At 72.9% G+C, this 57,085-nt stretch carries 51 protein-coding genes, 2 tRNA genes and 1 pseudogene (1 of these 54 cut by a window edge); 35 read left to right on the top strand and 19 right to left on the bottom strand.

Going from position 1 to position 57,085, the window contains the following annotated elements; translation table 11 throughout:
* Positions 1–706, top strand: the end of a protein-coding gene (locus AB0I42_RS00270; RefSeq protein ID WP_357532719.1) for a glycoside hydrolase family 2 protein. The gene continues 1,787 nt to the left of window position 1, outside the view; the window shows 706 of its 2,493 coding nt (coding positions 1,788–2,493); the start codon falls outside the window, past its left edge; its stop codon occupies positions 704–706.
* 104 nt (positions 707–810) lie between these two features.
* Positions 811–1,737 carry an ROK family protein gene (locus tag AB0I42_RS00265; protein WP_357532717.1) on the top strand — a complete coding sequence of 309 codons (927 nt, stop codon included), beginning with the start codon at positions 811–813 and terminating at the stop codon, positions 1,735–1,737.
* Between the two features lie 210 nt (positions 1,738–1,947).
* Here AB0I42_RS00265 and ilvD read toward each other — a convergent pair whose 3' ends face one another.
* Positions 1,948–3,795: a dihydroxy-acid dehydratase gene (gene ilvD, locus AB0I42_RS00260; protein ID WP_357532715.1), complete on the bottom strand. Its 1,848-nt coding sequence runs from the start codon at positions 3,793–3,795 to the stop codon at positions 1,948–1,950.
* A 224-nt stretch (positions 3,796–4,019) separates the two neighbouring features.
* On the opposite strand from ilvD, the gene AB0I42_RS00255 reads away from it, so the two are divergent.
* From AB0I42_RS00255 to serA, 6 genes are all read left to right on the top strand, one after another.
* Positions 4,020–6,353: a bifunctional diguanylate cyclase/phosphodiesterase gene (locus AB0I42_RS00255; protein WP_357533419.1), complete on the top strand. Its 2,334-nt coding sequence runs from the start codon at positions 4,020–4,022 to the stop codon at positions 6,351–6,353.
* Between the two features lie 214 nt (positions 6,354–6,567).
* Positions 6,568–8,424: an acetolactate synthase large subunit gene (locus AB0I42_RS00250; protein ID WP_357532713.1), complete on the top strand. Its 1,857-nt coding sequence runs from the start codon at positions 6,568–6,570 to the stop codon at positions 8,422–8,424.
* Between the two features lie 102 nt (positions 8,425–8,526).
* A complete protein-coding gene (ilvN, locus tag AB0I42_RS00245) occupies positions 8,527–9,042 on the top strand; it encodes an acetolactate synthase small subunit (RefSeq protein ID WP_357532712.1) in 516 nt (171 codons plus the stop codon).
* Positions 9,042–10,097, top strand: a complete 1,056-nt coding sequence (ilvC, locus tag AB0I42_RS00240) for a ketol-acid reductoisomerase (RefSeq protein WP_357532711.1) — start codon at positions 9,042–9,044, stop codon at positions 10,095–10,097. The genes ilvN and ilvC overlap by 1 nt, the downstream gene beginning before the upstream one ends.
* A 193-nt stretch (positions 10,098–10,290) precedes the next feature.
* Complete coding sequence (gene mpgS, locus AB0I42_RS00235) at positions 10,291–11,529, top strand: mannosyl-3-phosphoglycerate synthase (protein WP_357532709.1); 1,239 nt, start codon at positions 10,291–10,293, stop codon at positions 11,527–11,529.
* Positions 11,530–11,737: 208 nt separating this feature from the next.
* Positions 11,738–13,336 (top strand): phosphoglycerate dehydrogenase, encoded by a 1,599-nt coding sequence (gene serA, locus AB0I42_RS00230; protein ID WP_357532707.1) that lies wholly within the window; start codon positions 11,738–11,740, stop codon positions 13,334–13,336.
* A 92-nt stretch (positions 13,337–13,428) separates the two neighbouring features.
* Here the strand turns inward: serA and AB0I42_RS00225 are convergent, their stop codons facing one another.
* The gene (locus AB0I42_RS00225; RefSeq protein ID WP_357532705.1) at positions 13,429–13,782 is read right to left on the bottom strand and encodes a hypothetical protein; all 354 of its coding nucleotides are present in this window, start codon (positions 13,780–13,782) and stop codon (positions 13,429–13,431) included.
* Between the two features lie 280 nt (positions 13,783–14,062).
* Complete coding sequence (locus AB0I42_RS00220; protein WP_357532703.1) at positions 14,063–14,920, bottom strand: FAD:protein FMN transferase; 858 nt, start codon at positions 14,918–14,920, stop codon at positions 14,063–14,065.
* Between the two features lie 183 nt (positions 14,921–15,103).
* Between AB0I42_RS00220 and AB0I42_RS00215 the strand changes: the two genes are divergently transcribed.
* Together AB0I42_RS00215 and AB0I42_RS00210 are read left to right on the top strand one after the other, a co-directional pair.
* The gene (locus tag AB0I42_RS00215; protein ID WP_357514354.1) at positions 15,104–16,135 is read left to right on the top strand and encodes a 3-isopropylmalate dehydrogenase; all 1,032 of its coding nucleotides are present in this window, start codon (positions 15,104–15,106) and stop codon (positions 16,133–16,135) included.
* Between the two features lie 239 nt (positions 16,136–16,374).
* Entirely contained in the window at positions 16,375–17,472 is a 1,098-nt protein-coding gene (locus tag AB0I42_RS00210) for a branched-chain amino acid aminotransferase (protein WP_357532701.1), read from the top strand.
* An 85-nt stretch (positions 17,473–17,557) separates the two neighbouring features.
* Here AB0I42_RS00210 and AB0I42_RS00205 read toward each other — a convergent pair whose 3' ends face one another.
* Positions 17,558–18,253 (bottom strand): tyrosine-protein phosphatase, encoded by a 696-nt coding sequence (locus AB0I42_RS00205; RefSeq protein WP_357533416.1) that lies wholly within the window; start codon positions 18,251–18,253, stop codon positions 17,558–17,560.
* A 127-nt stretch (positions 18,254–18,380) separates the two neighbouring features.
* Between AB0I42_RS00205 and AB0I42_RS00200 the strand changes: the two genes are divergently transcribed.
* Entirely contained in the window at positions 18,381–19,667 is a 1,287-nt protein-coding gene (locus tag AB0I42_RS00200; protein ID WP_357532699.1) for an MFS transporter, read from the top strand.
* A gap of 72 nt (positions 19,668–19,739) precedes the next feature.
* Here the strand turns inward: AB0I42_RS00200 and AB0I42_RS00195 are convergent, their stop codons facing one another.
* The 3 genes from AB0I42_RS00195 to AB0I42_RS00185 form a co-directional block, all read right to left on the bottom strand.
* On the bottom strand, positions 19,740–20,165 hold the full coding sequence (locus AB0I42_RS00195; protein ID WP_357533414.1) for a PRC-barrel domain containing protein: 426 nt from the start codon (positions 20,163–20,165) through the stop codon (positions 19,740–19,742).
* Positions 20,166–20,353: 188 nt separating this feature from the next.
* Positions 20,354–20,884: a carboxymuconolactone decarboxylase family protein gene (locus AB0I42_RS00190; RefSeq protein WP_357532697.1), complete on the bottom strand. Its 531-nt coding sequence runs from the start codon at positions 20,882–20,884 to the stop codon at positions 20,354–20,356.
* Between the two features lie 2 nt (positions 20,885–20,886).
* Positions 20,887–21,441, bottom strand: coding sequence for a peroxiredoxin (locus AB0I42_RS00185; protein WP_357532695.1), 555 nt, complete (start codon positions 21,439–21,441; stop codon positions 20,887–20,889).
* A gap of 350 nt (positions 21,442–21,791) precedes the next feature.
* Here AB0I42_RS00185 and cimA point away from each other — a divergent pair, with 350 nt between their 5' ends.
* Positions 21,792–23,378 carry a citramalate synthase gene (cimA, locus tag AB0I42_RS00180; protein ID WP_357532693.1) on the top strand — a complete coding sequence of 529 codons (1,587 nt, stop codon included), beginning with the start codon at positions 21,792–21,794 and terminating at the stop codon, positions 23,376–23,378.
* A 45-nt stretch (positions 23,379–23,423) separates the two neighbouring features.
* Here the strand turns inward: cimA and AB0I42_RS00175 are convergent, their stop codons facing one another.
* Complete coding sequence (locus AB0I42_RS00175; protein ID WP_357533412.1) at positions 23,424–24,362, bottom strand: endonuclease/exonuclease/phosphatase family protein; 939 nt, start codon at positions 24,360–24,362, stop codon at positions 23,424–23,426.
* A gap of 226 nt (positions 24,363–24,588) precedes the next feature.
* Between AB0I42_RS00175 and AB0I42_RS00170 the strand changes: the two genes are divergently transcribed.
* From AB0I42_RS00170 to arfB, 8 genes are all read left to right on the top strand, one after another.
* The gene (locus AB0I42_RS00170; protein WP_357532692.1) at positions 24,589–24,783 is read left to right on the top strand and encodes a hypothetical protein; all 195 of its coding nucleotides are present in this window, start codon (positions 24,589–24,591) and stop codon (positions 24,781–24,783) included.
* Positions 24,784–24,806: 23 nt separating this feature from the next.
* On the top strand, positions 24,807–25,844 hold the full coding sequence (locus tag AB0I42_RS00165; protein WP_357533411.1) for a MoxR family ATPase: 1,038 nt from the start codon (positions 24,807–24,809) through the stop codon (positions 25,842–25,844).
* A complete protein-coding gene (locus tag AB0I42_RS00160) occupies positions 25,844–26,881 on the top strand; it encodes a DUF58 domain-containing protein (protein ID WP_357532691.1) in 1,038 nt (345 codons plus the stop codon). Before AB0I42_RS00165 ends, AB0I42_RS00160 begins: the two co-directional genes overlap by 1 nt.
* 13 nt (positions 26,882–26,894) lie before the next feature.
* On the top strand, positions 26,895–27,857 hold the full coding sequence (locus tag AB0I42_RS00155) for a VWA domain-containing protein (RefSeq protein WP_357532689.1): 963 nt from the start codon (positions 26,895–26,897) through the stop codon (positions 27,855–27,857).
* Between the two features lie 135 nt (positions 27,858–27,992).
* Positions 27,993–28,886 carry a trypsin-like peptidase domain-containing protein gene (locus AB0I42_RS00150; protein ID WP_357532687.1) on the top strand — a complete coding sequence of 298 codons (894 nt, stop codon included), beginning with the start codon at positions 27,993–27,995 and terminating at the stop codon, positions 28,884–28,886.
* A 98-nt stretch (positions 28,887–28,984) separates the two neighbouring features.
* Positions 28,985–29,668, top strand: coding sequence for a response regulator transcription factor (locus AB0I42_RS00145; protein ID WP_357532686.1), 684 nt, complete (start codon positions 28,985–28,987; stop codon positions 29,666–29,668).
* Entirely contained in the window at positions 29,665–30,945 is a 1,281-nt protein-coding gene (locus AB0I42_RS00140) for a HAMP domain-containing sensor histidine kinase (RefSeq protein WP_357532684.1), read from the top strand. The genes AB0I42_RS00145 and AB0I42_RS00140 overlap by 4 nt, the downstream gene beginning before the upstream one ends.
* A gap of 134 nt (positions 30,946–31,079) precedes the next feature.
* Entirely contained in the window at positions 31,080–31,505 is a 426-nt protein-coding gene (gene arfB, locus AB0I42_RS00135; RefSeq protein ID WP_357532683.1) for an alternative ribosome rescue aminoacyl-tRNA hydrolase ArfB, read from the top strand.
* Between the two features lie 4 nt (positions 31,506–31,509).
* On the opposite strand, the gene AB0I42_RS00130 is transcribed toward arfB, so the two are convergent.
* Both AB0I42_RS00130 and AB0I42_RS00125 read right to left on the bottom strand, forming a co-directional pair.
* Positions 31,510–32,400 carry a 3-methyladenine DNA glycosylase gene (locus AB0I42_RS00130; RefSeq protein ID WP_357532681.1) on the bottom strand — a complete coding sequence of 297 codons (891 nt, stop codon included), beginning with the start codon at positions 32,398–32,400 and terminating at the stop codon, positions 31,510–31,512.
* 119 nt (positions 32,401–32,519) lie between these two features.
* Positions 32,520–33,674, bottom strand: coding sequence for a hypothetical protein (locus tag AB0I42_RS00125; RefSeq protein WP_357532679.1), 1,155 nt, complete (start codon positions 33,672–33,674; stop codon positions 32,520–32,522).
* Positions 33,675–33,814: 140 nt separating this feature from the next.
* On the opposite strand from AB0I42_RS00125, the gene AB0I42_RS00120 reads away from it, so the two are divergent.
* The 3 genes from AB0I42_RS00120 to AB0I42_RS00110 all read left to right on the top strand — a co-directional run bounded on the left by AB0I42_RS00120 (position 33,815) and on the right by AB0I42_RS00110 (position 35,086).
* Positions 33,815–34,618 carry a fumarylacetoacetate hydrolase family protein gene (locus AB0I42_RS00120; RefSeq protein WP_357532677.1) on the top strand — a complete coding sequence of 268 codons (804 nt, stop codon included), beginning with the start codon at positions 33,815–33,817 and terminating at the stop codon, positions 34,616–34,618.
* A 229-nt stretch (positions 34,619–34,847) separates the two neighbouring features.
* Positions 34,848–34,919, top strand: a tRNA-Gln gene (locus AB0I42_RS00115).
* Between the two features lie 94 nt (positions 34,920–35,013).
* Positions 35,014–35,086 (top strand) — tRNA-Glu (locus AB0I42_RS00110).
* A 174-nt stretch (positions 35,087–35,260) separates the two neighbouring features.
* Here the strand turns inward: AB0I42_RS00110 and AB0I42_RS00105 are convergent.
* The gene (locus tag AB0I42_RS00105; RefSeq protein ID WP_344141965.1) at positions 35,261–35,947 is read right to left on the bottom strand and encodes an IclR family transcriptional regulator; all 687 of its coding nucleotides are present in this window, start codon (positions 35,945–35,947) and stop codon (positions 35,261–35,263) included.
* 49 nt (positions 35,948–35,996) lie between these two features.
* On the opposite strand from AB0I42_RS00105, the gene leuC reads away from it, so the two are divergent.
* The 4 genes from leuC to AB0I42_RS00085 all read left to right on the top strand — a co-directional run bounded on the left by leuC (position 35,997) and on the right by AB0I42_RS00085 (position 41,285).
* Positions 35,997–37,451: a 3-isopropylmalate dehydratase large subunit gene (gene leuC, locus AB0I42_RS00100; protein ID WP_357532675.1), complete on the top strand. Its 1,455-nt coding sequence runs from the start codon at positions 35,997–35,999 to the stop codon at positions 37,449–37,451.
* A gap of 15 nt (positions 37,452–37,466) precedes the next feature.
* The gene (leuD, locus tag AB0I42_RS00095) at positions 37,467–38,054 is read left to right on the top strand and encodes a 3-isopropylmalate dehydratase small subunit (protein WP_357532673.1); all 588 of its coding nucleotides are present in this window, start codon (positions 37,467–37,469) and stop codon (positions 38,052–38,054) included.
* A gap of 176 nt (positions 38,055–38,230) precedes the next feature.
* Positions 38,231–38,965: an HU family DNA-binding protein gene (locus AB0I42_RS00090; RefSeq protein WP_357533409.1), complete on the top strand. Its 735-nt coding sequence runs from the start codon at positions 38,231–38,233 to the stop codon at positions 38,963–38,965.
* A gap of 328 nt (positions 38,966–39,293) precedes the next feature.
* Positions 39,294–41,285, top strand: a complete 1,992-nt coding sequence (locus AB0I42_RS00085; protein ID WP_357532671.1) for an endonuclease/exonuclease/phosphatase family protein — start codon at positions 39,294–39,296, stop codon at positions 41,283–41,285.
* 222 nt (positions 41,286–41,507) lie between these two features.
* On the opposite strand, the gene AB0I42_RS00080 is transcribed toward AB0I42_RS00085, so the two are convergent.
* The 5 genes and pseudogenes from AB0I42_RS00080 to AB0I42_RS00060 all read right to left on the bottom strand — a co-directional run.
* On the bottom strand, positions 41,508–42,401 hold the full coding sequence (locus AB0I42_RS00080; protein WP_357532669.1) for a bifunctional NUDIX hydrolase/histidine phosphatase family protein: 894 nt from the start codon (positions 42,399–42,401) through the stop codon (positions 41,508–41,510).
* Entirely contained in the window at positions 42,398–43,924 is a 1,527-nt protein-coding gene (locus tag AB0I42_RS00075) for a CYTH and CHAD domain-containing protein (protein WP_357532668.1), read from the bottom strand. The genes AB0I42_RS00080 and AB0I42_RS00075 overlap by 4 nt, the downstream gene beginning before the upstream one ends.
* A gap of 35 nt (positions 43,925–43,959) precedes the next feature.
* The gene (locus AB0I42_RS00070; RefSeq protein WP_357533407.1) at positions 43,960–46,227 is read right to left on the bottom strand and encodes an RNA degradosome polyphosphate kinase; all 2,268 of its coding nucleotides are present in this window, start codon (positions 46,225–46,227) and stop codon (positions 43,960–43,962) included.
* A 141-nt stretch (positions 46,228–46,368) separates the two neighbouring features.
* Positions 46,369–46,566, bottom strand: a complete 198-nt coding sequence (locus AB0I42_RS00065; RefSeq protein WP_357532667.1) for a cold-shock protein — start codon at positions 46,564–46,566, stop codon at positions 46,369–46,371.
* 931 nt (positions 46,567–47,497) lie between these two features.
* A pseudogene (locus AB0I42_RS00060) lies at positions 47,498–47,863 on the bottom strand (NTP transferase domain-containing protein); the annotation flags it as partial.
* Between the two features lie 158 nt (positions 47,864–48,021).
* On the opposite strand from AB0I42_RS00060, the gene AB0I42_RS00055 reads away from it, so the two are divergent.
* From AB0I42_RS00055 to AB0I42_RS00035, 5 genes are all read left to right on the top strand, one after another.
* Positions 48,022–48,741, top strand: a complete 720-nt coding sequence (locus AB0I42_RS00055) for a lysophospholipid acyltransferase family protein (protein WP_357532666.1) — start codon at positions 48,022–48,024, stop codon at positions 48,739–48,741.
* On the top strand, positions 48,738–49,760 hold the full coding sequence (locus tag AB0I42_RS00050; protein WP_357532664.1) for an NAD(P)H-dependent glycerol-3-phosphate dehydrogenase: 1,023 nt from the start codon (positions 48,738–48,740) through the stop codon (positions 49,758–49,760). The genes AB0I42_RS00055 and AB0I42_RS00050 overlap by 4 nt, the downstream gene beginning before the upstream one ends.
* 22 nt (positions 49,761–49,782) lie before the next feature.
* The gene (locus AB0I42_RS00045; RefSeq protein ID WP_357532662.1) at positions 49,783–50,907 is read left to right on the top strand and encodes a cystathionine gamma-lyase; all 1,125 of its coding nucleotides are present in this window, start codon (positions 49,783–49,785) and stop codon (positions 50,905–50,907) included.
* Positions 50,908–50,910: 3 nt separating this feature from the next.
* On the top strand, positions 50,911–51,729 hold the full coding sequence (locus AB0I42_RS00040; protein WP_357532660.1) for a putative protein N(5)-glutamine methyltransferase: 819 nt from the start codon (positions 50,911–50,913) through the stop codon (positions 51,727–51,729).
* Between the two features lie 82 nt (positions 51,730–51,811).
* Positions 51,812–52,915: a D-alanine--D-alanine ligase family protein gene (locus AB0I42_RS00035; protein WP_357532658.1), complete on the top strand. Its 1,104-nt coding sequence runs from the start codon at positions 51,812–51,814 to the stop codon at positions 52,913–52,915.
* A gap of 97 nt (positions 52,916–53,012) precedes the next feature.
* On the opposite strand, the gene AB0I42_RS00030 is transcribed toward AB0I42_RS00035, so the two are convergent.
* Positions 53,013–53,624, bottom strand: a complete 612-nt coding sequence (locus AB0I42_RS00030; protein ID WP_357532656.1) for a DUF3515 family protein — start codon at positions 53,622–53,624, stop codon at positions 53,013–53,015.
* Between the two features lie 3 nt (positions 53,625–53,627).
* Positions 53,628–53,861 carry an Lrp/AsnC ligand binding domain-containing protein gene (locus AB0I42_RS00025; protein ID WP_357532655.1) on the bottom strand — a complete coding sequence of 78 codons (234 nt, stop codon included), beginning with the start codon at positions 53,859–53,861 and terminating at the stop codon, positions 53,628–53,630.
* A 93-nt stretch (positions 53,862–53,954) separates the two neighbouring features.
* Here AB0I42_RS00025 and AB0I42_RS00020 point away from each other — a divergent pair, with 93 nt between their 5' ends.
* Both AB0I42_RS00020 and AB0I42_RS00015 read left to right on the top strand, forming a co-directional pair.
* Positions 53,955–54,893 (top strand): thiamine-phosphate kinase, encoded by a 939-nt coding sequence (locus AB0I42_RS00020; protein WP_357532653.1) that lies wholly within the window; start codon positions 53,955–53,957, stop codon positions 54,891–54,893.
* 128 nt (positions 54,894–55,021) lie between these two features.
* Positions 55,022–55,489, top strand: a complete 468-nt coding sequence (locus AB0I42_RS00015) for a GNAT family N-acetyltransferase (RefSeq protein WP_357532651.1) — start codon at positions 55,022–55,024, stop codon at positions 55,487–55,489.
* 113 nt (positions 55,490–55,602) lie between these two features.
* On the opposite strand, the gene rpmB is transcribed toward AB0I42_RS00015, so the two are convergent.
* On the bottom strand, positions 55,603–55,794 hold the full coding sequence (gene rpmB / locus AB0I42_RS00010; RefSeq protein ID WP_203899300.1) for a 50S ribosomal protein L28: 192 nt from the start codon (positions 55,792–55,794) through the stop codon (positions 55,603–55,605).
* Positions 55,795–56,074: 280 nt separating this feature from the next.
* Here rpmB and AB0I42_RS00005 point away from each other — a divergent pair.
* On the top strand, positions 56,075–57,085 hold a 1,011-nt coding region (locus tag AB0I42_RS00005; RefSeq protein ID WP_357532650.1), incomplete at its 3' end, for a DAK2 domain-containing protein.

Raw genomic sequence — 57,085 nt, 5'->3', positions numbered from 1 at the left:
GCTCGGGGTCGAGCACTTCCGGTCGCACCGGCCGGTCTGCATGGGCACGATCGTGTGGCAGCTCAACGACTGCTGGCCGGTCACCTCCTGGTCCGCCGTCGACGGCGACGGGCGCCGCAAACCCCTGTGGTACGCCCTGCGCCGCGCGTACGCCGACCGGCTGCTCACCGTCCAGCCGCGCGACGGCGTACCGGCCCTGGTGGCCGTCAACGACGGCGGGCGACGCTGGACGGCCCGGGTGACGGTCAGTCGGGTCGGGCTCGACGGCGAACCACGGGCGAAGGCGGTCGTGGAGTTGGACGTGGCGGCGTATGCGACGGCGACCGTGCCGCTGCCGGCGGACCTGGCCCAGCCCGGCGACCCCCGGCGCGAACTGCTGGTCTGCGCCAGCGGTGACCTGCGGGCCTGGTGGTTCTTCGCCCCTGACCGGGAGATCGCCTACCCGCCGGCGGCCTACGACACGACCGTCGAGCCGGTCGACGGCGGCCTGCGGCTGACCGTGACCGCCCGTACGGTGCTGCGCGACCTGACCGTGCTGGCCGACCGGCTCGACCCGGCGGCCGTCGTCGACGACGCGTTGGTCACCCTGCTGCCGGGCGAGTCGGTGAGCTTCACCGTCCGTACGTCCCGACCGGTGGACCCGGCCGCCCTGGCCGCCCGTCCGGTTCTACGCTGCGTCAACGACCTCACCGCCGGCACGGTATGAACCCGTCCGTTCGGGAACACGGTGTGACCAGGTCAGGGGCCGGGACGACCGGCGGCCTGCGTCGTAGGTCGTGACGGATCGACCGGACGGAGCGAGGTGACGGCGTGACGGGTCCCGTTCTAGCTGTTGACGTGGGTGGCACCAAGCTGGCTGCGGCGGTGGTCGAGCCGGACGGCACGATCGCCACCCAGGCGACCGTGCCGACCCCGGTCAGCTCCGATGCGCAGACCGTGGCCGCCGCCCTCGACAGCCTCGTGCGCGAGGTCGCCGAGCGGGGGCCGAGCCGGCGACTGGTCGGTCTCGGGGTCGGGTCGGCCGGGCCGCTCGACCCGCTGGCCGGCACGGTCAGCCCGGTCAACATCGGCGCCTGGCGCGACTTCGGCATCCTCGACGCGTTGCGCGACGTGCTGCCCGGCCGGCCGGCGGTGCTGGCCGGCGACGGGCACTGCATGGCGCTCGGCGAGCACTGGCGGGGCGGGTACGGCGACCGCTCGGTGCTCGGCATCGTGGTCTCGACCGGGGTCGGCGGCGGCCTGGTGATCGGCGGCCGGGTGCATTCCGGCGGCACCGGCAACGCCGGGCACATCGGCCACATCGTGGTCGACCTGGGCGGACCCGACTGCGCGTGCGGCGGCCGGGGCTGCGTGGAGGCGCTGTCCAGCGGGCCGGCGATCGCCCGGTGGGCGGTCGAGCAGGGCTGGTCGCCGGGAGACCGGCCGGCCGACGCCCGGGCCCTGGCCGACGCCGCCCGGGCCGGCGACCCGGTGGCGCGGCGTGCCTTCGACCGGGCGGCGGTCGCCCTGGCCGCCGGCATCGTCTCCGCCGCCGCGCTGATCGACCTCGACGACGTGGTGATCGGTGGCGGCGTGTCCGGCGCCGGCGACGTGCTCTTCGACCCGCTGCGGGCGGCGGTCGCGGAGTTGGCCGGGCTGCCGTTCGTGACCCGGGTACGGATTCACCCGAGCACCCTCGGCGGCGACGCGGGGCTGCTCGGCGCGGCCGCACTGGCGATGGAGGCCGCCCGCGCCTGACCCACGCCGCGCTGACCGCCTGCGCCGCGCGAATCGCCTGCGCCGGGTGATCGTCTGCTGCTCTGCCGGCCTCGGACGGCGTGTCGCCCCGGTCGGACAGCAGACGATCATCGGTGTGCCCGTGGCGGGCGACCGCACGATCACGGGGCTTCCGACCCGGTGGACGTCGAGGGGCCGGGAGCGGCGCTCCCGGCCCCCGCGACGAAGGTGTTACTCGGGCACGCGGCGGTATGCGCCGTCGCTGGCCGAGGTGGCCATCGAGGCGTATGCCCGCAGCGCGGCGGACACCGGGCGCTGCCGGTCGACCGGCGTGTACGGCCGGTCCCGCTTGTCCTGGGCGATCCGGCGCGCGTCGAGCACCTCGTCCGGCACGTTCAGCCGCAGCGACCGGGCCGGGATGTCGATGACGATCTCGTCACCGTCCTCGACCAGCGCGATCAGCCCACCGCCGGCCGCCTCCGGCGAGACGTGACCGATCGACAGGCCCGAGGTGCCACCGGAGAACCGGCCGTCGGTGATCAGCGCGCACGCCTTGCCGAGCCCGCGACCCTTGAGGAACGAGGTCGGGTAGAGCATCTCCTGCATGCCCGGCCCGCCCTTCGGACCCTCGTAGCGGATCACCAAGACGTCGCCCGGCCGCACCTCCTTGGCGAGGATGCCGCTGACCGCGTCGTCCTGCGACTCGAAGACCCGGGCCGGCCCGCTGAACCGCCACAGCTCCTCGTCGACGCCGGCGGTCTTGACCACGCAGCCGTCCGGGGCGAGGTTGCCGTGCAGGATGGCCAGCCCGCCGTCGGCGGTGTAGGCGTGGGCACGGTCGCGGATGCAGCCGGCCTCGGCGTCGGTGTCCAGCCGGTTCCACCGGTTGGTGGTGGAGAACGGCTCGGTGGTGCGTACGCCGCCCGGCGCGGCGTGGAAGAGTTCGACGGCCTCCGGGCGGGCCTTGCCGCCGCGGATGTCCCAGTCGGCGAGCCAGGTGTCCAGGTCGGGGGAGTGCACGGCGCGTACGTCGCGGTGCAGCAGCCCGGCCCGGTCGAGTTCGCCGAGGATGGCCGGGATGCCACCGGCCCGGTGCACGTCCTCCATGTGGTACTTCGGGCTGTTCGGGGCGACCTTGGCCAGGCACGGCACCCGGCGGGAGATCGCGTCGATGTCGGCGACGCCGAAGTCCAGTTCGGCTTCGCGGGCCGCGGCCAGCAGGTGCAGGACGGTGTTGGTCGAGCCGCCCATCGCCACGTCGAGCGCGACCGCGTTCTCGAACGCCGACCGGTTGGCCAGCGCGCGGGGCAGCACCGAGGCGTCGTCGTTGTCGTACCACTGCCGGGCGATCTCGACGATCAGGCCGCCGGCCCGGACGAACAGATCCTTGCGGGCGGCGTGGGTGGCCAGCGTCGAGCCGTTTCCGGGCAGCGCCAGACCGATCGCCTCGGTGAGGCAGTTCATCGAGTTGGCGGTGAACATGCCCGAGCAGGAGCCGCAGGTCGGGCAGGCCGACCGCTCGATGCTGTCGAGCTGTTCGGTGGTCACCGCGTCGTTGGACGAGGCGATCATGGCGTCGATCAGGTCGATCTTCTCGTGGACGATGCCCTCGATCGCGACCGTCTTGCCGGCCTCCATCGGGCCGCCCGAGACGAAGACCGTGGGGATGTTGAGCCGCAGCGCGGCCAGCAGCATCCCCGGCGTGATCTTGTCGCAGTTCGAGATGCAGACGAGCGCGTCGGCGCAGTGCGCGTTGACCATGTATTCGACGGCGTCGGCGATCAGTTCGCGGCTCGGCAGCGAGTAGAGCATCCCGCCGTGACCCATCGCGATGCCGTCGTCGACGGCGATCGTGTTGAACTCGCGCCCCACCCCACCGGCCGCGGCGACCGAGTCGGCGACCAGCCCGCCGAGGTCCTTGAGGTGTACGTGCCCGGGCACGAACTGGGTGAAGCTGTTGGCGATGGCGACGATCGGCTTGCCGAAGTCGTCGTCCGTCATGCCGGTCGCGCGCCACAGGGCGCGGGCTCCAGCCATCGTCCGCCCGTGGGTGGAGGTCTTGGACCGCAGGTCAGGCATACCCCCCAGTGTTGCACCGCGACCCGTCCACCGGCCGCCGCGCCGTACGGCGGGTCCACCACTCGGGAAAAGGTGTGGCGTCCGCCATAGCCGCCGGACCCGCTGTCGCACACCCCGTCCCCCCACGCCAGGTCACCATCCGGCAGAGTTGATGTGTGCACTTCCCCTCGGGTGTCGAGATCGCCGCCGTGGCCGGTGGGTTCACCGCCGTGATCGGCACGGTGATGCTGGTCTGGTCAGCCCGCCGACACTCCGGTGCGAGCCGGCGCGCCCGCCTGGTGCTCGCCGCCGGGGCCGGGGTGGCCGCCGCCAGCCTGGTCGTCGGTCTCGTCGGCCTGGTCGCGATGGTTCCGGACTGGTCGGCATACCGGGAGCAGCGGGTCACCCTGGCCGGTGTCGTGTCGATCGGGGTCGTGCTCAGCGGGGTCCTGTTCAGTGTCGGGCTGCTGCGGATGCCCGGCCTCGCCGGTGACACCCGCACGGTGGCCCGCCACCTGCTCGACGCGGTGGTCGTCGGGGCCGCGCTGTGGTTCGTCGGCTGGGTGCTGCTGTCCGAGCCGACCCGCGTCCTGGGCGCGGCGACCCCGACCACCTGCACGGCGATCCTGCTGGCCAGCGTGGCGGTCGCGATCGTGGTCGGGGTGGCCGTGGTCGCCGTGCTGCGGACCGCCCGGCCGCGCCGCGGACTGATCCTGACCGGTGCCGGCATCGTCACCACCGCCGTCGGCGGGCTCGGCGTGGCCGCCGGCGTCTGCCAGCCGGGCACGGCGATGGTGCTGGCGAGCACCGTGGCGGTGCCGGTCGGCGTGCTCGTCCTCGTCTGGGCGGTCCGGTTCCCCGACACCCCCGGCGAGCCGCACGGCGACGTGATCCGCCGGGGCACCGCCTACGCCTTCCTGCCGATGCTCGGCATGGCCGCCTCGGCGGTCTACCACCTGCTGCTCGAGGGCCGGTTCACCGCGCCGGGGATCGCCGCCGGCATCGCGGAGGGGTTCGCGCTGGTCGCCCGGCAGTACGTCGCGCTGCTCGACGTGCGGGCGTACGCGCACCGGCTGGCCGAGAGCGAGGCGCACTACCGGGACCTGGCGCACACCGACGCGCTGACCGGGCTGGCCAACCGGCGCGGACTGCTGAAGGAACTGCGCCGGGTGCACCAACGTGACGTACCGGTGGTCCTGCTGGCCCTGGACCTCGACGGCTTCAAATACGTCAACGACATGCGCGGCCACGACGTCGGCGACGCGGTGCTCGGCGACGTCGGCGCCCGGCTGCGGCAGAACCTGCGGCCGGGCGATCTCGCCGCCCGGCTGGGCGGTGACGAGTTCGCCGTGCTGATGCGCACCGGGCCGGCCGAGGCGCAGCGGGCGGCGGACCGGCTGCTGGGGGTGCTGTGCCGGCCGTACGAGCAGGGCGACGGCATCGTCTTCCTGTCGGTCAGCATCGGTATCGCCCGGCGCACCGGCGGGTCGGACGTACCCACCCTGCTGCGCAATGCCGACCTGGCACTGCGCTACGCGAAGCAGCGCGGCAAGAACCGGGTCGAGCAGTACGACATCGCCTACGACCAGTTGCTGCGCCGGCGGACGACCCTGGAACACGAACTGCGCGGTGCGGTCGAGCGCGGCGAACTGCACCTGGTGTTCCAGCCGGTGGCGGAGATCCCGGCGGTCCGGCCGGTCGGCGCCGAGGCCCTGCTGCGCTGGACCCACCCGCGGCTGGGCAAGGTACGCCCCGACGAGTTCATCCCGCTCGCCGAGGAGTGCGGGATGATCGCCACGCTCGGGTCGTGGGTGCTGCACCAGGCGTGCCACCAGCTCGCCCTGTGGCGGGCGGCCGGCCACGACGTGTGGGTGTCGGTCAACGTGTCGCCGCGCGAGCTGCACGCCCCGGAATACGTCGAGCAGGTGGCCGAGGCGCTGCGCGCCCACCGGGTGCCGTCGCAGCGGCTGGTGCTGGAGGTGACCGAGCACACCGTGGCCACCGACCTCGACGAGTTGATCAAGCGGTTGCGGGCGCTGCGGGCCATCGGCGTACGGATCGCGCTGGACGACTTCGGCGCCGGCTACTCGTCGCTCGGCCAGCTCCGCCACCTGCCGATCGACATCCTGAAGATCGACCACAGCCTGGTGGCCGAGCAGAAGTCGCCGGTGGACGGCCGGCCCGACCGGGTCTTCGCCCCGTACGTCGACGTCGTGATGCGCCTCGGGCACCAGCTCGGCCTGCAGGTGATCGCCGAGGGGGTGACCAACCAGACCGAGATGGCGGCCGTGGTCGAGGCGGGCTGCCGCTTCGGGCAGGGGCAGCTCTTCGGCTGGGGGGTTCCCGCCGAGCACCTGGAGGCGCTGCTGGAGTCGGCGACGTCACCGGGCGCGCGGGCGGTGCCGGCCGTTCCCCGGCAGATCGGCGGACGGGCCGACGGGGGCGTGGGCGCGCCGGTGAACCGTACGCCGGACGTGGACCCGGCGCAGTCGTCGCACGAGGTTGACCAGCGGAATCCGACACGCGGTGACCAGGATGTGAGATCAGTTGACTCAGCGCGTGAGATGCGTCAGGCTTAGCCCCATGTCGCCGACCAGGTCGTTTCGAGTACTTATCTGAGCGCACTCTCATCGTTCGAGAGTGCGCTGGCCCCGTGCATCTGCACGTGGGCCGTTTTTATTGGCCAGCCACCCGTTGCCCGTCCGGGCGCGGGTCCGCCCGCGCGGGCGCCGGTCCGCGCCGAACCCGCATCACGCGTAGAGCGTGCCGCACCGACCGAAGGCCAGAATTGCGATGACTAGACCAACGCCAGAGACGCTCGCCAACCGCGTCCACGCGACGCCCAGCCCGGCCACCCTCGCCACCGGGTCCGGCTCGGCGGCCGTGCCCGTACCGCCGCCCGGCCCGGCCCAGGTCTCCGGTGCGGGTTCGCTCGTCAGGTCGCTGGAGGCGCTCGGCGTCGAGGTCGCGTTCGGCATTCCGGGCGGCGCCATCCTGCCGGCGTACGACCCGCTCTACGACTCGACGGTGCGGCACATCCTGGTCCGGCACGAGCAGGGGGCCGGCCATGCCGCGACCGGCTACGCGCAGGCCACCGGCAGGGTCGGGGTCTGTATCGCCACCTCCGGTCCGGGCGCGACCAACCTGGTGACGCCGATCGCCGACGCCTACATGGACTCGGTGCCGGTGGTGGCGATCACCGGTCAGGTCGCCCGTCCGGCGATCGGCACGGACGCCTTCCAGGAGGCCGACATCCAGGGCATCACCCTGCCGATCACCAAGCACAACTACCTGGTGCAGACGCCGGAGGAGATCCCGCGCATCCTGGCCGAGGCGTTCCACCTGGCCTCCACCGGCCGGCCGGGCCCGGTCCTGGTCGACATCCCCAAGGACGTGCTGCAGGCGCAGACGACGTTCTCCTGGCCGCCCACCCTGGAGCTGCCCGGCTACCGGCCGACGCTGCACCCGCACGGCAAGCAGATCCGCGAGGCGGCCCGGCTGATGAACGCCGCCCGCCGCCCGGTGCTGTACGTCGGCGGCGGCGTGCTCAAGGCCGAGGCGACCGACGGGCTGCGCAAGCTGGCCGAGCTGACCGGTATCCCGGTGATCACCACGCTGATGGCCCGGGGCGCCTTCCCCGACTCGCACCGGCAGCACCTGGGCATGCCCGGGATGCACGGGACCGTCGCGGCCGTCTACGCGCTGCAGAAGGCCGACCTGATCGTGGCGCTCGGCGCGCGGTTCGACGACCGGGTGACCGGCAACCTGGACTCGTTCGCCCCGGGCGCGGCGATCGTGCACGCCGACATCGACCCGGCCGAGATCGGCAAGAACCGGGCCGCCGACGTGCCGATCGTCGGTGACGCCCGGCACGTGATCGACGAGCTGATCGCGGCGGCGACCGTCGAGCAGAGCGGCGGCCGGACCGGTGACCGCACCGAGTGGTGGGCGCAGCTCGACGACCTGCGTGACCGCTACCCGCTGGGCTACGACGAGCCGGCCGACGGCACGCTGGCCCCGCAGTACGTCATCCAGCGGATCGGCGCCATCGCCGGCCCCGACGCGGTCTACGCCGCGGGTGTCGGCCAGCACCAGATGTGGGCGTCCCAGTTCATCTCGTACGAGAAGCCGCGGACCTGGCTCAACTCCGGCGGTGCCGGCACGATGGGCTACGCGGTGCCGGCCGCGATGGGCGCGAAGGTCGGTATGCCGGACACCACCGTGTGGGCGATCGACGGCGACGGCTGCTTCCAGATGACCAACCAGGAGCTGGCGACCTGTGCCCTGGAGGGCATCCCGATCAAGGTCGCCGTGATCAACAACGGCAACCTGGGCATGGTCCGCCAGTGGCAGACGCTGTTCTACAACGAGCGCTACTCCAACACCGACCTGGGCACCCACAAGCACCGCATCCCCGACTTCGTCAAGCTCGCCGAGGCGCTCGGGTGTGTCGGGCTACGCTGCGAGAACGCCGCCGACGTGGACAAGACGATCGAGGCGGCGATGGCCATCAACGACGCCCCCGTGGTGATCGATTTCGTGGTCGGCAAGGACGCCATGGTGTGGCCGATGGTCGCCGCCGGCACCAGCAACGACGAGATCATGTTCGCCCGTGGGGTCCGCCCCACGTTCGACGAAGACGACCTGTGACCGCGCCGGCGGAGTTCGAGGAGAAGGCATGAGCGAGCCCCGCGAGCGAATCAGTCAGCTCTGTGCCGGTCATGGCGGCGACGAGCGCAGCGAGGAGAAGGCATGAGCAAGCACACGCTGTCGGTGCTGGTGGAGAACAAGCCCGGCGTCCTGGCCCGGGTGGCCGGCCTCTACTCCCGGCGCGGGTTCAACATCGACTCGCTGGCGGTCGGGGAGACCGAGCACCCGGAGGTCTCCCGGATCACGATCGTCGTCAACGCCGACGAGTCGCCGCTGGAGCAGGTGACCAAGCAGCTCAACAAGCTGGTCAACGTTCTGAAGATCGTCGAGTTGGACCCGGGGGCCGCGGTCGCCCGCGAGCTGCTGCTGGTCAAGGTCCGGGCGGACCGGGCGGCGCGGGCGCAGGTGCTGGAGACGGTCGCGCTCTTCCGGGCGCGGGTCGTCGACGTCGCCCCGGACACGCTCACCATCGAGGCGACCGGTACGCCCGACAAGCTCGACGCGCTGCTGCGCGACCTCGAACCGTTCGGAATCAAGGAAATGGTGCAGTCCGGCCTCGTGGCGATCGGGCGCGGCTCGCGCTCGATCACCACCGGCCCGGCGCTGCGTGCCGCTTAGTGACGGCGGGTCGCAGGGGCCCGTCGCAGGAAAGGGAAGTCATGACCGCTGAGGTGTTCTACGACGACGACGCCGACCTGGGCATCATCCAGGGCAAGAAGGTCGCGGTGATCGGCTACGGCAGCCAGGGGCACGCCCACGCGCTGTCGCTGCGCGACTCGGGTGTCGAGGTCGTCATCGGCCTGCCGGAGGGCTCGAAGAGCCGGGCCAAGGCCGAGGAAGAGGGCCTGCGGGTGCTGACCCCGGCAGAGGCGTCGGCCGAGGCCGATCTGATCATGGTGCTGGCGCCGGACACCGCGCAGCGTTCGCTGTACGCCGAGTCGATCGCGCCGCACCTGTCGGCCGGCAAGGCGCTGTTCTTCGGTCACGGCCTCAACATCCGGTACGACCTCGTCAAGCCGCCGGCCGACGTGGACGTGGCCCTGGTCGCCCCGAAGGGGCCGGGTCACCTGGTCCGCCGGCAGTACGTCGACGGCAAGGGCGTGCCCGCACTGGTGGCGGTGGAGCAGGACGCGACCGGCAACGCGCTCGCGCTCGCGCTGTCGTACGCCAAGGGCATCGGCGGCACGCGGGCCGGTGTGATCAAGACCACGTTCAAGGAGGAGACCGAGACCGACCTGTTCGGTGAGCAGGCGGTGCTCTGCGGCGGCGCCTCGGCGCTGGTGCAGACCGGCTTCGAGGTGCTGACCGAGGCGGGCTACGCCCCGGAGGTCGCCTACTTCGAGTGCCTCCACGAGCTGAAGCTGATCGTCGACCTGATGTACGAGGGCGGCATCGCCCGGATGCGCTACAGCGTCTCCGACACCGCCGAGTACGGCGACTACACCCGTGGTCCGCGGGTGGTCGACGCCCGGGCCAAGGAGGAAATGCGCAAGATCCTGGCCGAGATCCAGTCGGGTGAGTTCGCCCGCGAACTGATCGCCGAGGACGACGCCGGCCGGCCCAACTTCAACAAGTGGCGGGCCGAGGGCGCCGCGCACCCGATCGAGGAAACCGGTCGGAAATTGCGCGGGATGATGAGCTGGGTCGATCGACCGATCACCGAGACCGCCTGACGTCCAAGGTCAGCGAACGGCACTTCATCGAGGCGTTCCCGACATGTCGCCTGGGCGGCAACGGGAACGCCTCGATCATTGTGCGTTACGTCCAGGTTGCGATTCGGCGTCCGTTCGTGGCGGAAGTCGAGCGCTGTGCCTATTTGACCGTTGGTTACAACCAGTTAATCTAAGTCTCCGGTACTGTCGCCGCATGCGTCTGGAGCACTCGCACCGTACCGAACGCTTCGGCGCCGTTCGCATCCACGAACTTCAGCGCGTTATCGAGCTGGACTCCGGGGATGCCACGGGGGCCCGGGGCAGTGGCATCGTCTCGCACGATGCCATCCGCGCCATCGAGCGCGAGATGGTAATTGTCATTCCGTGCATGAATGAGACACGGAGGGTGATCGAGGGTGTGCTCTCCGGTATCCCGCACGACTGTCTGATCGTGCTGGTCTCGAACAGCGACCGACATCCGGTCGACCGGTTCGAGATCGAGGCGCAGACCGTCGAACAGTTCTGCCAGTCGGCCGAGCGCCCCGCGATCACCATCCACCAGCGCGACCCGGGTCTCGCCGCGGCCCTCAAGGCGGCCGGGATGCCCGAGCTGGTCGGTGACGACGGGATGGTCCGCGCCGGCAAGGGCGAGGCGATGCTGATCGGCATGGCCGTCGCCGCGATGACCGGACGGGCCTACATCGGTTACGTGGACGCCGACAACTACGTGCCCGGCGCCGTGCACGAATACGTCAAGGTCTACGCCGCCGGCCTGCACCTGGCCGCCAACCCGTACGCCATGGTCCGGATCTCCTGGCACTCCAAGCCCAAGCTGCGCGACGGCCGGCTCTTCTTCAGCCGGCGCGGCCGCAGCTCCGAGATCACCAACCAGTTCCTCAACCGGCTGGTCGCCGAATACTCCGGCTTCGGCACCGAGGTGATCGCGACCGGCAACGCCGGCGAGCACGCGCTCAGCCTCGACCTCGGGCTGCGGATGCGCCTGGCCGGTGGGTTCGCCGTCGAGCCCTTCGAGTACGTCGACCTCTTCGAGCAGTTCGGCGGCGTGCTGCCCGCCTCCTATCCCGAGGTCATGACCAGCTCGGTGCCGGTCCTGCAGATCGAGACCCGCAACCCGCACTTCCACGACAACAAGGGCGAGGACCACGTCCAGGGCATGCGGATGCAGGCGCTGAACGTGCTCTACCACTCGCCGGTGTCGCTGCCGGCGGTGCGTGAGGCGATCCTCGACTTCATGGTCGCCCAGGGGGCGCTGGCCCCCGGCGAGGAGCCGCCCCGGGAGCGGATCTACCCGCCGGTGGGATCGCTGGACTTCGACCTGTTCTTCGACACGCTGACCGCCGAGGCGAACAGTTTCCGGCAGGTCGGCACCGGTCCAGCCGTGGAAAGACCGAGCCCGCGAGGCCGCACTCCGGAGATCGCAAGCCCCGCGTGAGAGGGCTCACCTGGAAGCGGTTGCGCGGGCGTTAGGTCGGGTTTGTGAGGGCACTCACGCGGGGGTGCGGGCCGTGGTGGCGCCGGTGGCGCCTACGATCGCGGTAGGCCGCATCCCCGTTGTGTATCCCGCTCGGGGGAGTGCTGGGCGCAGAGCGGCGCCCCCGCCGCCGCACACCACCCGCCCCTGACGATATCTACGAGGACCGATGACTCCTGTCGTACTGATCGCTGAAGAGCTCGCCCCCGCCGCGCTCGACGTCCTGGCCCACGACTTCGACGTACGGCACGTCGACGGCACCGACCGGGTCGCCCTGCTGGCCGCGCTCGCCGAGGCCGACGCGGTAATCGTGCGCAGTGCCACGCAGATCGACGCCGAGGCCGTGGCCGCCGCGCCGCGGCTCAAGGTCGTCGCGCGGGCCGGCGTCGGCCTCGACAACGTCGAGGTGCCGGCCGCCACCGCCCGCGGCGTCATGGTGGTGAACGCGCCCACCTCCAACATCGTCTCCGCTGCCGAGCAGGCCGTCGCGCTGCTGCTGGCCGTGGCCCGCAACACCGCCAGCGCCAGCGCCGCGCTCAAGGCCGGCGAGTGGAAGCGTTCCAAGTACACCGGCGTCGAGGTGCAGGGCAAGACCGTCGGGGTGGTCGGGCTCGGCCGCATCGGCGTGCTGTTCGCCCAGCGGATCGCGGCCTTCGGCACCCGCCTGATCGCGTACGACCCCTACATCCAGCCGGCCCGCGCCGCCCAGCTCGGCGTACGGCTCGTCGGCCTGGAGGAGCTGCTGCGCGAGAGCGACTTCATCTCCATCCACCTGCCGAAGACCCCGGAAACCGTCGGCCTGATCGGCGAGAAGGAACTCGCGATCGTCAAGCCCGGCGTCCGGATCGTCAACGCGGCGCGCGGCGGCCTGGTCGACGAGCAGGCCCTGGCCGACGCGATCGCCGAGGGCCGGGTCGGCGGCGCCGGTGTCGACGTCTACGCCAAGGAGCCGTGCACGGCGTCGCCGCTGTTCGCGTTCGACAACGTGGTCGCCACCCCGCACCTGGGCGCCTCGACCGCCGAGGCCCAGGACAAGGCCGGCCTCGCCGTCGCCAAGAGCGTCAAGCTGGCGCTCCAGGGCGAGTTCGTGCCGGACGCGGTCAACGTCCAGGCCGGCGGCGTCGTCGCCGAGGACGTCCGGCCGCTGCTGCCGCTCGCCGAGAAGCTCGGCAAGGTCTTCACCGCGGTCGCCGGCGGGATCGCCGCCAGCGTCACCGTCGAGGTCCGTGGCGAGATCGTCGCCAACGACGTCTCGGTGCTCAAGCTGGCCGCCACCAAGGGCCTGTTCACCTCGGTGGTCGAGGAGCAGGTGACGTACGTCAACGCGCCGCACCTGGCCGCCGACCGGGGCGTGGCCGTCGAGCTGGCCACCTTCGCCGACACCGTCGACCAGCCCAACCTGGTCACCGTGCGCGGCGCGCTGCCGGACGGCCGTACCGTCTCCGTCTCCGGAACCGTGGTCGTCAGCGGCACCCGCGAGGTCATCAAGCTCACCGAGGTCGACGGCTTCGACCTGGAGCTGGGCGCCGAGGGCATCCTGCTCTTCCTGCGCTACGTCGACCGGCCGGGCGTGGTCGGCACGATCGGCTCCATTCTCGGCGAGTCCGGCGTCAACATCGCCGCGATGCAGGTGGCCCGGCGTGAGGCCGGCGGTGAGGCGCTGATGACCCTCACCGTCGACTCGGCGGTCGGCGTCGAACTGCTCGCCTCGGCCGCCGACGCGGTCGGCGCCGTCGCCGCGAGCGCGGCGGACCTGCGCGACGAGTAGGCAACGGCGACCCGGCGGGTGTCCGACTGCGGTCGGTCACCCGCCGGCCCGTTGCGCCGCGGCCGGCGGCGCCCCGGTCCGGCGGCGCGTGATCAGCGCCCTACGGTGGCCGGTGGTGGATAAACCGAGCCGTCCTGCGGGTCGAACAGCAGCAACCCGTATACGCCGGCGAGTCGCTCCACGGTCAGCAGCACCTCGTCGGCACAGGTCTCGGTCAGGTTCATCTCCAGGTGGTCGGCGGCCATGTGCGGTGGTGTCACCGCCCACGGGGAGTTGGCGGCCCGTTCCGGGTAGCTCGCGGTCAACGCGGCGTGGAACGCGAGGATGCGGCGATCGGGCGGCCCCGCCCGGTGCTCGCCCCGCCGGCACGACTCGTGGGCGGCGCGCACATTCGCCGCCGTGGCGCCCGTTGCGTCAAGGGCCCACACGACCAGATCGAAACTCACGCGCCACAGACTGCCATCCGACCGGGGTCAGGTTTCGCGCAACCCCGGATCGACACGCGGTGGACGTACCTCTTGCGCTCGGTGAGCTGCAATCGATAGCGTATCCGCGCGGTTACGCAGCGATTCTCGGGCGTGGGCTCGTCTTCGGGTGATGGGACACCACGTCGGGTGCGTGCCGGCACTTGTGCGCGAGCCACGCGTACTCGTCTTCGACCGGCCCTCGCGATCTGTTGCCGAGATCGTGGGGGCCGGTCGTCTTTCCGGGCGGCCGACCGTCCGCTCAGCGGGTCGGGGCGAGCAGCGCCCGGTAGCCGTCCGCGGTGGGAAACCAGGCCAGTCCGGCGCGGCCGGCGGCGAAGAGCGCCGTCGCGTAGGCGTCGGCGACGGCCAGGTCCGGGCCGGTCACGGTGGCGGCCGCGAGGTGGTGGACCGCCTCGCCGGTGTGCGGGTCGACGACGTGGTTCTGGTGGCCGGCCACCCCCGAGGTGCCGACCGCGCCCCCGGTCATCGCCAGCATGATCGGTGGCCGCTTCGTCTGGTAGGGGTGGTGGATCGCGACCCGCCACGGCCCGCCGTGCGGCGCGTGCCCGCGTACGGTCAGGTCGGCCCCGCTGACCACGGCGTAGTCATCGATGCCGGCGGCGCGCAACCGGGCCGCGGCCCGCTCGACCGCCCAGCCCTTGATCAGGCCGCTGGGGTCGAACCCGCCCGGCACCGCCCAGGCGTCGAACCAACCGTCGGTCGCCGCCCGCATCGCGTTGCACCGCTCGACGATGTCGAGCAGCGGCGGGTAGGCCTCGGGGGCCACCTCGCCGCGGCGCAGCCGGGACACCAGGCTGCCCTCGCGCAGCGGGCTGTAGGTCACGTCGATCGCCCGCAGTTCGGCGACCGCGTCGCCGATCGCCTCGCTCAGCATCCGCCGGGTCATCCAGGCCGGCCCGTTGAGGACCAGCGAGTAGTCCGCGGTCGAGGTCTGCACGGTGTGCCGGGCGACCAGCCGGTCGGGACCGGCGCCGGCACTCGTGGGCCGGGACCTCGCGGCCGGGCCGCCGAGGCGTACGTCGGGTCTGGCCGGTTGGTCACCGGGAGCGATGGTTCGGACGGTGTCGGTGTTACGGATGGTGCGGTGGATCGGCATTGCCTTCGGCCCCCCTCTGCCGGACGTCACCCAACCTAGGCGCCGGACGTGACCTCGTGGTGGATTTTCGCTGTGAAGCTTCTGTACGGCAGAACTTTCCAAACCTTGGGAAGCGCGTACCGGAGGACGGGACGATCGCCTAACGTTCGGTAAACAGCGAGGGTTAAGGAGTTCGACGTGTCGGTGGCACGGATCGCGGTGGTGGCCGGTGACGGCATCGGGACCGAGGTGGTCGCCCAGGCCCGCAAGGTCCTCGACGCCGTACTGCCCGGGGTGGAGGCGACCGAGTACGACCTCGGGGCCGCCCGCTACAACCGCACCGGCGAGGTGCTGCCCGACTCCGTGCTGACGGAACTCGCCGGACACGACGCGATCCTGCTCGGCGCCGTCGGCGACCCCAGCGTCCCGCCGGGCGTCCTGGAGCGCGGCCTGCTGCTCAGGCTCCGCTTCGCCTTCGACCAGTATGTCAACCTGCGCCCCTCCCGGCTGTGGCCGGGCACCGCGAGCCCGCTCGCCGGTGTCAAGGCGGGCGAGATCGACCTCGTCGTGGTCCGCGAGGGCACCGAGGGGCTCTACACCGGCGCGGGCGGCTCGCTGCACCGCGACACCCCCGCCGAGGTCGCCACCGAGGAGAGCCTCAACACCCGACACGGCGTCGAGCGGGTCATCCGGGACGCGTTCGCCCGCGCCGAGCGCCGCGAGCGCCGCAAGGTGACCCTGGTCCACAAGACCAACGTGCTGACCCACTCCGGTTCGCTGTGGGCCCGGGCGTTCCAGGCGGTCGCCGCCGAGCACCCGGACGTCACCACCGAATACCAGCACGTCGACGCCGCCGCGATGTTCCTGGTCACCCAGCCGCAGCGCTACGACGTCGTGGTCACCGACAACCTCTTCGGCGACATCCTCACCGACATCGCCGCCGCCGTCAGCGGTGGCATCGGGCTGGCCGCCAGCGGCTGCATCAACCCCGAGCGGGCCTACCCGTCGATGTTCGAGCCGGTACACGGCTCGGCGCCCGACATCGCCGGCAAGGGCGTGGCCGACCCGGCCGCCGCCGTACTGTCCGCGGCGCTGCTGCTCGACCACCTCGGCCACCCCGAGGCGGCCCACCGGGTATCCGAGGCGGTCGCCGCCGAACTCGCCGCCCGCGTACCCGGAGCACCGCTGCGTACCGAAGAGGTCGGCGACCGGCTCGCCGCCCACGCGGCCGGCTGACCCGCCCCGCAAACCGCCGGCCGGGCCGGCCGGACCATGGTCCGGCCGGCCCGTACCGATCTGTTTCGCCCACCCCGACCGGGGACTCCACCGGCCTTCCGCGACCGTCACCGCGCCGTCGACGCACCTGGCCGGGCCATCGCCCATGAACGACCGTTCGGGGTAGATTCCAGGCACCAGTCCCGTTCCCCTGGCGTGCCCGTGTCCGCACGCGCCCAGCAATCTGGAGGTCAAACGCGATGAGCGGTGGTGACAAGCTCGACTTCGAGATCCGTCCGAATCCTGCGCCGGTATCCGCCGCCGAACGAACCGCGCTGATGGCCAACCCGGGATTCGGCCGGATCTTCACCGACCACATGGTCACGATCCGCTACGCCGACGGCAAAGGCTGGTACGACGCCCGGGTCGAGGCCCGCGCGCCGATCCCGATGGACCCGGCCACCGCGGTCCTGCACTACGCCCAGGAGATCTTCGAAGGGCTCAAGGCCTACCACGCCGGCGACGGCGGGGTGACGCTCTTCCGCCCGGAGGCCAACGCCGCCCGGTTCACCGCCTCGGCCCGCCGGATGGCGATGCCGCCGCTGCCCGAACCGGCGTTCCTGGACTCGCTGCGGCACCTCGTCGAGGTCGACCGCGAGTGGATCCCGGCCGGCGACGACGGCAGCCTCTACCTGCGCCCGTTCATGTACGCCAGCGAGGTCTTCCTCGGGGTCCGGCCGGCCGCCGAATACCTGTACGTGCTGATCGCCTCGCCGGTCGGGTCGTACTTCTCCGGCGGCGTCAAGCCGGTCACCGTCTGGGTGTCGCCGCACTACACCCGGGCGGCGCCCGGCGGCACGGGGGCCGCGAAGTGCGGCGGCAACTACGCCGCCTCGCTGGTCGCCCAGGCCGAGGCGATCGAGCACGGCTGCGACCAGGTGGTTTTCCTCGACACCGTCGAGCGTCGCTACGTCGACGAACTCGGCGGGATGAACATCTTCTTCGTCTACGACGACGGCACGCTGGTCACCCCGCCGTTGACCGGGACGATCCTGCCGGGCATCACCCGGGAGTCGGTGATCACCCTCGCCCGCGAGGCCGGGCACGAGGTGGTCGAGCGGCCGGTCGCCTTCGACGAGTGGCAGGCCGACGCGACCAGCGGCAGGCTGCGGGAGGTGTTCGCCTGCGGGACCGCCGCGGTGATCACGCCGATCGGCCGGGTGCGGTTCCCGGAGGGCGAGTTCGCGGTCGCCGACGGCGGGCCGGGCGAGGTCAGCATGGGAATCCGGCAGCGGCTGGTCGACATCCAGCGGGGCCGGACCGACGACCCGTACGGCTGGGTCCACCGGGTGTTCTGATCCGCCTGATCCCCGTGATCAGGGACCTCTTCCGGCGTGTTGCCGGCGCGCCTCGCGACAAGGTCCCTGATCACGGGGATCTTCGTCATTCGAGGAGGTGGGTCCGCATCGCCTCCAGTTGGGCCGGGGTGACGCCGGCGCCCAGCAGGTAGTTCTCGATCGAGCCGTGCCGGGTCCGCAACTCGGTGAGGAACAGCAGCATCGCCTGGGCCGGCGACGCCAGGAACGGCGCCGGGATCGGGTGGTCCGGGAACTTGCCGCGGATCCAGGCGGCGAACCGTTCCGACGCGGCCGAGGTCAGCGCGTAGTCGGCGGCGATGTCCTCGTCGCTCACCCCGAGCGTCGACAGCGTCAGCGCGCACACCACGCCGGTCCGGTCCTTGCCGGCGACGCAGTGCACCACGGCCGGCGCGGTGTCGGCGTCGGCGACGATCCCCACCGCCCGGCCGACCCCGGCCGCACCCGTCTCGGCGAGTTCTAGATAGCGGTCGGCGAGGTAGCGGCCGACGCCCAGCGCCTCGTCGTACGGGATCTCGATCCAGTCCCGGTGCTCGGGATGGATGTGCCGGTAGTCCAGGCCGACGAATTCGGGCACCCGCCCGTCGCGGCTCACCTCGGTGGGCCGCCGCAGGTCGATGACGGTCCTGACGCCGAGCAGCGCGAACGCGTCGCGGTCGGCACCGTCGAGGCGGTGCAGCGAGTCGGAGCGGTAGAGCCGTTTCCAGCGGACCGTACGGCCGTCGAGACCGGCGTACCCGCCGATGTCGCGGAAGTTGAACATGGTCGAGAAGGACAGGGAACGGTTGACCGGGGTGACATCCACGCCCTCACCGTAGCGCCGGCCGGGTGTGGTGCGGGACACCGGAAAACGGAATGACCGCGGCCCCTTCCGGTGCTTACCGTACGTCGTGCACAGCTATCGCCGGGACCTGCAACTGCTGCGCGACAGGCGCTTCGCCATCCTGCTCGCCGCCCGTACGGTCTCCGTGCTCGGCAGCGCCTTCGCCCCGGTGGCGCTGGCCTTCGGCGTACTGGAACTGGCCGGTGCGAACGCCACCACCCTGTCGGTGGTGCTGGCCGCCCAGGCCATTCCCCAGGTCGTGTTCATGCTCGCCGGCGGGGTGCTCGCCGACCGCTTCCCGCGCTACCGGGTGATGATCGCCGGTGAGGTGCTGTGCGCGGCGGCGTACACGGTGCTCGCCGCGATGCTGGTGACCGGGTGGGCGCCGCTGCCCGGCCTGGTCGTCGGCGCGGTGCTGTCCGGGATCGGGGTGGCGCTGTTCTACCCGTCGCTGGTCGGGATCGTGCCGGAGGTGGTCGCCGCCGAACGCCTCCAGGCCGCCAACGGGCTGCTGCGGCTCGGCACGAACTTCGCCCGGATCGCCGGGTACGCCCTCGCCGGCGCCACCGTCGTGCTGGTCGGGGCGGGGCCGGCGCTGGCCGTCAGCGCCGCGATGTTCGCCGGGTCGGCCCTGCTGATCGCCGCGCTGCGGCTGCCGGCGCGGGTACGGTCGGCGACCGGATCGGGCACGAATCCGCTCGCCGATCTGCGCGACGGCTGGCGGGAGTTCGTCTCGCGGCAGTGGATCTGGGTCATCGTGCTCCAGTTCGCGTTCCTCGTCATGGCGCTGCAGGCGGCGCACGGGGTGCTCGGCCCGGTGGTGGCCAAGGAGGAGATGGGCGGGGCGGCGGCCTGGTCGGCGGTGCTCGCCGGCGAGGCGGTCGGCATGGTCGTCGGAGTGGTGATCGCGATCCGCATCCGGCCGCGCCGGCCGATGCTGGTGTCCGTGCTGCTGACCGTGCCGACCGCGCTGCCCTACCTGCTGCTCGGGATCTATGCCCCACTGTGGATGGTGGTGCTCGGGGCGGTCGTGATGGGCATCTGCTTCGACATCTTCGGCGTGCTGTGGGAGACCAGCCTCCAGCGGGAGATCCCGCCGGACGCGCTGAGCCGGGTCAGTTCGTACGACGCCCTGGGCTCGCTGATGTTCGGGCCGGTCGGGCTGCTCGTTGCCGGACCGGCGGCGGCGGTGTTCGGTGCCCGCCCGACGCTGATCGCCTGCGCCGGGCTGATCGTGCTGGCGACGCTGGCCGCCCTGTGCTCGCCGGGCGTGCGCAACATGCGCCTGAGCGATCCCGGGCCGGCCGCCGAGCCGGGGCCGGCGGCGGTCAAGGTCGCCGTACCCGCGGCCTGAGCGGGCAGCTCAGGAGACGCCGACGGCCGGCGGGGCGAGGCCCCGCCGGCCGTCGAAGGTTCGGTCCGCCGCCTACATGATCTGCGGAGGCAGGGCGGTCGTGCCGGGGGAGCCGTAAGAGTCGCCGTAGTGGCCACCCAGCTTCTCCCGGTATGCCGGATCGTGGTGCCGGTCCGGGTCGAACTCGGGTGCGGCCTTGATGTGCGCCTTGTCCTGGTTGACATAGACCTTCTGGTCATCGTGGTCGACGTGGTTGACCACGCCGGCCGGCAACATCACCTTGTTGCCGAAGATCCACGGTCCGGTGTCGACCACGAGGTAGCTCGAGTTCACCTCGTAGCTCGCGGAATCGATCTTTCCGATCCCGCCGTCGGTGGCCTCCACCTTGTAGCCGACCAGGTCGGCACCGGTGACCCCGGCGTCTTCGCGGTAGCTCCAGGGATCGAAGGCGCCCGCGGGAGGACCGCCCGGAACGACGCCCTGGGCGCCGTCGTACATCGGGTCCTGTGTCGGGTGCACCGGATCCTGGGTGCCGTACGGGGTCGTCTGAGGGTCGAGCCGGGTCATCTGGCTGCCTCCTCTTCTCGACGTTGACTTTCCTCGGTCGAGAGGATTCCTACCCCGGTCCGGCCGCGGCGACACATCTTCATCGACGGACGTGTCGCCGGGCCGGAACGGCGCCGGGGTCAGGCGAGGGCGGCCTCGGCGTCGAGGGTGACCGCGGCGGCGTGCACGACGGCGGCGATCCGCAGCGCCTCGTGCACCTGCTCACGGGTGAAACCCGTGCCGCGCAACGTCTTCTCGTGCGACTCCAGGCACACGCCGCAGCCGGTGATCGCGGAGACGGCCAGGCACCACAGTTCGAAGTCGCCCTTGTCGACACCGGGCCGGGCGATGATCTGCATCCGGAGCCGGGCCGGGATCGTCGCGTACGACTCGTCGCCGATCAGGTGCTTGGCCCGGTAGTAGACGTTGTTCATCGCCATGATGGCCGCCGCGCCCTTGGCCGCCTCGACGGCTTCGGGCTTGAGCGTGCCGGCGGCCTCGGCGGCGATCTCCCGCAGCACGACCGGGTTGCGGGCGGCCACCGCGCAGGCCAGTGCGGTGCCCCAGGACTGTTCCGGGCTCAGGGTCGAGGTGCCCACGGTGGAGCCGAGGTTGAGCTTGATGTCCTTGGCGTAGTCCGGCAGGGCCGCCTTGATGACGTCGAGGCCCATGATCAGGCGCCCGCGAGGAGCTTCTTGGCGTCGAGGGTCTCGCCGCCCTTGTTCCAGTTGCACGGGCACAGTTCGTCGGTCTGCAGCGCGTCGAGGACCCGCAGCACCTCGGAGACGTTGCGGCCGACCGAACCGGCGGTCACCATCGCGAACTGGATCTCGTTGTTCGGGTCGACGATGAACGTCGCCCGCTGGGCCACCCCGTCCTCGCCGAGCACGCCGGCGGCGGCGGACAGTTCCCGCTTGATGTCGCTCAGCATCGGGAACGGCAGGTCGCGCAGGTCCGGGTGGTCCTTGCGCCAGGCGTAGTGCACGAACTCGGAGTCGACCGAGACGCCGAGCACCTGGGCGTCGCGGTCGGCGAACTCGCCGTTCAGGCGGCCGAACTCGGCGATCTCCGTCGGACAGATGAACGTGAAGTCCTTCGGCCAGAAGAAGACGACCCGCCACTTGCCCTCGTAGCTCTTGTTGGTGATCGTCGTGAAGGCGTCGTCGGCGTCGAGCGAGACGCAGGCGGCGAGTTCGTACTGCGGGAAGTGGTCACCGACGGTGAGCACGGTACCTCCTGGTAGGCCGTATCTGGATTCGATCCAGATTTTGCCCGGCCCCTGTTTCGGTCCGATGGCGCAGTGATGAAGTGTGAATCCTGTCACGGGCTGACAAAACGGACTGATCGACGGGGTCCACTGCGTCCCGAATCGGGCTTCCCGAAATATGGATTCCTGCTCTCGAATCCTGGCGGAGGTGGCAGAGTGTGACGGGTGAACAGCCTCGCCCTCATTATTGGCACCTAGCGCGCCGGCAGCCCCCTCGCCGAGCGCGCAGACCTCCCGCATCCGCGGGGGGTCTTTTTGTTGGTCCGGACCCGCCGCGAACCGCCGCCCAACCGGCTCGAAAGGAACCTCCCATGACCTACCAGGTGTACGACACGACGCTGCGCGACGGGGGACAGCGCGAGGGAATCAGCTACTCCGTCGCCGACAAGCTCGCCATCGCCCGCCTGCTCGACGAGTTCGGCGTCGGCTTCATCGAGGGCGGCTGGCCCGGGGCCATGCCCAAGGACACCGAGTTCTTCCGCCGCGCCCGCACCGAACTCGACCTGAAACACGCCGTCCTGGTCGCCTTCGGCGCCACCCGCAAGGCCGGCGTCGCCGTCGGGGACGACCCCCAGGTGCGCGCCCTGCTCGACGCGCAGACCCCGGCGGTCTGCCTGGTCGCCAAGTCCGACATCCGGCACGTCGAACGGGCCCTGCGCACCACCGGGGCGGAGAACCTCGACATGGTCCGCGACACCGTCGCCTGGTTCGTCGCGCAGGGCCGCCGGGTCTTCCTCGACTGCGAACACTTCTTCGACGGCTACCGCCACGACCCGGCGTACGCCGGCTCGGTCGTCGCCACCGCGCTGGCCGCCGGTGCCGAACGGGTGGTCCTGTGCGACACCAACGGCGGCATGCTGCCGTCGCAGGTGACCCGGGTGATCGGCGAACTCGTCGACCGGCTCGGGGTACCCGCCGAACGGTTCGGCATCCACTGCCAGAACGACACCGCCTGCGCCGTCGCCAACACCGTCGCCGCCGTCGAGGCCGGCGTCACCCACTTCCAGGGCACCGCCAACGGATACGGCGAGCGCCCCGGCAACGCCGACCTGTTCGCCGTCGTCGGCAACCTGCAACTCAAGCTCGGGCTGCCCGTCCTACCGGACGGCTGCCTGGAACAGATGGTGCGCGTCTCGCACGCCATCGCCGAGATCGCCAACATCGCCCCCGACACCCACCAGGCCTACGTCGGGGCCGCCGCCTTCGCCCACAAGGCCGGGCTGCACGCGAGCGCGATCAAGGTGGATCCGCTGCTCTACAACCACGTGGACCCGGCGGTGGTCGGGAACGACATGCGGATCCTGGTGACGGAGATGGCCGGCCGGGCCAGCATCGAGCTGAAGAGCCGTGAGCTCGGGCTCGACCTGGCCGGCCATCCCGAAGCCGTCTCCCGGGTCACGAACCGGGTCAAGGACATGGAGGCCGGCGGCTGGTCGTTCGAGGCCGCCGACGCGTCGTTCGAACTGTTGGTCCGCTCCGAACTGCCCGGCGCCGAGGTGGCCCGGCCGTTTACTTTGGAGTCCTACCGGGTCATCGTCGAGCACCGCGAGGACGGCGCCGTGGTCTCCGAGGCGACCGTCAAGGTCCGGGTACGCGGCGAACGTGTCATCGCCACCGCCGAGGGCAACGGCCCGGTCAACGCCCTCGACGAGGCGCTGCGGCTGGCCCTGCTGCGCCACTACCCACAGCTCAAGGGCTTCGAACTGGCCGACTACAAGGTCCGCATCCTGGAGGGCACGCACGGCACCGGCGCGATCACCCGGGTGCTGGTCGAGACCGCCGACGACGGCGGTCGGGACTGGACCACGGTCGGCGTGCACGAGAACGTGGTCGAGGCGAGCTGGTGGGCGCTGGTCGACGCGCTGACGTACGGGCTGGCCCGGACCCCGGCGGCCTGACGCCCACGGCCCCGCCGGCCGGACACCAGCCGGCCGGCGGGGCACTTATCCGACCGGCAGGGCCAGCTCGGCCAGCACCGCCCGGTGGTCGCTGCCGGCCACCGGGTACACGGCGACCGCGCGTATCCCGATCCGCCGGTCGACCAGCACGTGGTCGATGGCCACCGGCGGGATCGGGTCGCCGTCGTACGGGCCCCAGGTGCCGAGCAGCCCGGCACCTTGGGCGGCGGCCGCGTCGACGTACCCGGTGTCGATCAGGTCCCGCAGCGGGGCGTGGTCGAGGGTGGCGTTGAAGTCGCCGGCCAGCACCCGCAGCGGCCCGTCCGGGGTGGCCACCGGCTGCGCCGCCAGGTCGGTGCGCCAGTCGTCGATCACCGACAGGGCGTACGGCGCCGCCGGGTGCACCGACTCGGCCACCACCGCCGGCCCGCCCGGCACCAGGACCGTGCCGTACGCCTGGCTGAAGCCGCCGTCGTTCCACCGGATCCCGGTGTCGGTCAACGGGAACCGGGAGTAGAGCGCCGAACCCTGCGTGCCGACCATCGGGTTGGTCACCCGGTGCGGCAGCACGTCGGCGACCCCCAGCGCGTCGAGGGCGGCCTGTGTTTCCGGGCTGAACTCCTGCACCGCCAGCACGTCCACCCGCTCCGCCCGCACCAGCGCGAGCACCGCCGCCGGATCGCCCGCCCCGGCGAGCACGTTGCTGGTCAGCACCCTGAGCACCGGACCGGCCGGCACCGGTCCACGGTCCGGCACGACCCGCGGCACGACCACGCCCAGCAGCGCCAGCGCGGCGACCGCCGCCACGCCGGCGGCCCACCACCGGCGCAGCGCGACCGCCAGGACCACCGGCAGCACGCTCCACGCCGCCACGTACGGGGTGAAGGCGAGCAGTTGCACCAGCGGCCCCCGCTCCAGCCCGAAGAGCCGGACGACGGCCCAGAGCAGCCCGGGTACGGCGACCAGCCAGCACAGCACCGTCAGCGCCCGGGCGCCCCGGCGGGCCGGCCGCGCCGACACCCGTTCGACGCCCGCCCGCCCCACATCCACGCTCACCCGGCGAACGGTAGCCGACCCCGTCATCCGCCCGGCCGGGAAACCGTCCCGCTTCCTTCGGCCCGCTTTCGGTCCCTCCTGGTGACATGTGGCAGACGGGCGCACCGGCCTGCCGGCCGGGGGCGTCACACGCGCGACGGAGGGAACCGACACGATGCGGATCAAGACCATCGCCGGGCTGGCGTTTGCCGGGGCGGCCGCGGCGGCCGGGACCTTCGGCGGCATCGCCTACGCCGCCGACCAGCGGCACCCGGAACCCGTGTTGCAGATCGTGACCGACGCGCCCGAGCCGGGCGCCGGGCGCGACTGCCCCGGGAAGGCCACCGACACCCCGGCGGCCGACCTGTGAGCGCCGCCGACGCGACCGGCGAGATCCCGGTCGCCACCATCGACCGGGCCAAGACCGACGGCCGTACGGCCACCGAACTCGAACAGACCCTCTTCGAGGTCAAGCGGGTCATCGTCGGGCAGGACCGGCTGGTCGAGCGGCTGCTCACCGCGCTGCTCGCCGAGGGGCACTGCCTGCTGGAGGGCGTACCCGGCGTGGCCAAGACGCTGGCCGCGCAGACCCTGGCCACCGCGGTCGGCGGCACCTTCTCCCGGGTCCAGTTCACCCCCGACCTGGTGCCGTCCGACATCGTCGGCACCCGCATCTACCGGGCGTCCAAAGAGGACTTCGATGTCGAGCTGGGCCCCGTCATGGCCAACCTCGTCCTCGCCGACGAGATCAACCGGGCCCCGGCGAAGGTGCAGTCGGCACTGCTGGAGGCGATGGCCGAACGCCAGGTCTCCATCGGCGGCCGCAGCTATCCGGTGCCCGACCCGTTCCTCGTCCTGGCCACCCAGAACCCGATCGAGTCCGAGGGCGTCTACCAGCTCCCGGAGGCGCAGCGGGACCGGTTCCTGATGAAGGTCGTCGTCGGCTACCCGAGCGACGAGGAGGAACTCGGCATCCTCTACCGGATGGGCACCGCCCGCCCGGCGTCGCGCCGGGTCCTCGACACCGACCGGCTGCGCACCCTCCAGGAGGCGGCCCGTGGCGTGTTCGTGCACCACGCGCTGGCCGAGTACGTCGTACGGCTGGTGCTCGCCACCCGCGACCCGGCCCGGTTCGGCCTGCCGGAGGTGGTGCCACTGCTGGCGTACGGGGCGAGTCCCCGGGCCACCCTCGGGCTGGTCGCCGCCGCACGCGGCCTGGCCCTGCTGCGGGGCCGCGACTACGTGCTGCCGGAGGACGTGAAGGAACTGGCCGTCGACGTCGTCGCGCACCGGCTGGTGCTCTCCTTCGACGCGGTCGCCGACGGCGTCGCCGCCGAGTCGATCGTGCGCCGCGTCGTCGAGGTCGTCCCGCCGCCCCGGATCGCCCCGGCCCAGGACGTCCGCCGCGTCGGTATGCCGGCGGCGGCATGATGACCGGGACGGCCGGCCGCGGGCCGGCGGGGACCCGCGGCGGTGGCGCGGCGGGCGGCGACGGTCCGGCGACCATCCACGAGCTGGCCCCCGAACGGCGGCTGCGCCGGCTCGAACTGACCATCACCCGGCGGCTCGACGGGCTGCTCCACGGCCAGTACCTCGGCCTGCTGCCCGGCTCCGGCAGCGAACTCGCCGGCAGCCGCGAGTACCGGCCCGGCGAGGACGAGGTGCGCCGGATGGACTGGGCGGTCACCGCCCGTACGGCGGTGCCGCACGTCAAGCAGGTCGACGCCGACCGCGAACTGTCCACCTGGCTGCTCGTCGACGGCACCCCGAGCATGGACTTCGGAACCGCCGACCTGGAGAAACGCGAACTCGCGGTGGCCGCCGTCGCGGCGGTCGGCTTCCTCACCGCCGGGATCGGCAACCGGCTCGGCGCACACGTGGTGACCCAGGAGGCCGTACGCCGGTTCCCGGCCCGGGGCGGCCGCAACCACCTGCTCGCCGTACTGCGGTTGCTGCTCGCCGCCCCGCGGCTCGACGGGGCCGGGCCGGCCCCGGCGCTGGCCGGCGCGATCGACGGCCTGCACCGGTCCACCGCCCGGCGCGGGCTGATGGTCGTCGTCTCCGACTTCCTCGACGGCCTGCCCGACGACGACAACGGTGAACCGGCGTGGGAGACACCGCTGCGCCGGCTCGGCGCCCGGCACCAGGTGCTCGCCGTCGAGATCACCGACCCGCGCGAACTCGAACTGCCCGACGTCGGCCTGATCACCCTGGTCGACCCGGAGAGCGGACAGCGGCGCGAGGTGTCGACCGGCGACCGCCGGCTGCGCGAGCGGTACGCGGCCGCCGCGACCCGGCAGCGCCAGCTCGTCCGCCGGGCACTGCGCCGCAGCGGCGCGACCCACCTGGCGCTGCGCACCGACCGGGACTGGGTCGCCGACCTCGTACGACACGTGCAGGCACAGCGCCGCCTCGCCGGCACCCCGCGCGGCCGTACGCCCGGTTCGGATCCCGGCGGTGCGGCATGAGAGGGGGATCGAGATGAACTGGCAGTCACCGGAGCGGCTCTGGCTGCTGCTCGGCGTGCTCGCCCTGGCCGGCGGGTACGTCCTCATGCAGCGCCGCCGCAGCCGCTACGCCGTGCGGTTCACCAACCTGCGGCTGCTGGACCGGGTCGCCCCGAAACAGCCCGCCTGGCGCCGGCACGTGCCGGCCAGCCTCTTCCTGGCCATGCTGGCCCTGCTCGTCGTCGGCTTCGCCCGCCCGATGGACGACGTACAGGTGCCGCGCGAACGCACCACCGTCGTCATCGCCGTCGACGTCTCCACGTCGATGCTCGCCACCGACGTCAGCCCGGACCGGCTCGCCGCCGCCAAGTCGGCCGCGCTCAGCTTCGTCGAGGGACTGCCCGACCAGTTCAACGTCGGCCTGGTCGCCTTCGCCGGGAACGCGTCCGTCTTCGTCGCACCCGGCACCGACCGGGAGGCGATCGCCGGCGGCATCGACCGGCTCGCCGAGGGCAGCACCGGCATCCAGGGCACCGCCATCGGGGAGGCGATCAACACCTCCCTGGAGGCCATCCGCTCGCTGGACGCCAAGGCCGCCGACGACCCGCCGCCGGCCCGGATCGTGCTGCTCTCCGACGGCGCCAACACCTCCGGCCGGGAACCGGACGAGGCGGCGACCGACGCCGTCGCGGCCGGCGTACCGGTCGACGCCATCTCGTTCGGCACCGACTCCGGCTACATCAGCCAGGGCACCGGCCGGCCGATGCGGGTACCGGTCGACGGCCAGAGCCTGCGTGACGTCGCCGAACAGACCGGCGGCGGCTACTACGAGGCCGGCAGCAGCGAGGAACTGCGCGCCGTCTACGCCGACATCGGCAGTTCGGTCGGCTACGAGGTCGAACGCCAGGACGTCTCCGCCCGGTTCATCGGGTTCGGGCTGCTGCTCGCACTCGCCGCCGGGGCCGGCTCGATGCTGTGGTTCTCCCGGCTGCCCTGACCCGACCCCGGCCGGCCCGCCCGGCTGCCCTGACCCGACCCCGGCCGGTCCGCCCGGCCGCCCTGACCCGGCCCGGCCGCCGGACAGAACCCGCCCCGCCGCCGCCCCCACGGCATCCCACGAAGGAGGGGATCGATGAGCACACCAACCGGGCTCGGCGAGCCGCGTGGTCCGTGGTTCGTCTCGCCCCGGATCGACCCGTACGGGCCGCCCGTCGTCGACGTACCAGAGGAACAGCCGGCGGTGGCGCGGGCCGCGCGGTGGCGGCGGACCCTGCTCGCCGGCCTGGCCGTGGTCGCCCTGTCGACGGTCTCCGGCGCGCTCGCCGGCGGCTACGTCGCCAGCGGCGGCGATTCGCCCCGGCCCGGGGCCAGCGTCGCCGCCCAGCCGAGCCCGACGCCGGCGGTCGCCAACGTGCCACCGGACCTGGTCGCGGCCGCCGCGACCGCGCTGCCCGGCGTCGTCTCGGTGCAGGTACGCGGCAACGGCGGCACCGCCGGCGGATCCGGGTTCGCGATCGACGACAAGCAGCACATCATCACCAACGACCACATCCTCGACGCCGGCAGCGGTGACGACGTCATCGTCGTCGCACCGGACGGGCGGACGTTCCCCGCCGAGGTCGTCGGCCGCGACCCGGGCAGCGACATCGCCGTCCTGCGCGTCGACCCGGCCGCCAACCTGACCCCGCTCGCCATCGCCGCGCCCGGCACCACCAGCGTCGGCGAACCGGTCCTGGCCGTCGGGTCACCGCTCGGTCTGTCCGGAACCGTCACGGCCGGCATCGTCAGCGCGTTGGACCGCGAGGTGAGGCTCGGCACCGGCGGGCGGCAGAAGGCGGTCCAGACCGACGCGTCGATCAATCCGGGCAACTCCGGCGGCCCGCTGGTCAACGCGCGGGGCGAGGTCGTCGGGGTGAACACGGCGATCGCCACCCTGGAGGGCGGCGGCTCGATCGGAATCGGCTTCGCGATCCCGATCGAACGGGCCCAACAGTCGGCGGACGGCATCATCGGTCGGGGCGGCTAGTTTCGGAAGGTCCCCGGGTCCGGGCCGGTGCGACGGCCCGGACCGGGGCGGTGCGACGGCCCGGAAGCGGGGCGGTGCGGAAGGCGAGGGTTGCGCGGATGCGTCTGCTGGTGGTGGAAGACGAGGAAGACCTGGCGGAGGCGGTCCGCCTGCGGCTGGTACGCGCCGGCTACGCGGTCGACGTGGCCGGCGAGGCCGCCGGCGCCCGGGACCGGCTGGCCGTCAACGCGTACGACCTGATGCTGCTCGACCTGAACCTGCCCGACGACAACGGCTTCGACCTCTGCCGCGAGATCCGCTCCGGCGCCATCGAGGTGCAGGGCGGTGCCGACCTGCGGGTGCTGATGCTCACCGCCCGCGGTGGCCTCGACGACCGGGTCCGCGGCCTCGACGAGGGCGCCGACGACTATCTCGTCAAACCGTTCGCGCTGGCCGAACTCCTGGCCCGGGTACGCGCCCTGCTGCGCCGGGACACCGGCGGCACCACCGCCGTCGTGCAGGTCGGGGCCCTGCGGCTCGACGCGGCCCGGCACGCGGCCAGCCTCGACGGCGACGCCCTGCACCTGACCCGGAAGGAGTTCGGCGTGCTCGAGTATCTGATGACCCGGCCCGGCCACGTCGTCTCCGCCGAGGAACTCCTCGAACACGTCTGGGACGAGAACGCCGACCCGTTCACGCAGACCGTACGGGTCACCGTCGGCACCCTGCGTCGCAAGCTCGGCCCGACCCAGCTCATCGAGACCGTGGTCGGGCGTGGCTACCGCCTCAAGGAGGCGATGTGAGGACCCCGCGCCTGTTCCAGTCGATCCGGTTCCGGCTGACGCTGCTCTACTCGACGCTGCTGTTCGCGCTCGCCGCCACCGCGCTCGGTGTCACGTACGTCGCCGTCGAACGCACCACCGACCCGAAGCCGATCACGGCCCAGCAGGCCCGCATCGTCAAGGAGAAGTCCGACGGCCGGGTCATCCCGGTCGGCACCGTCGATGTCGCCGACGTCGACGAGATCGAGTCGGCGGTCAACTTCAACACCCTGAAGACCCTGCGCAACTACTCGGCGATCGCGCTCGGCGGGCTGTTCGTCGCCAGCCTCGGCATCGGCTGGGTGCTGTCCGGCCGGGCCCTGCGCCCGGTCGGCGCCATCGCCCGTGCCGCCCGCGAGATCCAGGCCACCGACCTGTCCCGGCGCATCCGGCTCGACGGCGCCCGCGACGAGCTGCGCGAACTCGCCGACACCATCGACTCGATGCTCGACCGCCTCGACGACGCCTTCCGCGCCCAGCGCCAGCTGATCGACGACGCCTCCCACGAACTGCGCAGCCCGCTCGCCATCATCCGGGCCAACCTCGACGCCTCCCTGATCGACGCCGCCGAGGCGACCGGCCCCGAACGCGACCGCGCCATCGCCGTCATCGACCGGGCCACCGACCGGATGTCCCGTCTGGTCGAGGATCTGCTCGCCACCGCCCGCCGGGACGCCACCGGCCTCGCCGACACCGATGTCGACCTCGGCGCCGTCGCCCGGGAGGCCGCCGACGAGTTCGCCGCCGTCGCCGCCGAACGCCGGATCGACCTGCGGTACGCCGTACGCGACGGCCTCGACCTCATCGGTGACCACGACGCGCTGCGCCGCGCCACGGGAAACCTGCTCTCCAACGCCGTACGGCTCTCCCCGGCCGGTGGCGCGGTCACCGTCACCACCGGACGGACGGGCGGCTGGCTGTGGCTCGCCGTCACCGACGAGGGGCCGGGGATCGCCGACGCCGACCAGCCCCGCGTCTTCGACCGGTTCTGGCGCGGCGAGAGCGGCCCGTCGGGTTCCCGGGAGCGGCGTACCGGGCTGGGGCTGGCGATCGTGCGGCAGATCGCCGAGTCGCACGGCGGGCAGGTCGCGGTCTTCTCCACGCTGGGCCGCGGGAGCACGTTCCTGCTGTGGCTGCCGGCCGCGGACCGCGCGGACGAGTTGCCGCCGCCGGCGTCGTCACCGCTGGACGGGACGCGGGGTCCCCGCCCGGACGCCGTGATCGACCTCGGCCGCATCCCCGCCCAACCCTCCGGCTGACCTGTTGCCCCGTGACGCGTCGATCAAGGAGCAATCGTGGGGAGTCCCGCCCGCTTCGGGACGATGATCCCCTTGATCAGCGCGGCGGGTCGGGCGCGCGGTTAATCACTGGCGGGGTAGGGCATGCTCGAAGCATGGCCGACGAACTGAGGATCAACGACCGGCTCACCATCCCCGGTGGTGAGCTGCGCGAGCGTTTCTCCCGGTCGTCCGGCCCGGGCGGCCAGGGCGTGAACACCACCGACTCGCGCGTCGAGCTCTCCTTCGACGTCGGCTCCTCGCCGACCCTGCCCGACTGGATGCGGGAACGGGCCCTCGACCGGTTGTCCGGCCGGCTCGTCGACGGCGTACTGACCATCACCGCCCGCGAGCACCGCGCCCAACTCGCCAACCGGGAGGCGGCCCGGGCCCGGCTGGCCGCCCTGCTCGCCGACGCCGTCGCGCCGCCCCCGCCGACCCGCAGACCGACCCGGCCGAGCCGGGCCGCCAAGGAACGCCGCCTGGAGGCCAAACGCCGCCAGTCCCAACTGAAGCGCGGCCGCGGGGCGGTGGGCGAGTAGCGGCTCAACCGCCCGCCGCGGGAAGGTGCCGCCGGCACTCCGCGACGAGACGTTCCCGCAGAGGGGCGGCGCGTTCGGCGAAGCCGCGTTGCAGTACGGCGTACTCGGAACGGCCCTCCGGGGTCTCCACCCGGACCGGCGGTTGACCGAGCGCCGCCAGGTCGTACGGCGACGCCCGCATGTCGAGCGTCCGGATCTCGCGGGCCAGCTCGAAGCAGTCCGCCACCAGTTCGGCCGGCACCAGCGGCGACAGCTTGTACGCCCACTTGTAGAGGTCCATGTTGGCGTGCAGGCAGCCGGGCTGCTCGTTGGCGGCCTGCGCCTCCCGGGTCGGCTGCAACAGGTTCAGCGGCCGGGCCGGTGCGGTGAAGAACCGGTACGCGTCGAAGTGGCTGCACCGGATCCGGTTCGCCTCCACCGTGGCCGCCGTCTGCGCCGGCGACAGCCGCAGCGGCCAGGCGTTGTGGCGTACCTCGTCCTGGGTCTGGCGGTAGACCATCGCCCACTCGTGCATGCCGAAACAGCCGAGGTGCGCCGGTCGGCCGGCGGTGCGGGTGAGCAGGTCGTGGATCCAGGCGACCGACTCGCCCCGGCGCCCCCGCAGCGCGTCGGTGTCGACCGTCACCCCGTCCGGGGTGACCCGGTAGTCGCGGCCGAACCCGGCCACGTCGGCGCCGTCGAGCGCCACCCCGGCGCCGGGATGCCAGCGCCGCAACTGCGCCGGCCGGTAGGAGTAGTAGGTGAACAGGAAGTCCTCGACCGGATGCCGCACCCCGGTCCGGCGGCGCTCCAGGTGCGGCGTGAGCCACCGGTCGACGCGCTCCTCGTGTGCGGCACGCCGGGCCCGCCACACTGCCGGTGGCAGCACGGCGACGGTCGCGGCGGGAGCGGTCACCCACCCAGGGTACGGCGGGCGGATCGCCGTACCCGGCGGGCCTTTCCGGCAGCGGCGAGGCGGGCCCGGGGCACGCCCCGGGGTGCGCCCCACGGGCCGTGTGGCCGGCGGTGCCGCGGCTACGGCAGGCGGACGGTGACCCCGGCGGAGAAGACCCCGCCGCGCAGTTCGATCCGGTCCGGCCGCGTCCCGCCGTCGACGGTGAACGCGAGCGGGAAGAGCAGCTTCTCGCCGGCGGGCACCGGGGTGGCGAACAGGTCCCGGCCGCCGTTGACCGCCCGGGTCGCCTCCTCGTCGACGCTGACCCAGTTGCCGTTCGGCTGGTACGCCCGCTGGAGCATGCCGTACCAGGGTTGGCTCTCGCCGCTGACGTTGCGCAGCCCGACGACCGCGAGGCACCGGCCCTTGCCGCCCGCCGGCGGCTCGCAGGTGACCCGGTAGACGGCGAACTCGAAGTACTGCTCCCGCATCGGGGCGCCGAGCTGGCCCAGGGTGGTGTCGCCGATCCAGCCCTTGCCCTCCTCCAGCGCGGCCCGGGTCGTCTCGCTGGCCCGGTCGAACCGGACCACGCCCTGCCAGGCGGCGAGCGCGCCGACGGCGGTCACCATCGCGGCCGACAGCAGCACGAGTGTCCACACCGGAGGGCCGTACCGCCAGGTGTAGCGGGGCATCTCGCGGCGGAACCGTTCGGCGCGGGCGAGCCGGCGGGGCTTGCTCCACCGCCGCCAGGTGAGAATCGCGGCGGCGAGCAGCACCACGCCGATCGAGGCGATCAGGGCGGGCAGCGTCATCCACCACGGTGGCGCCGCTTTCACGACGGGGAGCGGGGGCGCGGCCCAGGTCGCGGAGGCACAGTCGTACGGCTGGTCGCCCTGCGCCGGGTACGCGCAGACGGGTACGACGACCTCGCGCATGGTGCCGGCCGGGGCGAGCGACGTACTGCGCTGGAGGGTTTCGCCCGGCACGAGCCGGACCCGCCAGGTGACCTCGTCGCGGGCGGGGTAGCCGCCGTCGCTCACCGCGGCGACGGCGGTGCCCGCCGGCACACCCTGCCGTACGACCACGTCGAGCGGCTCCGGGCTCTCGTTGTGTACCTCGGCGCGGTAGTACGGTGCGGAGCCGCCGCTGCTGGAGACCTTGACGGTGACGGCGTGGGCGCCGGTCCGCGCCGCGCCGGTGGTTGTCTGGGTGGGGCCGGCCGCTACGGCTGTGGCCGGGATGGCGACGGACGCCAGGACGGTCAGCGCGGCCAGGCGGAGCGAGGATCGGGTCATCTCGGTTCGGGACCTCCCGCACCGACGCTAGGCCGGACGTCGGTGCGTTATGCGAGAAAGGTCTGTTCCGGAAACCGCCCGGGGCCCCGCTGGTACGCTCCGCCGCCCAGGCCACCGGCCCGGCGGACTAGATTGGGCAGGTGCGAATCGCTCGTTTTGCCCATGCCAGTGGAATGTCGTTCGGGGTCGTCGAAGGCGAGGCCGGAGCCGGCCCGGAAGGGCTGACCGTCGCCGAGATCGAGGGACACCCGTTCGGCCGGATCACGTTCACCAACCAGCGGTGGGCGCTCGCCGACGTACGCCTGCTCTCGCCGATCCTGCCCAGCAAGGTCGTGTGTGTCGGGCGCAACTACGCCGACCACGCCGCCGAGCACGGCGCGGAGGTCCCGGCCGAGCCGCTGCTCTTCCTCAAGCCGTCGACGTCGGTGATCGGCCCCGGCGACGCGATCCGGCTGCCGGTCCAGTCGAAGCAGGTCGAGCACGAAGCCGAACTCGGCGTCGTCATCGGCCCGCCGGGCGCCCGTCGCGCCGACCGGGCCGCGGCCGAGAAGGCCATCTTCGGGTACGTCGGCGCGAACGACGTCACCGCGCGGGACCTGCAACGCTCCGACGGCCAGTGGACGCGGGCCAAGGGGTTCGACTCGTTCTGCCCGCTCGGGCCGTGGATCGTCACCGGCCTCGACGTGAGCGACCTCGAGGTCCGCTGCGAGGTGGGGCGCAAGCCCGAGGAGATGGAGGTACGCCAGCTCGGCCGGACCAAGGACATGGTCTTCGACGTGCCGGCGCTGGTGTCGTACATCTCGCACGTGATGACGCTGCTGCCCGGCGACGTGGTGCTGACCGGCACCCCGGCCGGGGTGAGTCCCGTCACGGCCGGCGACACCGTGGTCGTCCGGATCGAGGGGCTGGGCGAGCTGGCCAACCCCGTCGTCGCGCTCGACTGAGTCGGGCCCGTGCCCTGCCGGCGCGGTGCGCCGGCGCTGGCCACGGTGGTTTGGGGGCCGGTGGGGGGATCGGATTTGGCACCCTCCACCGGGTCCGGTAAAGTTCACCCCCGGTGCCGCAAGCAGCAGGACCACGAGTTGCGTCAAGTCACGTCGCATCAAGTCACGGCGACTTGAGTAACAGCGCAACGAGTGGGAACGCTGTGAGCAGGAAGGCCATAGGCACCAATGGGGTATGGGGTAATTGGCAGCCCAACTGATTCTGGTTCAGTTAGTCTAGGTTCGAGTCCTGGTACCCCAGCAACCGATGCCCGAATAGGGCGCCGGAGCTGACCTCTGATAGAGTTCAGCACCGTTGGACCGCAAGGAAAAACGGCAAAAGTGAAGAAAGTCCTGGCCCCGTCGTCTAGCGGCCTAGGACGCCGCCCTCTCAAGGCGGTAGCGCGGGTTCGAATCCCGTCGGGGCTACAGTCGACAGTCCGTGCCACTCCGGTGGCACGGACTTTTCGGTTTTCCCACTCCCTCGGGTCCCCTCATACCCCCTCCACCCCCGTTGATCCGCGTGATCAGGGACTAAATCGCGCCTGTTGCCGGTGTGGCAGGTGCGGAGCTCCCTGATCACGCGGATCAAGAGGGGGAGTGTCAGAGGCCGCTCAGGCGTTGGCCGGCGCGGACGACCGCCATCGCGTGGCGGTCGCCGGGGCGGCGGCCGAGGCGCTCCAGCGGGCCGGAGACGCTGATCGAGGCGATGACCCGGCCGGTCCGGTCGCGGATCGGGGCGGAGACGCTCGCCACACCGGCCTCCCGCTCGGCGACCGACTGGGCCCAGCCGCGGCGGCGTACCTCGGCCAGGGTGCGGCCGGTGAACTTGCAGCGGGGCAGCAGCGGCATGACCGCCTCGGGCGGCTCCCAGGCGAGCAGGATCTGCGCGGCGGAGCCGGCCGTCATCGGCAGCACGGAGCCGACCGGGACGGTGTCGCGCAGCCCGCTGGCCCGTTCGGCGGCGGCGACGCAGATGCGTTCGTCGGCGCGGCGCAGGTAGAGCTGGGCGCTTTCGCCGGTGGCGTCGCGCAGCGCGGCGAGCAGCGGCTCGGCGGCGGTCAGCAGCACGTCGGGGGCGGCGTTGGCGAGTTCACCGAGCCGGGGGCCGGGGCGCCAGCGTCCCTGGGTGTCGCGTACCAGCATCCGGTGGATCTCCAGCGCCTGCGCGAGGCGGTGCGCGGTGGCCCGCGGCAGCTTCGTACGGTCGACGAGTTCGGCCAGGCTGGCGCCGTCGACGCAGGCGGCGAGGATGACGACCGCCTTGTCGAGAACGCCGACACCGCTCATACTGTGTCCCACAAGCCGAAACATACCTCCCAGAATTTAGGATGTCCAGATGGTGGGAGTCACTCCGAAGCCAACATCGCCCAGGACCCTGGCCGAGAAGGTCTGGGACGCTCACGTGGTGCGATCCGCCGAGGGTGAGCCGGATCTGCTCTTCATTGATTTGCATTTGCTCCACGAGGTGACCAGCCCGCAGGCGTTCGACGGCCTGCGGATGGCCGGCCGCCCCGTGCGACGTACGGATCTCACGCTCGCGACCGAGGACCACAACACCCCGACCGGGTACGACGACCCGTCGTTCAACGCCCGGCGCGGTGACCTGCTGACGATCGCCGACCCGACGTCGCGTACCCAGATCGAGACGCTGCGCCGCAACTGCGCCGAGTTCGGCGTCAAGCTGCACGCGCTCGGCGACGACAACCAGGGCATCGTCCACGTCATCGGCCCGCAGCTCGGCCTGACCCAGCCCGGCCTGACGATCGTCTGTGGCGATTCGCACACCGCCACCCACGGCGCGTTCGGCGCCCTGGCGTTCGGCATCGGCACGAGTGAGGTCGAGCACGTGTTGGCGACCCAGACGTTGCCGCAGGCCCGGCCGAGGACGATGGCGGTCAACGTGGTCGGTGAACTGGCGCCCGGCGTCACGGCGAAGGACCTCGTCCTCGCCCTGATCGCCCAGGTCGGCACCGGCGGCGGCCGCGGCCACATCGTCGAGTACCGCGGCGAGGCGATCCGCGCGCTGTCCATGGAGGGCCGCATGACGATCGCCAACATGTCGATCGAGTGGGGCGCCAAGGCCGGCATGATCGCGCCGGACGAGACGACGTACGCGTACCTCAAGGGACGGCCGAACGCGCCGCAGGGCGCGGACTGGGACGCCGCGCTGGAGTACTGGCGCAGCCTGCCCACCGACGAGGGGGCGACCTTCGACACCGAGGTCACGCTCGACGCCGGCCGGATCAGCCCGTTCGTCACCTGGGGCACCAACCCGGGCCAGGGCGCCGCCCTGAACGCCGCGGTGCCCGCGCCGGAGGACTTCGACAACGACGCGGAGCGCACCGCCGCCCAGCGGGCCCTGGAATACATGGACCTGCGGCCCGGTACGCCGCTGCGCGACGTGCCGGTCGACGTGGTCTTCGTCGGCTCGTGCACCAACGGCCGGCTGGAGGACCTGCGGGCCGCCGCCGACGTGCTGCGCGGGCGCAAGGTCGCCGACAGCGTACGGATGCTGGTGGTGCCGGGTTCGGCCGCGGTGCGGGAGGCGGCCGAACACGAGGGGCTGGACAAGGTCTTCATCGACGCCGGTGCCGAGTGGCGCTTCGCCGGCTGCTCCATGTGTCTGGGCATGAACCCCGACACGCTCCGGCCCGGCGAGCGATCGGCGTCGACGTCCAACCGCAACTTCGAGGGCCGGCAGGGCCGTGGTGGGCGTACCCATCTGGTGTCGCCGCCGGTCGCCGCGGCCACCGCCGTGACCGGCCGTCTCGCCGCTCCCGCCGACCTGTGAAGGGCTGAGAAGACGATGGAAAAGTTCACCGTTCACACCGGTAGCGCGGTGCCACTGCGGCGCTCCAATGTGGATACCGATCAGATCATCCCGGCGGTGTATCTGAAGCGGGTGACCAGAACCGGCTTCGCCGACGGTCTGTTCAGTGCGTGGCGGGAGGATCCCGCATTCGTGCTCAACGATTCGAGGTATTCCGGTGCGTCGATCCTCGTCGCCGGGCCGGAGTTCGGCACCGGATCGTCGCGCGAGCACGCCGTGTGGGCGCTGCGCGACTTCGGGTTCCGGGTCGTCGTCTCGCCGCGCTTCGGCGACATCTTCCGCGGCAACGCGCTCAAGGAAGGTCTTCTGCCGGTCGAGCTGGAATTGGCTGTCGTCGAAGAATTGTGGACCCGGTTGGAGGCCGATCCGGCCACCGCGGTGACCGTCGACCTGACCGCCCGCGAGGTCCGGGTCGGCGACGCGGCCTGGTCGTTCCCGCTCGACGACTTCAGCCGGTGGCGGCTGCTGGAAGGCTTGGACGACATCGGTTTGACGCTCCGGCACGAGTCGGCGATCGGCGCCTACGAGGAGCGGCGGCTGCCCTTCCTGCCAGTGGTCGCCTAGGCCGTACGCCTGACCGCACAGCGGTTTTCGCCCCCGTCGGCCTGGCCGACGGGGGCGAATCCGTTACGACACAACGACTTTTTTCCGGCGGATGTTTGTGTACTGGTGGCAAAGGGCATACCGTGCGCGCAGAATGGCTCGCGTTGAGTCCAGAAGTACATTCGGGAGGGAAAGTCGTGAACAAGGCCGAGCTCATCGAGGCGCTTGCCGCTCGCCTGGGGGACCGGAAGACGGCGACTGCGGCGCTCGACGCGGTTCTCGCAGAGGTCCAGGCGGCGGTCACCAAGGGCGACCGCGTTGCACTGACCGGTTTCGGAGTCTTCGAAAAGCGTGTGCGGGGACCGCGAACAGCACGCAACCCGCGCACCGGCGAAGCGGTGAAGGTCAAGAAGACGGCGGTGCCGGCGTTCCGGCCGGGCGCCGGCTTCAAGGACATGGTCGCCAGTGGCAAGGCCCCGAAGGCCGCCGCGGCACGTAAGACCGCCGCGGCCACGAAGACCACGGCGGCGAAGACCGCAACGGCGAAGGCTACAACGGCGAAGGCCGCCCCGGCCAAGACGGCCGCGGCGAAGAAGACCACCGCCGCCAAGACCGCCACCGCCGCCAAGACCGCCGCCGCGGCGAAGACCACCGCCGCGGCCAAGAAGACCACCGCAAAGGCGGCGCCGGCCAAGACGGCGGCCGCGAAGAAGACGGCGCCGGCCAAGACGGCCGCCGCCAAGAAGACCGCGACCAAGGCGGCCACAAAGGCGGCCACCAAGGCCACCGCCACCAAGGCCGCCGCGACCAAGAAGGCCGCGCCGGCGAAGAAGTCCGCCACCGCGGCCAAGAAGGCCGCGGCGACCAAGAGCACGACCCGTACCACCGCCGCGAAGAAGGCCCCGGCCCGCAAGGCCGCGGCCCGGAGCTGACCCGGCGCGTACGGCGTAGAAGGCGCTCATCCCCGACGGGATGGGCGCCTTCTCGCGTGCCGGGGCCGGGCGCCCCGGATCGTGGCCCTTGGCCGGCGGGGATTCGCGGCCGTTGGGCGGCAGGGGATCACGGCCCTTGGGCGGCGGGAAAACGCGGCCCTTGGGCGGCGGGGAATCACGGCCCTTGGCCGGCGGGGAATCACGGCCCTTGGGCGGCGGGGAAACGCGGCCCTTGATCGGTGGGGGATGGAACACGAGAATGACTCGGGTTGTCCCGCCCGTCCGAGAGGGACCGCCAACCCGAGGGGGAACCGTGCGCCGGTCGTCCATGTCGGTTGCCGCCACCGCACTTGGCATCGCCCTGCTCGTCGACGTCCTGCGTGTCTGGCTGCCCTCGATCATCACCATCTTCGGCCAGGCCGCCGCCACGCCCGCCGAACTCATGGGCGCCTTCGCCCTGATGTGGTTCGTCCTCGCGCTCGGCGCCCCGCCACTGGTCCGCCGGGTCGGTCCACGTCCCGTGCTGCTCGCCGCCGCGATCGTGCTCGGCGGTTGCCGGGCCGGCCTCGGCGCCACCGACGGCGGTCAGGTGCAGCTCTACGTGGCCAGCTTCGGCCTGCTCGCCGGACTGGTGTGGCTCGCCGCCACCGCCGCCGGAACCGCCGATCCGACCCCCGGACTGGTCCTCGGCCTGGCCGTCGGCACCGTACTGCACACCGCCCTGGACACCCTGGACCTCACCTGGCGGACCGATCTGCTGTCCTGGGTGCTGACCGGTGCCATGGTCGCCGGCTTCCTCGCCCTGAGCTGGCGGGCCGAATCCGCACCCGGGCCGGTCCGGGCCGCGCCGTGGCTGCTCGTCGGGCCGGCCCTGCTGCTCTCCGGGATGATCGCCGGATCGCCGGCCCTGGCCACCACCGCGGTGTCCTATCTGTACGGCGGCGCGGCCGGAACCGCCGGATCCACCCCGCTGGGCGACACCTGGCCCGGGGTGGTCACCGCGACGGCGGTCGCGCTCTTCGTCGGCGCCGGGCTGGCCCGCCCGCCCCGCGGCCCGATGCGCTGGCTGGCACCCGTGCCGTTGCTGGCCGGCACGGTCATGTTCGTCGTGCCGCCGACCACCCTGCTGATCCCGGCGATCCTGCTGACCGCCGTCGGGCTCGGTGCCTGCCTGGCCCAGTCCGCCCCCGCCGCCCCCGTCGCCCCGGCGGCCCTCGCCACCCCGCAAGCCCCCGCCGCTCCGCAAGCCGCCGCTGCCACCGGTTCCGCCGCTGCCGCCGCTGCCGCCGCTGCCGCCGCTGCTACCCGGGGACCGGCCGGGGTGCCGGGCTCCGGGCGACCCGGAATGCGCGCCGGATTCGCCGTCGTGGGCGGGATGGTGGTCTTCGCCGTCGGCGCGGTGCTCTACTACTCCGCCTACGACCTCGGCTACCCCAACCAGTGGGTACCGGTCGTCCTGGCCCTATTCGTCGCGGCCGTCGCGATGCGGCGCCCCGTACCCCGACCGGGGGCCGCGGTGCGCCGGCCCCTTCTCGTGACCGCGGCGGCGGCCGTCGTCACCCTGCTCGCCGCGGTCGCCGTACCCGGCAACGCCGGGCCGGTCCGCGAACCGGAACCCGGCCCGGTCCGGGTGGTCGCCTACAACGTCCGGATGGGCTTCGGGCTCGACGGGCGCTTCGACCTCGACGGGCTGGTCGACGTCGTCGCCGGGCAGCGGGCGGACGTCGTCGCGCTCAGCGAGGTCGACCGGGCCTGGCTGCTCAACGGCGGCCACGACACCCTCGCCCTGATCGCCGACCGGCTCGGCATGCGGTACGTCTTCGCGCCCGCCGCCGACGCCGTGTGGGGCGACGCGATCTTGACCAGGCTGCCGGTGACCGAGACCCGTACCGTGCGTCTCACGCCCGTCGGCGCCCCCACCGGGGCGCAGGCCCTGGCCGCCGTCCTGGACACCGGCATCGGCGAACTGGTGGTCGTCTCCACCCACCTCCAGCCGCCACCGGACGACGGGCCGGTCGTGCAGGCCGGCGAGGTGGTCCGCTTCGCCACCGGCTACGCCGCCGGGCGGCCACTGGTGGTCGCCGGCGACTTCAACACCGAGCCGGGCGATCCGGCGTTCCAGGCGTTCACCGACGCCGGCCTGGTCGACGCGCTGGCGCCGGCCCGACCACTGCCGACCGCGCCGGCCGACGCCCCGGACGAGCAGATCGACCACATCTTCGTCTCGGCCGGGCTGACCGCGACCGACGCCGCCGCGCCGCCCAGTACCGCCTCCGACCACCTCGCGGTCGCCGTCACCCTCGACCGCGCCCGGCCGTGACGCCGCTCGCCCGATCCGCCCGCCCGCCGCGCGCCTGACGGTGCCCGCCGGCCCGCCGGCCGCTCGCCCGGACCGGTACCGCTGTTCGACGCCACAGCGAATTCGGCGTACCCACAGCGAATTCGCTGTGCGCCCGGGCGGCCCACCTCCCACCCGGGCGGCCCACCCGCCACCCAGGCGGGCCGAAGCCGGACGCCGTCCGGGGTCAGACCGCGTCCGGGATCAGACGGCCGCCGGGTCGAGACGGTCGGCACCGACCAGACGCTCACCGGCGAACGCCAGCAGCCAGCCGGTGCCCTTCGGCGTGTGGAAGTCGCCGGCAGCCCCACCGGCCAGGGCGGCCAGCGCCGCCGGCAGCACCTTGCCCTGACTGCACACCACCGACCGCCGCCCGGCCGTCGCCAGCTCGACCAGCCGGCCGGCGGCGGCCAGGGCGTTCTCGTCCCCGTCCTGGCCCGGCACCGGCTCGTCGAAGCCCGAGTCGACCTCGATCGGCAGGTCGAGCCGGTCGGCGAGCGGGGCGAGCGTCTGCACGCACCGCCGCGGCGCCGCCGACACCAGCCGCTCCGGCCGGACCACGGCCAGCAGCCCGGCCAGCCCGGCCGCCTGGACCCGCCCGGCCGCGTCCAACTCCCGGGCCACGTCCGGGCCGGTCCAGGTCGCGCGTTTGCCGGCCCTGGCATGCCGTACGACGGCCAGCACGGCCGTCACCCGGGGCAGCAGGGCGAACTCGCGTACGACGGTCGCGTCGTGCGCGTACGTCAGCAGTCCCGCCGCGGCCCCGACCGGCAGCCAGCGCATCGCGTCGACCTCGGTCTCGTGCTGGAAGCCGCCGCGGTCGACGGCCCGCACCGACCAGTAGTCGACCGACTTCGGTGTGCCGTCGCGCATCGCGTAGCGGATGCCCGACAACCGGACCTGCGGCACCCCGCCGACATCGGCCTCTTCGGCGATCTCCCGCACTGCCGCGAGCAGCGGATGCTCACCCGGTTCGAGCTTGCCCTTCGGCAGGGTCCAGTCGTCGTAGCGGGGCCGGTGCACCACACAGACCTCGACCTCGCCGGAGTCGGCCGGCCGCCACACCACGCCGCCCGCGGCGCGGATCGGGACGGTCACGGCAGCCACGCGACGAGCTGATGCTCGGTGGCCTGGCTCCACCGCTGCGGGAACTCGGCCCGGACCCGGTGGATGATCTGGCGTTCCCGCTCGGCGAGCCGCCCGGCGGTCACCGCGAGCGCGTGGTCGGCGGGGTGCTCGGCGGCGATCGACAGCCAGGCGTCGGCGGCCACCGCCGCGTCCTGGTGCTCGCCGAGCAGATCCTGCACCTTCGACAGGGCCTTGCCCAGGTTCCGGGCCGGTGCGCCGACGACCGGCTTGACGGCGTTGACCGCGTACCTGGCCTTCTTGCCGTCGATCCGGGTGTCGTGCCAGCGCTCGTCGGGATCGGTCGGACCGAGTTCGCCGGCACCGTCGACGCCGTCCGCGCCGAACACCAGCCGACGCCACGGCTTGGCCACCAGCCGGGGGAGTACGTCGGCCGCCGGCTTCCCGGCCCGCTTCGTCAGCCGCGGCTCGCGGGCGGCGGCCACCAGCTCCTCGACCAGGGCGGCGTAGCGGTCGGACGTCAGGACCTCGTCGAGGGCGGCCAGCGCCGCCTCCTGGCGTACGGCCAGCACCTGGTCGATCCGGGCGACCGCCGCCTCGTCGAGCGGGCTGAGCGGGTCGCACGTGGCCGTGCGGCGCAGCCGGTCGCGCAGCACCTCGGCGTCGCGTGGCCCGCCGAGCGCGTCGGCGAGCCACTTCACCTCGTCGCGCAACGCCCGCGACCATGACGACTTTGTCAACGGCCGGAACGTACGCAGGTCGCTGCGCAGCCGCCGGCAGCCGACCCGCATCTGGTGCACGGCGGTGTCGTCGCCGACCGGCACCCGCAGCCGGACGAGCGGATCGTGGGCGAGGATCCGCCGGACGTGCTTGCGAACCGCGTCGGTGACCACGTCGCCGGCCGTCGGCTCGTCCGGCAGCCCGGCCGGGGCGACCAGGTCGGGGCCCTCCTGCGCGGCGGGGCCGAGGGCGCGTACGAGCTTGGGGGTGAACCCGCCGGACCGCGCCCCGGCCGCGCACAACACCTCACCGACCCGGTCGAGCAGCTCGGCGTCGCCGTCCCCCAGCTCGACCTCGATCTCCCGGAACGTGGCGCGGACCTTGCGCCCGTCCGGCACCGACACCGCGTCGTCGGCGACCTCGGCCAGCAGCCGGTCGTCGGCGTCCCGCAGCTCGTACGCCCGGCGGACGGTCCGCACGACCGCGACCGGGGCCAGCGCCGCGCCCCGCGAGTAGGCGGTCACCAGCGCGGACAGTTCGGCCGGCAGCCGGCCGGGCCGGCCGGGGCGGGACACCTCGTGCCGCCGGCCCGGCAGGTCGGCCGGGAACTTCACCGTCCACGGCAGCGGGTCGCCCTTACGGTGCCGGAGCGACGCCCCGGCCCGCGCCAGCCGCAGATCGGACGTGTCGAGATAGGTCGCGGTCAGGGTGGCCGGCGACCGCTCCACCACCCGTCCCCCGTCCGGCAGGGCCGGGGCAAGGTCGGGGACCGCGTACGCCGGATCGGCCTCGTACTTGCGTTCCTCCTCCAGCATGTCGGCCAGCCTAACCAGATCTTCCGGCCGGCCGCTCAGCTCGCGCCGCCGACGACGCGGCGCAGCAGCGCCTCCTGCAGGTGCACCAGCGGGGTGTCGTCGCTGCTGACCCGCCGGGCCCAGGTGCCGTCACCGGCCAGCTCGAACGCCTCCACGTCGTCACTCATGCACGACGAGATGATGTGGTCCAGTTCGGCGCGGGCGACCGGGTCGGTGACCCGTACCAGCGCCTCGACCCGCCGGTCGAGGTTGCGGTGCATCAGGTCCGCCGAACCGATCCAGAACTCGGCCGACTCGTCGGCGCCGAACCGGAACACCCGCGAGTGCTCGAGGAACCGGCCGAGGATCGACCGGACCCGGATGTTGTCGGAGAGCCCGGGTACGCCCGGCCGCAGCGTGCACATCCCGCGGATGACCAGTTCGACGCGTACGCCCGCGCGCGACGCCCGGTAGAGCGCGTCCACGATGTCCTCGTCGACGAGCGAGTTCACCTTGATCTGGACCAGGCCCCGGCCGCCCCGCCGGGTCTGCTCGATCTGCTGGTCGATGCGCTCGATGATGCCGCTGCGCACCCCGTGCGGCGCGACCAGCAGCCGGCGGTAGGCGGTCTGCCGGCTGTAGCCGGTGAGGACGTTGAACAGGTCGGTCAGGTCGGCACCGACCTCCGGGTCGGCGGTCAGCATGCCGAAGTCCTCGTACAGCCGGGCGGTCTTCGGGTGGTAGTTGCCGGTGCCGATGTGGCAGTAGCGGCGGATCTGGTTGCCCTCCTGGCGTACGACCAGCGCGGTCTTGCAGTGGGTCTTGAGCCCGACCAGGCCGTAGACGACGTGGCAGCCGGCCCGTTCCAGCATCCGCGCCCAGCCGATGTTGGCGACCTCGTCGAAGCGCGCCTTCACCTCGACCAGCACCACCACCTGCTTGCCGGCGGCGGCGGCGTCGATCAGCGCGTCGACGATCGGCGAGTCGCCGGACGTACGGTAGAGGGTCTGCTTGATCGCCAGCACGTTCGGGTCGGCGGCGGCCTGCTCGATGAACCGCTGCACACTGGTGGAGAACGAGTGGTAGGGGTGGTGGACCAGGATGTCGCCGTCCCGGACCACCGAGAAGACGCTGCGCGGCACCTCGCCCTCGACCAGCCGCGGATGGGTCGCCGGTACGAACGGCCGCTCCTTGAGATCGGGCCGGTCGACGGCGTCGTAGATCTGCCACATCGACGACAGGTCGAGCAGGCCCGGCACCCGCAGGACGTCGTGGCTGTCCATGTCCAGCTCACGTACGAGCAGGTCGAGCACGTGGTCGGAGACCGACGCGGCGACCTCCAGCCGGACCGGCGGGCCGAACCGGCGCCGGGCCAGTTCCCGCTCCAGGGCCTGGAGCAGGTCCTCGTCGCGGTCCTCGTCGACCTCGACCTCGGCGTTGCGGGTCACCCGGAACAGATGGCACTCGACGACCTGCATGCCCGAGAAGAGCTGCCCGAGCTGGGTGGAGATCAGGTCTTCGACCGGCAGGAACCGGGCCGGTCGGCTCGGACCCACCGGTACGAACCGGGGCACGTTGTTGGGCACCTTGACCCGGGCGAACAGTTCCGACCCGCCATCGGGGTCACGTACCACCACGGCCAGGTTCAGCGAGCGGCTGGAGATGTACGGAAACGGGTGCGCCGGGTCGACCGCGAGCGGCGTCAGCACCGGGAAGATCGCCTCCCGGAAGTAGGTCCGCAACTGCTCGCGCTCGCCGGCGTCCAGGTCGGCCCACCGCACCAGGTGGACGTCCTCGGCGGCGAGCCGCGGCAGTACGTCGTCGACGAAGCAGCGGGCGTGCCGGGCGACCAGGCCGGCGGTCTTCTCGGCGATCAGCTCGAGCTGGGTGCGCAACGGCAGCCGGTCGCCGCCGCGCATCGGCAGGCCGGCCTGGAGACGGCGCTTGAGACCGGCGATCCGGACCATGAAGAACTCGTCGAGGTTGCTGGCGAAGATCGCCAGGAACTTCGCCCGCTCCAGCAACGGCGTCGCCGGATCCTCGGCGAGGGCGAGCACCCGGGCGTTGAAATCGAGCCAGGACAGCTCCCGGTTGAGGAACCGGTCCTCCGGCAGCGGCTCCAGCGTCGCCGGGTGCACGCCGTCCGGCGGCGGCGAGTCGGTCGAGTCGTGCGCGACCGACGGCGCCCGGTCCGGGTCGGGATCACCGGTGCCGGCCGGCGGCTCGGGGCGCGGCGGAACACTCGGGCTCAGCGCCGTCGTCGAGTTGTCGCGCCGGACGAATCGTCCGTTCGAACCACGCCGTCGGACCTGGCCACGCGGCACCGGCGGGCGCTCGTCGTCGGGCGTCGGTGACTGGTCGGCACGGGACTGGCGCTGGTGTGGGGGGCGGCGGCCGGCTGGATTCGTCACCCATTCATCATCACCCGATCTGGGTGACCGCCAAATCAACATGCCACATTTCGATCATTGAAATGTAGGTAACGTGACCCTGCTGACCTGCCCGGACTCGTCGTGCTCGACCCGGACCCGCTGACCCGGGCGCAGCAGCCGCAACCCCGACGCGTCGAAGGCCGGCGCCCCGAACGCAATCTCGTCGCCGTCGTCGAGCAGCAACGTCCCGGAGCGGGTGAGCGGATCGTAGGTGGCGACGGTCCCCTGCATGCCAGCACCGTACCCGCGCGCGTCGTGCCCCGCACCTGCCACGCGTCGTGCCCCGCCGTACGCCCCGCCCCGCAGCGCCGCCTGCCGCGCCCGGTCCGCCGCCTGCCGCCTGCCGCGCCCCGCCTGCCGCCTGCCGCGCCCCGCAGCGCCGCCTGCCGCGCTCGGTCCGCCGCCTGCCGCGCCCCGTTCGCCGCCTGCCGCGTCCCGTTCGCCGATCATGGAGAAAACGTGGCGTTCCCGCCCGACTTGTGAACATCATCCCCATGATCGGGTGTCGGGTCGCGTGAACGATGTGCGTGGATGGGGCGGGTCGCAGGGGGACGCGGTTGATCTGGGCGGGAGAGACCTTATCGAGCGTGGATAAGGTCTCTCCCGCCCAGATCAGCAAGGACCACCAACGGGCGCTTCCGCAACAACCGCCCCAGCCCTTTGTAGTCGGGCGTTCTCGCTGTCACCTTTGCCCATCTCCGAGGTGTCCGGCCGCGGTCGGGACGAGGGCGGCGCTGTGGCGACCCAGGCCGAGGTTGGCGGCGGCGGCGAGGTCGGCGGGAGTGTCGACGTCACGGCGAAGGGTCGGCCACCCGCCGGTGAGCGGCAGCGCGCCAGAGGCGGCGTGCCGGGCGGCGGAGTCGACCCCGAAGCGTGGATCGAGGGGTACGCCGGGTGGGGCGGTGAGCAGCACCGTGCCCGTGCCCGGCGCGTCGGCCAGGAACCGGCGCGCCGGCCGGCCCGGCGCCGGCCGCCGCGCGGTGGGGGGAGCGGAGCCCCGCCCGGCACCGGCCAGGTCGGCCGCCCCGCCGACGGCCGCCCCGCCCTCGCCCGTCCCGCCGACGGCCGCGCCGCCCACGCCCGGCCCGCCCACGCCCGACCCGCCCACGGTCGGCCCGCCGACGGTTGGCCCGCCCACGGTCAGCCCTCCCAGGGCCTCCCGCAGCGCCCCGGCGAGGTCGGCCGGGCGTAGTGCCGGCAGGTCGGCGGCGAGCGCCGCCACCCATCGGTCGGTAACCAGCGACGCACCGTGGGCCACGGCGGCGTTGAGGCCGGCGTCCGGGGCGTCGGGCACCACCGAGGCGCCCAGCGCGGCCAGGGCCGGCCCGGCGACCGGATCGTCGGTGACCACCAGTACCCGGTCGACCGGCGGGCAGGCGAGCACCGCGGCGACGGTGTCGAGGGCGATCGCCAGCGCCAGCCGCGCGTGCGCCTCGGCGCCCGGGTCGGCCAGCGCACCGCGCAGCCGGCTCTTCGCCGTGGCCAGACGCTTGACCGGCACCACCACGACCCACGTCGGCTCCCGCACGCGCCAATCCTGCCAGCCCGGCACGTGGCCGACCCTGCCTGGTCGTACCCAGGTGGAACGGGCATGATTTCGCTTCGAGCCCCCGGTACCCGGAGAATCGGCCGCGGCAACGATCGCGGCACCGGTCGGACCGTGGTCGGTGGAAACGAGGAGGCAGCGTGGCGCGGCGCAGGCTGGGGTTCTGGCGGCGTTTGGTGGTGGTCGTCGTCAAGCCGGTCCTCACCCTGTGGACCCACCGGACCTGGTCGGGTGCGGAGCACCTGGCCACCGGCGGCGGCGTCATCGTCGTGGCCAACCACATCTCCCACGCCGACCCTCTGGTCTGCGGGCACTTCGTCTACGACGCCGGCCGCTGGCCGCAGTTCCTCGGCAAGGCGAGCGTGTTCCGGGTTCCGGTCGTCGGCCGCATGTTGCTCAAGGTCAAGCAGATTCCGGTCGAGCGGGGCACGAGCGACGCCGCGAAGTCGCTCGACCTGCTGGTCGCGGCGGTCAAGTCCGGCGGTGCCGTGGTGGTCTATCCCGAGGGTACGACCACCCGGGAGCCCGAACTGTGGCCGATGCGGGGCAAGACCGGCGCCGCCCGGCTCGCCCTGGCCACCGGTGCGCCGGTCGTGCCGGTGTCGATGTGGGGTCCGCAGCGGATCTTCGACCCGCGGACGAACAAGTTCAGCCTCCGGCCGCGTATCCCGGTCCAGGTGAAGGCCGGGCCGCCGGTGGACCTCGAGCGGTGGACCGGTGCCGCACCGACCAAGGCGACCCTCGACGAGATGACAGAGGAGATCATGTTGCACTTGCGTGACCTGCTCGCCGAGATCCGTGGCGGCACACCCCCACCGCTGTGGCAGCCGACCGCGCCGGAATCCGGGGCGGGCCGGTGAGCGAGCGTAGCGGGCGGGCCCCGGGTGGGCACGTGGCGGTGCTGGGGGCCGGCTCCTGGGGCACCGCCTTCGCGAAGGTGCTCGCCGACGCGGGCAACGAGGTGACCATCTGGTCGCGGCGCGAGCAGGTCGCGGCGACGATCCGGGCCACCGGCACCAATCCCGACTACCTGCCCGGCCTGCGATTGCCGGCGAACGTGACGGCCACCGCCGACGCCGGCAAGGCCATCTCCGGGGCGTGGCTGGTCGTGCTGGCCGTACCGTCGCAGACGCTGCGGGGCAACCTCGCCGAGTGGGCCTCGTTCGTCGGCCCCGACGCCACCCTCGTCTCGCTGATGAAGGGCATCGAACTCGGCACCACCAAGCGCATGAGCCAGGTGATCGTGGAGACGGCCGGGGTGGCCGCCGACCGGGTCGTCGTGGTGTCCGGCCCCAACCTGGCGCCCGAGATCGCCGCCGGGCAGCCGGCCGCCACCGTGGTCGCCTGCACCGACACCGACCGCGCCACGCTCGTGCAGAACGCGGTGACGACGTCGTACTTCCGCCCGTACACCAACGGGGACGTGATCGGGACCGAGCTGGGTGGGGCGGTCAAGAACGTGATCGCGCTCGCGTACGGCATCGCGACCGCGATGCGGCTCGGCGACAACACCAAGGCCACCCTGATCACCCGTGGGCTGGCGGAGACCGCCCGGCTCGGTGTCGCGCTGGGTGCCGACCCGCTCACCTTCGCCGGTCTGGCCGGCCTCGGCGACCTGGTCGGCACCTGCACCTCGCCGCTGTCGCGCAACCGGACCTTCGGCGAGCACCTGGGCCGCGGTGAGAGCCTGGAGCAGGCGCAGGCCGCGACCCGGCAGACCGCGGAAGGCGTCAAGAGCTGCCTCGCCATCCGCGACCTGGCCCGTGCCCACGGGGTCGAGATGCCGATCACCGAGCAGGTCGAGCGGGTCTGCCACGAGGGGGTCGATCCCCGGGTGGCGCTGACCGCGCTGATGAGCCGTACCACCAAGCCAGAGTGACGCCGACGGACCGGGAGCGACGATGAGCCAGACCGACGGGTACGGCGACGGCACCCGCTGCGTGCACGCCGGGTTGCCCGAGCCGGCGCCGGGGGAGCCGTTCCTGCCCGGTCCGGTGTTCGCCGCGCCGTACCACCTCGATCCCGCCGGCGGCGACGCGGCCGCGGGCCGGGACTGGTACGGCCGCCCCGGCAACCCGACCCGGCGCAACCTGGAAGCCGCCATCGGCGAGCTGGAGGGCGGCGACTGCCTCGCCTTCGCCAGCGGGCAGGCGGCGCTGACCGCGCTGCTGCTCTCCCTCGTGCGGTCCGGTGACACCGTCGTGCTGCCGGCGGACGGCTACTTCACCGTCCGGGCGTTCGCCAACTCGGTGCTGGCGGCCAACGGGGTGACGGTGCGGACGGTGCCGACCGCCGGTCCGCACCCGTCGTTCGAGGGCGTACGGCTGGTGTTGCTGGAGACCCCGGCCAACCCCGGCCTGGACGTCTGCGACATCGCCGACCTCGCCACGCGGGCGCACGCCGCCGGCGCGCTGCTCGCCGTCGACAACACCACCGCGACACCGCTCGGTCAGCGCCCGCTCGACCTCGGCGCCGACGTCGTCGTCGCGTCCGGCACCAAGGCGCTCACCGGCCACTCCGACCTGCTGCTCGGCTACCTGGCGACCCGGTCACCGGAGCTGCTGGCAACGGTCCGCACCTGGCGGGACACCACCGGCTCGGTGCCCGGCCCGTTCGACGCCTGGCTCGCCCACCGCTCGCTGGCAACCCTCGACCTGCGGCTGGCCCGGCAGTCGGCCAACGCGGCCGCCGTCGCCCGGGCGCTGCGGTCGCGCTCCGACGTGTCCGGCGTACGGTGGCCCGGCCTTGAGGACGACCCGGCGTATCCGGTGGCGAGCACCCAGATGCGGCGGGTGCCCGGCATCGTCGCGTTCGACCTCGGCAGCGCCGAGCGGGTGGCGCGCTTCCTGTCGGCCGCCGAGCTGGTGTTCGCCGCCACGTCGTTCGGCGGCCTGCACACCACCGCCGACCGGCGCGCGCAGTGGGGCGATGACACCGCGCCCGGCTTCGTACGCCTCTCCTGCGGCGTCGAGGACACCGCCGACCTGGTGGCCGACATCGGCCGGGCGCTGGACCGGTCGGCCTAGCCGGTGCCGGACGTCGCCGCGATCGTCGGTCGGCTGCGGGCCGCCGGCTGCGTCTTCGCCGAGGAGGAGGCCGCGCTGCTGGTCGCCGCAGGCGGTGGCGCCGCCGACCTGGCCGACCGGGTCGCCCGCCGGGTCGCCGGCCTGCCCTTGGAGCACGTGCTCGGCCGGGTCGACTTCGCCGGCCTGCGGCTCGCCGTCGAACCCGGGGTGTTCGTGCCGCGCCGCCGTACCGAACTGCTCGTCCGTCGTGCCGTCGAGCTGACCGGGCCGGACGCGACCGTCATCGACCTGTGCTGCGGCTGCGGCGCGGTCGCCGCCGCCGTGGCGCACCGGATCCGGCCGGCCCGGCTGGTCGCCGCCGACGTCGATCCGGCCGCCGTCGGCTGCGCCCGGCGCAACCTCGCCCCGTACGGCGGGCGGGTGTACGTGGGCGACCTGTTCGACGCGCTTCCGGACGGGCTGGCCGGTGGCGTCGACCTGCTCGTGGCGAACGTGCCGTACGTGCCGACCGACGCGGTGGCACTGCTGCCGCCGGAGGCCCGGCTGCACGAGCCCCGCGCGGCGCTCGACGGCGGTCCGGACGGCCTGGACGTGCTGCGGCGGGTCGCCGGTCGGGCCGCCGGCTGGCTGGCGCCGGGCGGGCACCTGGTCGTGGAGACCGGTGCGGCGCAGGCGGTGGCGGCCGCGCGGATCATGGCGGACAGCGGGCTTGCCGCCGCGGTCGTACACGATGAAGATCTTGGAGCCACCGTCCTGTCCGGCCGTCGCCCGGCGGACGGGCTTACTCCGGTCATCGACCCGCGGACCGAGCACGCAGAGTAGGGTCTGCCGGGTGGACGCGGGTAGCGCCGCGACGGACCGGCTGCGCCAGATCCGGGCAGCCGAGAACGAATAAGGAGCCTGCGTGACGAGCCCACGGAAGACCCGGGTCGCCATCGTCTTCGGCGGTCGCAGCACCGAACACGGGATCTCCTGCGTGAGTGCCGGTGCCGTGCTCGCCGCCCTCGACCCCGACGAGTTCGAGGTCGTGCCGATCGGCATCACCCGCGACGGCCGCTGGGTGCTCACCGACGGTGACGCTTCGCAACTCGCCATCGCCCAGCGCCGGCTGCCCGAGATCACCGTCGACTCCGGCCAGATGGTGGTGCTGCCCGCCGACCCGGTCGGCAACAACCTGCTGATCCTCGACCCGATCCGCGGCGGCCAGGCACTCGACGGCGTCGACGTGGTGTTCCCCACCCTGCACGGCGCGTACGGCGAGGACGGCACCATCCAGGGCCTGCTGGAGATGGCCGGCATCCCGTACGTCGGGGCGAACGTCTTCGCCTCGGCGGCCGCCATGGACAAGGAGTTCACCAAGAAGCTCGCGGCCGTCGAGGGCATCCCGGTCGGGCCGTACGCGGTGCTGCGCAACGGCGTGACCCTGTCCGAGGAGGACAAGGAGCGCCTGGGGCTGCCGGTCTTCGTCAAGCCGTCGCGCGCCGGTTCGTCGTACGGCATCAGCAAGGTCAGCGACTGGGCCGACCTCGACGCGGCGGTGGCCGCCGCCCGGCAGATCGACCCGAAGGTGCTGGTCGAGGCGGCGATCGTCGGTGCCGAGGTGGAGTGCGGCGTGCTGGAGGGCGAGGCCGGCGGGGCGCCGGAGGCGTCGCTGCTCGCCGAGGTGCGCGTCGTCGAGCAGGGGCACGACTTCTACGACTTCGAGGCGAAGTATCTCGACAACTCCTGCGAGTACGACATCCCGGCCAACCTGCCGGAACACGTGGCCCGACAGGTCCAGGAGTACGCCTGCCGTACGTTCACCGCGCTCGACTGCGCCGGGCTGGCCCGGGTCGACTTCTTCGTCACCCCGGACCACACGATCTACCTCAACGAGATCAACACGATGCCGGGGTTCACGTCGACGTCGATGTTCCCGCGGATGTGGGCGGCCACCGGGCTGGAGTATCCGAAGCTGGTCAGCCGGCTGATCCGTACCGCCCAGCGGCGCGGCTCCGGCCTGCACTGAGCGACCGGCCCGCCGGGCTTTCCCGGCCGGCGGGATACACGGGCCGGCGGGATGCGCGGGCCGGCGGGATGCGCGGGCCGGCGCCGCCGGCCCGCGGTCAGCCGGTGCAGCCGGACGGGATTCCGGACGTCGCCGACGGGACCGACTCGACGATCGAGTCGGACAGCGGCGCCAGCCACTGCAACGCCTCCGGGTAGGCGCGCGGCACGGTCACCCGCACCGGCACCTCGCGGTCGACCGTGGTGAGGACCACCGCGTCGGTCTGCTCGACCGAGTGCCAGCAGACCCGGCTGACGACCCAGACCGGGTCGGTGGGCGGGAACTCGGCGGCCGGCACCCCGCAGGCGACCGTGATCGGCGGCTCGCCGTACGCCGCGTTCTGTTCCGCGCCGGCGGTCACCGGCCGCTGCCGCAGATCGCGCACGGTCGGCGGGATCTGCGACAACAGCGCACGGCAGACGACGGCGGGCCGCTCGGCCAGCTCCGGTGCGGCCATCTCGACCGGCGTCGCCAGCTGCCCCGCGGTCGGGTCGGCCGACGGCGAGGGGCCGGCGGTCGGTCCGCCGCCGTTGATCTGGGAGAAGGCGAAGAGCCCGACGAGGACGGCGATCGGCAGCGCCACGACGGTCGCCCAGATCGCCGCCTGCCGGGTGGTGCGGTCCGGACCCGCGTCACGGTCCGGTTCACGCGTGGGAGTGATCTGATCCACCACCTAGAGATGCACCACCGAACAGGTCAACGTGCGGGTGATCCCGGGCACCATCTGCACCTTGCTCACGATCAGCTTTCCCAGCTCGTCGACGGTGTGCGCCTCGCAGAGCACCACCACGTCGTACGGCCCGGTGACCGCGTCGACCCGGACCACGCCGGAGATATCCGTGATGGTTGCGGCCACGTCACGTGCCTTTCCGACCTCGGTCTGGATGAGGATGTACGCCTGGACCACGACCCCACTCCTGTCCGCCGCCGAGCGGCTCGCAGGTGAAACTACCGTACGGAGTAGGGGCTAACCATCACGGTAGCCAAGGGAGGCCGTCGCGTGAGTGTGGCGAGGACCGGTGAGTTCGGGCTGATCGCCCGGGTCACCGCCCGGTTGCAGGTGGGGCCGACCGCGCTGCTGGGCCCGGGCGACGACGCGGCGCTGGTGGCGGCCCCGGACGGGCGCGTCGTGGCATCGACCGACGTGCTCGTGGAGGGGCGGCACTTCCGGCGCGACTGGTCGACCGCCGAGGACATCGGGCACCGGGCGGCGGCGGCCAACCTCGCCGACATCGCGGCGATGGGGGCCGGCCCGACCGCGCTGCTCGTCGCGCTGTGCGTACCGCCCGGGCTCGACGTGCGGTGGGCCGAGGACCTCGCCGACGGCCTGGCCGCCGAGGCGGCGAAGGTGGGTGCCTGCGTGGTCGGCGGCGACATGTCGTCGAGCCCGACCCTGACCATCGCGGTGACCGCGCTGGGTGACCTGCACGGCATCGCCCCGGTGCTGCGCAGCGGCGCCCGGCCGGGCGACGTGGTGGCGCTCGCCGGCAGGGTCGGCTACGCGGCGGCCGGATACACCGTCCTGTCCCGTGGGTTCCGCACCCCGAAGCTGCTCGTGGAGTCCTACCGGCGGCCGGACGTGCCGTACCCGGCCGGGCCGGCGGCGGCGCGGCTCGGGGCGACGGCCATGATCGACGTGTCGGACGGGCTGCTCGCCGACCTGGGCCACATCGCCACCGCGAGCCGGGTGGCGGTCGACGTGACGCGGGACGCCTTCGAGATCCCCCGGCAGATGCGGGACGCCGCACACGCCCTGGGTGTCGACCCCTACCAGTGGGTGCTCGGTGGCGGCGACGACCACGCGCTCGCGGCGACGTTTCCGGACACGCTGGCGTTGCCGCCGGAGTGGAAGGTGATCGGCCGGGTCGTCGAGGGGGATGGCGTCACGGTCGACGGTCAGCCGTACAAGGGGCCGTTGGGCTGGGACCACTTCCGCTAGGCCCGCTGCCGCCTTCGGGCCGGCCGCGCTGCCGTCTCCCGGCCGGGCCCCGCCGGGACGGTCGGCCGGGCCGATCTTCACCCCCACCCCACAGGGGTAAGGGCCTTTGGTCCATCTACCCTTTACCGGTGAGTGACATCGAGATCCGCACGGTCCGCTACGGCTCGCTGGTCGCGCAGCAGCTCGTGGCGAGTGCGCTGGCAGACCTGGGCCAGCGGTACGGCGGCAGCGGCGACGACACCCCCGTCGACGCCGCCGAATTCGACCCGCCGGCCGGTGCCTTCCTCGTCGCGTACGTCGACGGAGAGCCGGTCGCCTGCGGCGCGTGGCGCAGTCACGGCGACAACGGCGAGGTGGGCGAGATCAAGCGCATGTACACCGCGCCCGCGGCCCGCGGTCGTGGCCTGGCCCGGGTGGTGCTGGCCGCGGTGGAGCGGTCGGCGCGCGAGCACGGCCGGAAGCGACTCGTGCTGGAGTGCGGCGACAAGCAGCCCGAGGCGATCGCGCTCTACGAGTCGTCCGGCTTCGAACGGATCCCCAACTTCGGCTTCTACCGGGACGCGCCCGGCTGCATCTCGTTCGCACGCGCCCTGTAGTCGGCGGTCGCCGGTCCGGACCGGGCCGGCAACCGCCGATTTGGCGTACACGAACAGCCGCCGGGTCGTGGTGACCCGGCGGCTGGCCGGAAGAATGCGGTGACGCGGACGCGTCAGGCGCGGGTGACCTTGCCCGCCTTGATGCAGGAGGTGCACACCTTCAGCTTGCGGGTGGTACCACCACCGGCCGGGGTACGCACCGACTGGATGTTCGGGTTCCAGCGGCGGTTGGTCCGCCGGTGCGAGTGGGAAACGTTGTGGCCGAAGCCCGGTCCCTTGCCACAGACGTCACACACGCTAGCCACGGGATACTCCTGGGGAATCTGCTCGTTCGGTCGATCGCCGGCGGAAACCTGGCCGGTCACCGTCCCGCTCGCGGGCACGGATGACCAGGGTCACCGGGCAACCTGGTCAGGTTACCCGATACCCCGGCCGACCAACGAATCGCCCCCGGCCCACCAACATGATCCGCGTGATCAGGGGCCGGCACCCCGACCCGCCGACGACACGCGAGACGCGTTCCCTGATCACGCGGATCGTGGCGCTGGACGGCGGGTGTCGGGCGGCGCAAGTAGGCTCATCGCCGTGCTGGACACCCTGGACGCCGCGGCCGTGCGTCGATGGTGTGCGGACGGCCTGGCCGCGCTGCGGCGCCACCAGGAGGAGATCGACCAGCTCAACGTCTACCCGGTGCCCGACGGCGACACGGGCACCAACCTCGTGCTCACCCTCGCCTCGGCGCACCAGGCGCTCACCCTCGACCTCGACAACTCGCCCGAGGGATCGCGCCCGCCGCACAGCCGGGTACTGCGGCTGATGGCGCGCGGGGCGCTGCTCGGCGCGCGGGGCAACTCGGGCGTGATCGTGTCGCAGATCCTGCACGGGCTGGCCGACGCGCTGGCCGGCGCCTCCGAGGTCCGCGGCCGCGACCTCGCCGGGGCGCTCGACGTGGCGGCCTCGGCCGCCTACGCGGCGGTCGCCAGCCCGGTCGAGGGCACGGTGCTGACGGTCGTGGCCGCCGCGGCCCGGGGCGCGGCCGAGGTCGACTCCGACGACCTGGCGACCGTGGTCCGGGCGGCGTCCCGGTCGGCCGCCGAGGCGCTCGCCCGCACACCGGAGCAGTTGCCGGCCCTGGCCCGGGCCGGGGTGGTCGACGCGGGCGGACGCGGCCTCTGCGTTCTGCTGGACGCCCTGACCGTGGTGGTCACCGGCACCGGGCCCGAGCCGCCCGGTACGCGGCCGACCGGGACGACCCCGCCGGCCCCGAATCCGCTGGCCCCGAACCCGCCGGTCCCGGAGCCGGCTCCCGCCCCGGAGCCGTCCGCCGACGCGGAGCCGTCCGCCGACGGCAACCGGACGCCGGGCCGGGCGCCGGCCGTCGTCGCCCGCGAGGCCGGCTCGCCGGAGTTCGCGTACGAGGTCCGTTTCCTGCTCGACGCGCGGCCGCCCGCCGTCGAGCGGATGCGCGCCACCCTGGCCGCCCTCGGCGACTCGCTGGTCGTGGGGGGGGGCGGGGGGGGGGCCCCCCCCCCCCCCCCCCCCCCCACGGACCGGCGGCGGGAGCACAACGGCGAGGGGCGGGGGGGGAGAGACCAC

Source organism: Polymorphospora sp. NPDC050346, assembly GCF_040655695.1.
In the GTDB taxonomy this organism is placed as follows: domain Bacteria; phylum Actinomycetota; class Actinomycetes; order Mycobacteriales; family Micromonosporaceae; genus Polymorphospora; species Polymorphospora lycopeni.
Note: the sequence above shows the minus strand (reverse complement) of the source record. Positions and strands in the feature narration are given on the sequence as shown.

Bases quoted from the DNA above. Each gene is read 5' to 3' on its own strand.
- AB0I42_RS00150 (WP_357532687.1), top strand. From the start codon at position 27,993: ATGAGCACACCAACCGGGCTCGGCGAGCCGCGTGGTCCGTGGTTCGTC.
- AB0I42_RS00190 (WP_357532697.1), bottom strand. From the start codon at position 20,884: ATGGGCCTCGACGTCATCAAGGCGGCCCTGCCGGACTACGCCAAGGAC.
- AB0I42_RS00205 (WP_357533416.1), bottom strand. From the start codon at position 18,253: ATGTTCAACTTCCGCGACATCGGCGGGTACGCCGGTCTCGACGGCCGT.
- leuD (WP_357532673.1), top strand. From the start codon at position 37,467: ATGGAAAAGTTCACCGTTCACACCGGTAGCGCGGTGCCACTGCGGCGC.
- ilvN (WP_357532712.1), top strand. From the start codon at position 8,527: ATGAGCAAGCACACGCTGTCGGTGCTGGTGGAGAACAAGCCCGGCGTC.
- AB0I42_RS00065 (WP_357532667.1), bottom strand. From the start codon at position 46,566: ATGCAGGGGACCGTCGCCACCTACGATCCGCTCACCCGCTCCGGGACG.
- AB0I42_RS00210 (WP_357532701.1), top strand. From the start codon at position 16,375: ATGAGCGGTGGTGACAAGCTCGACTTCGAGATCCGTCCGAATCCTGCG.
- AB0I42_RS00250 (WP_357532713.1), top strand. From the start codon at position 6,568: ATGACTAGACCAACGCCAGAGACGCTCGCCAACCGCGTCCACGCGACG.
- AB0I42_RS00195 (WP_357533414.1), bottom strand. From the start codon at position 20,165: ATGTACGACGGCGCCCAGGGCGTCGTTCCGGGCGGTCCTCCCGCGGGC.
- AB0I42_RS00125 (WP_357532679.1), bottom strand. From the start codon at position 33,674: ATGACCCGATCCTCGCTCCGCCTGGCCGCGCTGACCGTCCTGGCGTCC.
- AB0I42_RS00160 (WP_357532691.1), top strand. From the start codon at position 25,844: ATGACCGGGACGGCCGGCCGCGGGCCGGCGGGGACCCGCGGCGGTGGC.
- leuC (WP_357532675.1), top strand. From the start codon at position 35,997: ATGGTGGGAGTCACTCCGAAGCCAACATCGCCCAGGACCCTGGCCGAG.
- AB0I42_RS00105 (WP_344141965.1), bottom strand. From the start codon at position 35,947: ATGAGCGGTGTCGGCGTTCTCGACAAGGCGGTCGTCATCCTCGCCGCC.
- AB0I42_RS00155 (WP_357532689.1), top strand. From the start codon at position 26,895: ATGAACTGGCAGTCACCGGAGCGGCTCTGGCTGCTGCTCGGCGTGCTC.
- AB0I42_RS00220 (WP_357532703.1), bottom strand. From the start codon at position 14,920: ATGCCGATCCACCGCACCATCCGTAACACCGACACCGTCCGAACCATC.
- AB0I42_RS00255 (WP_357533419.1), top strand. From the start codon at position 4,020: ATGCTGGTCTGGTCAGCCCGCCGACACTCCGGTGCGAGCCGGCGCGCC.
- cimA (WP_357532693.1), top strand. From the start codon at position 21,792: ATGACCTACCAGGTGTACGACACGACGCTGCGCGACGGGGGACAGCGC.
- AB0I42_RS00145 (WP_357532686.1), top strand. From the start codon at position 28,985: ATGCGTCTGCTGGTGGTGGAAGACGAGGAAGACCTGGCGGAGGCGGTC.
- serA (WP_357532707.1), top strand. From the start codon at position 11,738: ATGACTCCTGTCGTACTGATCGCTGAAGAGCTCGCCCCCGCCGCGCTC.
- AB0I42_RS00045 (WP_357532662.1), top strand. From the start codon at position 49,783: ATGAGCCAGACCGACGGGTACGGCGACGGCACCCGCTGCGTGCACGCC.
- AB0I42_RS00170 (WP_357532692.1), top strand. From the start codon at position 24,589: ATGCGGATCAAGACCATCGCCGGGCTGGCGTTTGCCGGGGCGGCCGCG.
- ilvD (WP_357532715.1), bottom strand. From the start codon at position 3,795: ATGCCTGACCTGCGGTCCAAGACCTCCACCCACGGGCGGACGATGGCT.
- AB0I42_RS00075 (WP_357532668.1), bottom strand. From the start codon at position 43,924: ATGCTGGAGGAGGAACGCAAGTACGAGGCCGATCCGGCGTACGCGGTC.
- AB0I42_RS00085 (WP_357532671.1), top strand. From the start codon at position 39,294: ATGTCGGTTGCCGCCACCGCACTTGGCATCGCCCTGCTCGTCGACGTC.
- mpgS (WP_357532709.1), top strand. From the start codon at position 10,291: ATGCGTCTGGAGCACTCGCACCGTACCGAACGCTTCGGCGCCGTTCGC.
- arfB (WP_357532683.1), top strand. From the start codon at position 31,080: ATGGCCGACGAACTGAGGATCAACGACCGGCTCACCATCCCCGGTGGT.